The organism is Pumilibacter muris, assembly GCF_943193045.1.
Taxonomy (GTDB): Bacteria; Bacillota; Clostridia; order Christensenellales; family Pumilibacteraceae; genus Pumilibacter; species Pumilibacter muris.
In genome coordinates this window covers 344,774-402,444 of record NZ_CALPCN010000002.1, presented here as the reverse complement: position 1 = coordinate 402,444, position 57,671 = coordinate 344,774, and the positions used below count along the sequence as shown (strand labels likewise).

Annotated in this window: 38 protein-coding genes (2 of these 38 running past the window's edge); 32 read left to right on the top strand and 6 right to left on the bottom strand. The window is 49.3% G+C overall.

What is annotated here, in order from left to right; all coding sequences use genetic code 11:
* Both NFR62_RS04415 and NFR62_RS04410 read right to left on the bottom strand, forming a co-directional pair.
* A protein-coding gene (locus tag NFR62_RS04415) for a methyltransferase RsmF C-terminal domain-like protein (protein ID WP_251614841.1) crosses the window boundary here: on the bottom strand, positions 1 to 427 show its start. Its footprint begins 950 nt before the window's first position; 427 of the gene's 1,377 nt are visible here — the first part of the coding sequence; its start codon is at positions 425 to 427; the stop codon falls past the left edge of the window.
* Positions 428 to 482: 55 nt separating this feature from the next.
* Complete coding sequence (locus NFR62_RS04410; RefSeq protein ID WP_251614838.1) at positions 483 to 1,001, bottom strand: hypothetical protein; 519 nt, start codon at positions 999 to 1,001, stop codon at positions 483 to 485.
* 126 nt (positions 1,002 to 1,127) lie between these two features.
* Here NFR62_RS04410 and NFR62_RS04405 point away from each other — a divergent pair, with 126 nt between their 5' ends.
* On the top strand, positions 1,128 to 1,451 hold the full coding sequence (locus NFR62_RS04405; RefSeq protein ID WP_251614834.1) for a helix-turn-helix domain-containing protein: 324 nt from the start codon (positions 1,128 to 1,130) through the stop codon (positions 1,449 to 1,451).
* A gap of 136 nt (positions 1,452 to 1,587) precedes the next feature.
* On the top strand, positions 1,588 to 2,967 hold the full coding sequence (locus tag NFR62_RS04400) for a cation:proton antiporter (protein ID WP_251614831.1): 1,380 nt from the start codon (positions 1,588 to 1,590) through the stop codon (positions 2,965 to 2,967).
* Positions 2,968 to 3,053: 86 nt separating this feature from the next.
* Here NFR62_RS04400 and NFR62_RS04395 read toward each other — a convergent pair whose 3' ends face one another.
* Positions 3,054 to 3,965: a hypothetical protein gene (locus NFR62_RS04395; RefSeq protein WP_251614828.1), complete on the bottom strand. Its 912-nt coding sequence runs from the start codon at positions 3,963 to 3,965 to the stop codon at positions 3,054 to 3,056.
* A gap of 298 nt (positions 3,966 to 4,263) precedes the next feature.
* Between NFR62_RS04395 and NFR62_RS04390 the strand changes: the two genes are divergently transcribed.
* The 15 genes from NFR62_RS04390 (at position 4,264) to NFR62_RS04320 (ending at position 27,389) form a co-directional block, all read left to right on the top strand.
* Positions 4,264 to 4,923 (top strand): response regulator transcription factor, encoded by a 660-nt coding sequence (locus tag NFR62_RS04390; protein WP_251614825.1) that lies wholly within the window; start codon positions 4,264 to 4,266, stop codon positions 4,921 to 4,923.
* 38 nt (positions 4,924 to 4,961) lie between these two features.
* Positions 4,962 to 6,581: a sensor histidine kinase gene (locus NFR62_RS04385; protein ID WP_251614822.1), complete on the top strand. Its 1,620-nt coding sequence runs from the start codon at positions 4,962 to 4,964 to the stop codon at positions 6,579 to 6,581.
* Between the two features lie 316 nt (positions 6,582 to 6,897).
* Entirely contained in the window at positions 6,898 to 7,365 is a 468-nt protein-coding gene (locus NFR62_RS04380; RefSeq protein ID WP_251614819.1) for a hypothetical protein, read from the top strand.
* Positions 7,366 to 7,383: 18 nt separating this feature from the next.
* Complete coding sequence (locus NFR62_RS04375; protein WP_251614814.1) at positions 7,384 to 7,857, top strand: type III secretion system chaperone family protein; 474 nt, start codon at positions 7,384 to 7,386, stop codon at positions 7,855 to 7,857.
* Between the two features lie 169 nt (positions 7,858 to 8,026).
* Positions 8,027 to 9,940 (top strand): DNA translocase FtsK, encoded by a 1,914-nt coding sequence (locus NFR62_RS04370; protein WP_251614809.1) that lies wholly within the window; start codon positions 8,027 to 8,029, stop codon positions 9,938 to 9,940.
* Between the two features lie 22 nt (positions 9,941 to 9,962).
* Positions 9,963 to 10,541, top strand: a complete 579-nt coding sequence (locus NFR62_RS04365) for a hypothetical protein (protein WP_251614807.1) — start codon at positions 9,963 to 9,965, stop codon at positions 10,539 to 10,541.
* Between the two features lie 88 nt (positions 10,542 to 10,629).
* Entirely contained in the window at positions 10,630 to 11,808 is a 1,179-nt protein-coding gene (locus NFR62_RS04360; RefSeq protein ID WP_251614805.1) for a tetratricopeptide repeat-containing serine protease family protein, read from the top strand.
* Between the two features lie 17 nt (positions 11,809 to 11,825).
* Positions 11,826 to 12,578: an SPFH domain-containing protein gene (locus NFR62_RS04355; protein WP_251614803.1), complete on the top strand. Its 753-nt coding sequence runs from the start codon at positions 11,826 to 11,828 to the stop codon at positions 12,576 to 12,578.
* A 2-nt stretch (positions 12,579 to 12,580) separates the two neighbouring features.
* Positions 12,581 to 13,618 (top strand): hypothetical protein, encoded by a 1,038-nt coding sequence (locus NFR62_RS04350; RefSeq protein WP_251614801.1) that lies wholly within the window; start codon positions 12,581 to 12,583, stop codon positions 13,616 to 13,618.
* A 17-nt stretch (positions 13,619 to 13,635) separates the two neighbouring features.
* Entirely contained in the window at positions 13,636 to 14,220 is a 585-nt protein-coding gene (locus NFR62_RS04345; RefSeq protein WP_251614799.1) for a hypothetical protein, read from the top strand.
* A gap of 151 nt (positions 14,221 to 14,371) precedes the next feature.
* Positions 14,372 to 15,472 carry an AAA family ATPase gene (locus NFR62_RS04340; protein WP_251614798.1) on the top strand — a complete coding sequence of 367 codons (1,101 nt, stop codon included), beginning with the start codon at positions 14,372 to 14,374 and terminating at the stop codon, positions 15,470 to 15,472.
* Between the two features lie 13 nt (positions 15,473 to 15,485).
* Positions 15,486 to 19,211 (top strand): leucine-rich repeat domain-containing protein, encoded by a 3,726-nt coding sequence (locus NFR62_RS04335; RefSeq protein WP_251614796.1) that lies wholly within the window; start codon positions 15,486 to 15,488, stop codon positions 19,209 to 19,211.
* A complete protein-coding gene (locus NFR62_RS04330; protein ID WP_251614794.1) occupies positions 19,195 to 21,636 on the top strand; it encodes an SNF2-related protein in 2,442 nt (813 codons plus the stop codon). The genes NFR62_RS04335 and NFR62_RS04330 overlap by 17 nt, the downstream gene beginning before the upstream one ends.
* A gap of 9 nt (positions 21,637 to 21,645) precedes the next feature.
* Complete coding sequence (locus NFR62_RS04325) at positions 21,646 to 23,766, top strand: hypothetical protein (RefSeq protein WP_251614791.1); 2,121 nt, start codon at positions 21,646 to 21,648, stop codon at positions 23,764 to 23,766.
* Positions 23,763 to 27,389: an InlB B-repeat-containing protein gene (locus NFR62_RS04320; RefSeq protein ID WP_251614788.1), complete on the top strand. Its 3,627-nt coding sequence runs from the start codon at positions 23,763 to 23,765 to the stop codon at positions 27,387 to 27,389. The genes NFR62_RS04325 and NFR62_RS04320 overlap by 4 nt, the downstream gene beginning before the upstream one ends.
* Before the next feature lie 316 nt (positions 27,390 to 27,705).
* On the opposite strand, the gene htpG is transcribed toward NFR62_RS04320, so the two are convergent.
* From htpG to NFR62_RS04305, 3 genes are all read right to left on the bottom strand, one after another.
* Positions 27,706 to 29,505: a molecular chaperone HtpG gene (htpG, locus tag NFR62_RS04315; RefSeq protein WP_251614786.1), complete on the bottom strand. Its 1,800-nt coding sequence runs from the start codon at positions 29,503 to 29,505 to the stop codon at positions 27,706 to 27,708.
* A gap of 130 nt (positions 29,506 to 29,635) precedes the next feature.
* Positions 29,636 to 30,511 carry a radical SAM protein gene (locus tag NFR62_RS04310; protein WP_251614784.1) on the bottom strand — a complete coding sequence of 292 codons (876 nt, stop codon included), beginning with the start codon at positions 30,509 to 30,511 and terminating at the stop codon, positions 29,636 to 29,638.
* Between the two features lie 3 nt (positions 30,512 to 30,514).
* On the bottom strand, positions 30,515 to 31,270 hold the full coding sequence (locus tag NFR62_RS04305) for a hypothetical protein (protein ID WP_251614782.1): 756 nt from the start codon (positions 31,268 to 31,270) through the stop codon (positions 30,515 to 30,517).
* A gap of 370 nt (positions 31,271 to 31,640) precedes the next feature.
* Here NFR62_RS04305 and NFR62_RS04300 point away from each other — a divergent pair, with 370 nt between their 5' ends.
* The 15 genes from NFR62_RS04300 to NFR62_RS04230 form a co-directional block, all read left to right on the top strand.
* On the top strand, positions 31,641 to 33,671 hold the full coding sequence (locus tag NFR62_RS04300) for an alpha-L-rhamnosidase-related protein (RefSeq protein WP_251614780.1): 2,031 nt from the start codon (positions 31,641 to 31,643) through the stop codon (positions 33,669 to 33,671).
* Entirely contained in the window at positions 33,658 to 34,458 is an 801-nt protein-coding gene (locus NFR62_RS04295) for an AraC family transcriptional regulator (RefSeq protein ID WP_251614778.1), read from the top strand. The genes NFR62_RS04300 and NFR62_RS04295 overlap by 14 nt, the downstream gene beginning before the upstream one ends.
* Before the next feature lie 39 nt (positions 34,459 to 34,497).
* On the top strand, positions 34,498 to 35,979 hold the full coding sequence (locus NFR62_RS04290) for an ABC transporter permease (protein ID WP_251614776.1): 1,482 nt from the start codon (positions 34,498 to 34,500) through the stop codon (positions 35,977 to 35,979).
* A 145-nt stretch (positions 35,980 to 36,124) separates the two neighbouring features.
* Positions 36,125 to 37,012: a carbohydrate ABC transporter permease gene (locus NFR62_RS04285; RefSeq protein ID WP_251614774.1), complete on the top strand. Its 888-nt coding sequence runs from the start codon at positions 36,125 to 36,127 to the stop codon at positions 37,010 to 37,012.
* 30 nt (positions 37,013 to 37,042) lie between these two features.
* Positions 37,043 to 38,704 carry a type 2 periplasmic-binding domain-containing protein gene (locus NFR62_RS04280; protein WP_251614771.1) on the top strand — a complete coding sequence of 554 codons (1,662 nt, stop codon included), beginning with the start codon at positions 37,043 to 37,045 and terminating at the stop codon, positions 38,702 to 38,704.
* Between the two features lie 78 nt (positions 38,705 to 38,782).
* Positions 38,783 to 40,858 carry an Ig-like domain-containing protein gene (locus tag NFR62_RS04275; protein WP_251614768.1) on the top strand — a complete coding sequence of 692 codons (2,076 nt, stop codon included), beginning with the start codon at positions 38,783 to 38,785 and terminating at the stop codon, positions 40,856 to 40,858.
* Positions 40,859 to 41,079: 221 nt separating this feature from the next.
* Positions 41,080 to 43,623, top strand: coding sequence for a GH116 family glycosyl hydrolase (locus NFR62_RS04270; RefSeq protein ID WP_251614765.1), 2,544 nt, complete (start codon positions 41,080 to 41,082; stop codon positions 43,621 to 43,623).
* A 67-nt stretch (positions 43,624 to 43,690) separates the two neighbouring features.
* On the top strand, positions 43,691 to 46,000 hold the full coding sequence (locus NFR62_RS04265; RefSeq protein WP_251614762.1) for a glycoside hydrolase family 65 protein: 2,310 nt from the start codon (positions 43,691 to 43,693) through the stop codon (positions 45,998 to 46,000).
* Between the two features lie 241 nt (positions 46,001 to 46,241).
* The gene (locus NFR62_RS04260; protein ID WP_251614759.1) at positions 46,242 to 47,288 is read left to right on the top strand and encodes a 3-keto-alpha-glucoside-1,2-lyase-like domain-containing protein; all 1,047 of its coding nucleotides are present in this window, start codon (positions 46,242 to 46,244) and stop codon (positions 47,286 to 47,288) included.
* Between the two features lie 375 nt (positions 47,289 to 47,663).
* The gene (locus tag NFR62_RS04255; RefSeq protein ID WP_251614755.1) at positions 47,664 to 50,480 is read left to right on the top strand and encodes a chitobiase/beta-hexosaminidase C-terminal domain-containing protein; all 2,817 of its coding nucleotides are present in this window, start codon (positions 47,664 to 47,666) and stop codon (positions 50,478 to 50,480) included.
* On the top strand, positions 50,480 to 54,034 hold the full coding sequence (locus NFR62_RS04250) for a chitobiase/beta-hexosaminidase C-terminal domain-containing protein (RefSeq protein WP_251614752.1): 3,555 nt from the start codon (positions 50,480 to 50,482) through the stop codon (positions 54,032 to 54,034). The genes NFR62_RS04255 and NFR62_RS04250 overlap by 1 nt, the downstream gene beginning before the upstream one ends.
* A gap of 106 nt (positions 54,035 to 54,140) precedes the next feature.
* Positions 54,141 to 54,767: a beta-phosphoglucomutase gene (gene pgmB, locus NFR62_RS04245; RefSeq protein ID WP_251614750.1), complete on the top strand. Its 627-nt coding sequence runs from the start codon at positions 54,141 to 54,143 to the stop codon at positions 54,765 to 54,767.
* 311 nt (positions 54,768 to 55,078) lie between these two features.
* Positions 55,079 to 55,633 carry a hypothetical protein gene (locus NFR62_RS04240; protein WP_251614748.1) on the top strand — a complete coding sequence of 185 codons (555 nt, stop codon included), beginning with the start codon at positions 55,079 to 55,081 and terminating at the stop codon, positions 55,631 to 55,633.
* Positions 55,634 to 55,858: 225 nt separating this feature from the next.
* Complete coding sequence (locus NFR62_RS04235) at positions 55,859 to 56,101, top strand: (2Fe-2S) ferredoxin domain-containing protein (RefSeq protein ID WP_251614745.1); 243 nt, start codon at positions 55,859 to 55,861, stop codon at positions 56,099 to 56,101.
* Positions 56,098 to 57,671 carry the 5' portion of a [Fe-Fe] hydrogenase large subunit C-terminal domain-containing protein gene (locus tag NFR62_RS04230; RefSeq protein ID WP_251614743.1) on the top strand. It continues 133 nt past the right edge of the window, so only the first 1,574 of its 1,707 coding nucleotides appear in the window; it begins with the start codon at positions 56,098 to 56,100; its stop codon lies beyond the right edge, outside the window. The genes NFR62_RS04235 and NFR62_RS04230 overlap by 4 nt, the downstream gene beginning before the upstream one ends.

Sequence of the window (57,671 nt, the reverse complement as noted above, 5' to 3'; positions counted from 1 at the left end):
CGCGTGAAAACACGACTTCGTTTGCAAAAAAGTTGCAGTCGGGGCGCGCCGACGCGGAAGCCGTAACTTTTCCGCCGGGCGCGGCGCACATATCGAGCACGTTGGCGTTGGGCGGCAAAAGCGGAGCCAAAAGCCCCGCAACCGCCGCTGCCGCAGGCTCCTGAACGTAGTACGCTCCCGCCGCATGCAACGGGCATAAGCCGGGTTTTGCGTTTTCGGGCATAAGCGGATAGCCGCCGAGTTCGTCGGCGATTAGTTCGTCGGGCACAGATTTAAGCGGATTTTTGCGAGCTAAACGCATGTGAGGCTGTTTTAAAGAAAGCAAATACGCCTCATAGTCGGTTTCGCCGAGCAGATTTTTCATGCGTCGCAAAAACGGCTCCGCAACAGCCGCTTCGTTGCGGCTAAATATTAAATCTTCGTTCATACGCACAAAGTATAGCACAAAAAGAAAGGGCGGTCAAATGCGACCGCCTCAAACGCTATATTTTGTTATTTCGATAAAATGTTTTTCCCTCGTCCTTAGAAAGCCAAAGGTTTCCTAAGTCGTCTTTGTAGTGTCTTGCCCCTCCGTAGCGGTCGTATTCAATAAGTTCGCGTTGAGCGCCTCTCTCATCGTTAATTGTATAAACGGTTACGCTCTTTTCGTTTGAAGAACTTCCAACTGAACCTAAATTAGAATCGCCGCGAATAAGTTTTATGATAAAGCCTATTATGTATAAGAAAATCATCACAATGGCGTTTATCACCCAGTAGGGCATAAAGCTGAATATAAAAAACGTCATACTGAGTTTGCCTTTTCCACCGTTTTTCCGGTAGCTTTTTATCAGAAGGTGCCCTATAAAACCAAAAACCACAAAAGCACCAAGCCCTATAAAGTAGCAAATCATTATAATAGACGCGTGAGTGCCTACTACGGTCAATAAAATCATGGACGCTATCAATGCCGCCCATGCCAATGCGGTTAGCACAATACCCGCCACAAGTTTTCCTTTACCCATAACTTTTTCTCCTTAATGTTAATAATTACATACAATATAGCATAATTTAACTATATTGTCAACTCAATTATGGTGTAATGTTAGTTAAATTTTGTAGTATTCTAAGTAAAGAAATGGGAGGTTGATATGGACGTAATAAAAAAATTAAATGCGCTGCGGTTGGAACGCAATATGAGTGTATATCGACTTTCCGAACTATCGGGGATAAATCAATCCACTCTTGCGAATACGTTTTCACGCGGGACTGTGCCGAGCGTTGAAAATCTTGAAAAAATGTGTGATGCGTTGGGAATAACATTAGCGCAATTCTTTATGACCGACGAAAAAATCGTGTGTCTTACAGACGACGAGGAGGAGCTAATTACCCATTACCGTAAACTTTCGGAGCAAATGCGCAAGTCTATCTTTGATTTGTTGCTCAATATGGCGGGCGAACATATTTTGCGTTAAACTTTTGCTTTTTCGGCATGTGCGAACGCTTGACAAACCGCGTCAACAAGACTATAATTGCAACGGCGGCGAGGTGTTTAACCCGTCGTAAAAACAAAACGGAATAACTTCGGGATTTTTTTCGAGAGATAAAGAAATGGATTACAGGTTTTTGTTGGATTTGGCAATCATACTTTTGGCGACCAAACTGTTGGGGTTGCTGATGAAAAAGTTGGGGTTGCCTCAGGTTGTGGGGGCGCTAATCGCGGGCATTTTAATAGGACCCGCAATATGGTCGCCGCTCACGGGCGGGCGGTTCGTTCCCGTAGGAGAATCGCAGTTTTTAACGTTTTTAGCCGAACTCGGCGTTATTATGCTAATGTTCGGAGCGGGGCTTGAAACCGACTTAAAAGAATTAAAGCGTTCGGGACTTAAGGCGAGCTTTGTGGCGCTTTTGGGCGTTGTGGTTCCGCTTGTGCTCGGGTTTGGAATAGCGGTGCCGTTTTTCGGGCTCGGCGACACGCACAACGTGCTTAAATGCGTGTTTATAGGCGTAATCATAACAGCCACGAGCGTGTCTATAACCGTCGAGACTTTGCGCGAGCTCGGCAAGCTTAAAGGCAGAGTGGGCACGGTGGTGCTGTCTGCCGCGATTATAGACGACGTTATCGGCATAATAGTGCTTACGTTTGTTATCGGCATGAAAAATCCGGGTCAAACAAAACCGTATATGGTGCTTGTTAAAACCGCGCTTTTCTTTATTATAGGCATAGGCGTGGGAGTTGGGTTGAATTACTTGTTCCGTTGGCTCGAAAAAAAATATCCGCACCGCCGCAGAGTTCCCATATTCGGTTTGGTAGTATGCTTTATTTATGCTTTTTGCGCCGAGCACTTTTTCGGAATAGCCGATATAACGGGCGCGTACCTTGCGGGAATATTGCTTTCCAACACTAAGGAAACCGACTACATAGAGCGCAAGGTAGACGTGAACACCTACATGATTTTCGCTCCCGTGTTTTTTGCCAACATAGGCATTAAAACGAGTTTTTCCGATTTTGAGCCGCAAATACTGCTGTTTTGCGCGCTGTTCGTGCTTGCGGGAATGGCGGGAAAGATTTTGGGCTGCGGGTTCGCCGCGAAAGCGTGCCGCTACACTTGGCGCGAATCGTTTCAAGTGGGCGTTGGAATGATGGCGCGCGGCGAGGTTGCGCTCATTGTTGCGCAAAAGGGAATAGCGGCGGGTTTGCTCGACGAAATTTACGTTGCCCCCGTTATTATGCTTGTTATTGTTTCGTCGCTCGTAACGCCCATTGTGCTTAAATTCATGTTTAAAAAAGAAAGCGGCTTGCCGCTTGTTCCGCCCGACGGAAATATTACGGCGATTGAAAACGCCGACTATTCGGTTGCGTTGCAAAGTTCGGCAGACGGCGCCGCAAATAACGAAAACGCGGCGACCGAAGCCGCCGCGACGGAATTGCTCGATTCCGCGTTTGATTCCGCGAGTATTGCCGATTTGCCGATTGAAAAAACGGAATAATGTCGCGAGCTGATTAGCAAATTTTAAAACGGGTTGAGAAGATTTTATTAGTTTAATATTTTGAAATAAAGTGGTCGCTTCGGCGGCTACTTTTCGTATTTATCCATGCCTTTAAGCATTAGCGCGGCAAGCTCGAAATGCGGGTCGTTTTGCAAACATTCTTCGAATTCGCGCCTTGCGCCCACAGTGTCCATAAGTCCCAAAAGCGTAAGCCCGCGATAGTAGCGGAAATATTGAGTGTCGGCGTAAGGAAGATATTCGTCTATAAGCGAAAGCGTTTCTTTTAATAGCGATATGCGAGAATCGGCGCTTGCCGCTCCCGAAAGGGAAACCCTTGCCGCAATGTTTGAAATAGCAACGTTTAAATCGTCGGGGAAAGCGGATATGAGCCGCTCGGAACGAAATAGCGCTTCGGTAAAGTTGCCGAGCATAAGAAGCCGTTTGCACTCGCGGGTTTCTCGCGTTACTCCTTTTTCGTCTTTTTCGGCGCAATATTCCAAATACGGACGTTCCCAGTCGAGCAAAACGGAGGGCGCGCCCTGTGCCGCAAGTTCTTCCAAAGTGGGCGGAACGTATATGCTGTAACGCGATGCGAGCACGGCTGCGAACACTTCTTCGGTGTGCAAAACGGAACGCAATTCGTCGAAGATTTCGGGGTTGTGCGGCGCTTCGCTGAGCAAAACGTAAGCAAAAGTCATAAACCAACATTTTTTAAGTTCGAGGTTTGCGTTCGGCAAATTTACCAAAATATGCGCAAGCTCGTATAGGTCTGATTTTTTCGGTTCCGGTTCGGTAAGGCAATCGTATTTTTTTACGATGGGGTCGGGCGACGTAACAAAGCTTTTGTCGAACATGTAACCGAAGCACAAAAGGCTGTAAATTAGGTCGCGCTTGTCTTTGCGCTCGCTTTTGTCTACTGCGCCGTAAGATAATTTAATCGCGTAGTCTATTCCCGCGCGCTCCGCGTGCGATTGTTCTTTCTTTTCTTTTTCGTCCATTGTTATGCCTGTCACCTCTGAAAATATTAGTTTATAACGAGTATAACATTTCTTGCGCAAGAAATAAAGCGAAATGCGTAATGTCATTGCGAGAGGGCGAAGCCTTACGCGGCAATCTTTTATACTTCGGGACTGCTTCGCTGCGCTCGCAATGACGTTATAGTTCGAGAAAAGCGTTGCTTTTGCCGTAATAGGCACGCTCTATTTTCACCCTTTTATCACAAAAGCAAAATACTTATTCAACAATAGTATGATAAAATGATATAAACAAAAGACTATTAAAAGGGAGAAAAGGAACATGGCGGTAATACTTATAGCAGACGACGAGGAAAACATTCGCACCGTTTTGCGCGAATACGCCGAATTCGAGGGATATTCCGTTCTTGAAGCGTGCGACGGCATGGACGCCGTTCGCATGGCTAAGGGGAACAGAGTTGACCTTGTTATTATGGACGTAATGATGCCCAAACTCGACGGGTTTTCCGCAGTGAAAGAAATACGCAAAGAAAAAGACGTGCCCGTTATTATGCTTTCGGCGCGCGTCGAAGAATACGACAAGCTTTTCGGTTTCGAGATAGGCGCCGACGATTACGTTACAAAGCCTTTCTCGCCCAAAGAGGTTATGGCGCGTGTGGGCGCCGTATTAAAGCGCGGCAAACGCGAAAACCGCAAAATAGTGTCGGACGGGCTTTCTATCGATATCGCGGGCAGAAACGTGCTTGTTGACGGCGTGAAAGTTGACATGACGCCCAAAGAATACGAACTGTTGTTTTTTATGGCTGAAAACGCGGGACTCGCTATTCCGCGCGAAAAGCTTTTAACCGAAGTGTGGGGCTACGATTTTTACGGCGACGACCGCACTGTGGACACGCATATAAAAATGCTGAGAGCTTCGCTCGGACCGTACCGCGAAAAAATAGTGACGTTGCGCGGGCTCGGCTACAAGCTCGAACTGTAACGGCTTTCTGCTGTAAAAAAGATAGCGGGGAGTCGCGCATGCGGAACAAAAAAACAAACGCAAAGCTGCAAAACAACGCCGCAGGTTGGGCGTCGTGCGAAGCTTCTTCGGGGGGGGGAGTGGATATTAAAAATAAAAAAAAGCGAGTGTCTCGCTCCGTTCGTTTTCAGACGTGGACGTACTTTTTTCTTTTGGCGGCGCTTGCTCTTTTCGTGTTGTGGCTTTTTCAGTTTCTGTTTTTCAAATCGTCGTATAGGGCGATGAAAAAACAAGAGGTTGAAAAACTCGGCGAAAAAATAGTGGATAGGTATCCCGGCGAAAAAGGCGACAACAGGTTCGACGATTATTTAAGGCAAACCGCTTTTAACAACGGGCTGAATATAATAGTGTTTAACGTGGGCGCCGACGGATGCGCGCTCGACGACGTGTGCTTTTCGGCGGAATATATTTCGAGTCAGTTCAACGCGGGCGAGCTTGCGGGCGACGATTTGCTTTCCAAAGACAATCCGCACATAATTTTCGACTGGTCGAACTTTTACTCGGGGATTAAAGGAAAAGACAAGGTAAGCTACGTTAAGAACTATAAAAACAATAACTATTTTGTGTACGGGGCTCGGCTTAACGACAGCGGCAGTTACCTTTATATGATGACGCCGTACATTCCTATGGAAAGCACAATTTCCGTTATGGCCGACCAACTGCTTATAGCTACAGTTGTGTGTTTGGTGCTTAGCATAATTGTGTCGTACTTTATTTCCGAACGCATAACTAAACCCATAACCGACTTTTCCAAAGTTGCGCGAAAGCTCGGAGCGGGCGATTACACTGTGCGCTTTAAAGGCAACGGCTACACCGAAATAGACAATCTTGCCGAAACTTTGAATTATGCCACAACCGAAATAGGCAAAACGGAACAAATGCGCCGCGACTTTTTGGCTAACGTGAGCCACGATTTGCGCACCCCTTTAACAATGGTAAAGGCATACGCCGAAATGTTGCGCGACATATCGGGCGGCGACGAAGTGAAACGCGTGAAGCACAGCCAGGTTATAATAGACGAAGCGGACAGGCTCACCGGACTTGTAAACGACATTTTGAATTTAAGCAAGTTGCAATCGGGAACGGAAACGTTGCAGATGAGCGCTGTCGATTTGCGCATGCTCGCCAAAACCGTTATAGAACGTTTCGACGTGTTTTCCTCGCGTGACGGCTACGTTTTCGACTTCGAATCGGAAGGCGATTGCGTTGCGATTTGCGACATTCGCCGCCTTGAACAGGTGGTATACAATCTTGTGGGCAACGCTCTTAACTACACGGGCGAGAGTAAAACCGTTAAAATCACCGCGAAAGGCAACGGCGAAAAAGTGCGCGTAACGGTGCGCGATTACGGTTCGGGAATAGCGCCCGAAGAGCTCGATAAAGTTTGGGAGCGCTACTACCGCGCCAACCAGAACAGGCGAAACGTTGTGGGCAGCGGGCTGGGGCTTAGCATAGTTAAAAGCGTGCTTACGGCGCACAACGCCGAATTCGGAGTGTCGAGCAATTTGGGCGAAGGCACAGAGTTTTGGTTCGAACTGAAAGCCGTTTGTGCCGATTTGCCGGAGAGCAAAAACGAACAAGAAAAATCGGGCGGACGAAAAAACCGCGAGCATAAATAAACCGCGACAACCGTAAGAATAAAACGGAGAAGAGTTGCGGTTTTTCTCCGTTTTAGCTATATAAGGCGATTTTAGAGCGGGTGTTTGCAACTCCCCGTAACGGTTGAAAATAAAGCCGCCGCAGCCAAAAACATACAAAGGTATTTATGTGAAAATTCAATGAAAATTCGTTGACGAACAGTGGCGTTTCGTGTATAATTATATACATGTGAAATTATAGGTAAATATAAAATTTCGGCAATATAAAACGCAATGTAAATTCTTGCCCCACGCGATTTTTGCGCGGTGGGAGCGCGAAATAAAAGGAGAAAAGGAAATGACAAAGAGAGAAAGGGCTGACGCCGTATTCAAATGCTACTGCGATTTTCTCGACGGCAAAAATTTTAAGTACCAACGCGACGAAAGCGAACGCAGCATAATTTTGCAAATCACCGGCGAAGATTTCCCCATGACCACGCTTTTTAAGGTTGAGGAAGAGCACGAGCGCACTTTTGTGTTCAGCAAAATTCCGTTCGAGGCTCAAAAAGAAAAGCTTACCGACCTTATAATGGCAACCACCTTTATAAATCAAGTGCTTGCCATAGGCGCTTTTTGCGTAGACACCGAAAACCTTTATTGCAGTTTCGAATCGAACGAAATTTACACGGGGCTCGAAGGTTTTAACGCCGAATACGCCGAGCGCGTTATAATATCCGCTTTCTCGGCAATCGAGAAATACAACGACAAGCTTTTTGCCATAAACAAAGGGCTTATGACTGTGAGAGATTTCTCGAAACAGCTTTAATAATAGGAGGGAGACACAATGAACAATCAGGAAAGAGCCAAAGCCGCATACGGGGCTATTACGGGCTTTATGGACGAAGCGAAGCTTAAATACGATTGCGAACCCGACAAGCTTGTTGCGTTTGTAACAATAACGGGCGACGATTTTCCCGTAACGCTCATGTTTTCGGTGAGCGCCGAAAAACAAAGAGTAGAAACTTACAGCCAAATGCCGTTCGAAATCAAGCAGGATAGGAGCGTGGACGTTGCAACCGCGCTTGCGGCTATAAACAGCCGAATAGCTTACGGCAAATTCTGCCTGTATTTCGACAAAGGCTTGTGCACTTATGAAAACAGCGAATATATAACGGGGCTCGAAGGTTTTACCACCGACTACGGCAAGAGCCTTGTGGGACCCGCGTATTCGATTATCGAAGAATATAACGACAAGCTGTATGCAATCAACAAGGGCTTGCTTACTGTTAAAGATTTTACGGCGTCGCTCAAAAAATAACAGCCGCACATTGTTTTCCGCCGACTTTCGCACAAAAAAGAGTCGGCGGAATTTTTTAGGCGGCGAGCTCAATCGGAAAAATTTTAATCTGATTTTTATGTGAATTTTATGCTGCGGTAAACTGCGCGCAGTATAATGGCGTCACAGAAGGAAAAATAAGGTACGGCTAATGGGAAAAAACGAATTCGAAAAGAAAATGCAAATAAAGCGCACTCGCACAAAGCTTTCGAACAACCTCGAAAAACTTGAAAGCGACAAGCAAAAGTTCGTTGAGCGCGCAAAAACCGCATATCAAAAGGGCGATAAACATTCGTATAGTTTGGCGCGCAGCGGGCTTGCTTCAACGCTTACTCAGCTCAACCGCACGCGCGAAATGCTTTTGAACATAGACATTACTACGCAGATGCGCGACACGGGCACCGTTACCGAAGAATTTTTGACGGGAATGGAAACCATTTTCCGTCAGCTGAGCAAGGTAAACAAGAGCACCAACATAAAATCCGCCCGCGACGTTTTGAGAAAAGCGATTGCGGGAATGGAAGGCGTTCAAGAGCAGCTCGACGATATGCTTATGGAGTCGGAGGATAATTTTGCCGGTCTTTCGGGGGCGAATGTGTCCGACGCCGAAATAGACGGGCTTTTGGGACTTAGCGCGGCGGTAGACGAAGAGGAAGAAATCGGCGCTCAACTCGAAGAGCTCAAAAAGCAAAAAGAGTTGGAAGAAAAAGAAGAGGAAGCTAAGGCGGCTCCCGCCGCAGTTGCGAGCGTATCCGCCCAAGCCCCCAAAGTATATAAACTTACTCCCGAGCCGGTAGCTCCGCCCAAATCTGCGGCTGCCGTTCCGCCGGTGCGTCAGGCGGCGCCCGCGCAACAAAAACCGTTGCCGCCCGAAAAAAAGCCTCTCGATTTAAAGCTAAACGAGAGATTCGAATTCGAATTTCCGCCGCTCGAACTTTTAGACGATTATCTTGTTGACGCGGCTGTGCGCGAAGCGAACGAGCGCGAACTCGAAGAGGACGCCGCCGAAGCGGAAAAGGTTCTCGCCGAGCTCGGCGTGCCCGCGAAAGTTGTTAACCGCGTTGTGGGTCCCGCTTTCTCTCGGCTCGAAATGGCTATGCCGGTCGGGATGTCGGTGCAAAAAATCGACCCGCTTGTTTCCGACATTGCCATGAGGCTCGGCAAGCAAGCGCGTTTCGAGGTGCCCATACCCGGCAAAAACGCGTTCGGCATAGAGGTGCCCAACGTGCGCCGCGACGTAATCGGCTTAAAAGAAATGGTGGGTTCCGATTCGTTCGTTGAATCGCACGGCGACGTTAATTACTGTTTGGCTGTGAATATAGACCGTTCGCCCGTTATTAAAGACCTTGCGAAAGCTCCGCACATGATGATAGCGGGAAGCACGGGCAGCGGAAAAAGCTGTTTTCTGCATTCGGTTATAACTTCTTTAATGTATAAATACACTCCGTCGCGTTTAAAACTTGCGATAATCGATTTTAAGCGCGTTGAAATGGCGGTTTATAACGGAACGCCGTATTTGCTCACCGATAAGGTTGTGGATAACGACGAGGACGCGCTCGAACTGTTTAATATTGTTTGCGACGAAATGGAGCGGCGGTACGACCTTTTGGTGCAAATGGGTTGCCGCAACATAGGCGAATACAACGACAAGTGCGGGCCGAGCGAAAAGCTCCCGTTTATTGCGGTGTTCGTAGACGAATACGCCGATATATCCACAAGTCCGCTCTCTAAGGAGTTCGACGCGGTTATACGCAAGCTCAGCCAAAAGGCGCGCGCGAGCGGCATTCATTTAGTGCTTGCCACTCAGCGCCCGAGCACCGACGTAATTTCGGGAACGATTAAAAACAATTTTCCCGTGCAAATCGCGTTTAAGGTTGCGCGCAAAGAGGATAGCCGCACAACGCTCGCGGGTCAAGCGGGCGCCGAATCGCTTCTCGGCAACGGCGACATGCTGTATAACGAGCCGAGCGGCGGCGGGCTTAAAAGAATGCAGGCACCGTTCGTTTCAACCGAAGAGCTTAGGCGCGTCGCGGATTGGGTTATAACTCATTCCACGAAAATATAATCATAACGGGAGAAGTAAAAAAATGGGACTTTTTAAGAGCGCCGAAGAAAAGCGTTGGGAAGAAAAATCGCTTGTCCGCAAGGCGTTAAACCATATAAGAACGTACATAAACAAGCTCGAAGAAGCGAAAAAGCGGTATATAGAAGAGGCGAAACGCGCCAAACAACAGGGAATAGACTCGCAATACAAACTTGCTCGGAGCGGGCTTGCTATGGCGGTGCGCCAGCAACAGGTTGCCGAACAGCTCTTGTTGAACATAGAACTTAACCAACAAACGAAAGACGCGAGCGAGGTTACGCGCGATTTCGTGCAGGGCATGGATACGCTCGGCAAGCAGATTACCACCCTTAACGGAAAAATAAACATAACGCGCGCCAAAAAGAACATGCGTTCGGCTATGGCTCAAAGCGAGCAGATGCAAGACAACCTCGAAGGCTTTATGGACGAATCCGAAATGATGTTCGGTTCGGTTGCGAGCGGAACGGGGCTCGAAAGCGAGCTCGACGCGCTTATTGACCGCGAGGTGGGCGCCGACAACGCCGACGTTTCGGCTATGGACGCCGAAATCGACAAACTTTTGAGAAAGGCGAACAACACCTGAAAATAAAGAAAAACTTAGCGCTCGATTTTTTTAGACGTAAGCCATTGAGCCGCAGTTATTAAAAAAATCGAAAGAGGAGGATTTTTTAATGTTGACGAAATTGTGTCCGTATTGCATGACTCCCGCAAAACCCGGTGTTTGCGCGGGTTGCAACGCGGAGCTGACGGAGCGCGACCTTATTGTTGGCGAGGCGGACGAAAACGCGTTCGGCGATTCGAAAAAGAAAACGGAACCCGTTATAAGCATATCGCTTGCAAGCGGCGAAATAACGGTTAAATCCGAAAAAGCCAAGCCGAAAAAAACCGACCCGCTTACCGATATGGTGCGTTCGGGCATAGACAATTTTCCGCCCAAAGACGCTTATAAATTAGGAATTGCGTACTATTCTGGCGTGGGAGTGGAACAGGACTATAAGCTTGCGCACGACCTCTTTTATTCGGCGGCGTCGCGCGGCGAAAACAAAGCGCTTTTCAATCTTGGGGAGTGCGCGCGCGAGGGGCGAGGCACCGAGCAAGACGACGAACAGGCAAAATTCTATTATCTTCTCGGAGCCGACAAAAGCGACGAAAAGTGTATAAACACGTTAAAAGTTCGTTACGGGATTGTGGTAGACGGCGGTTGCCTTAAATCCGAAAAACTCGGCGGCACGGGGCTTAGCGGCGATTTCGTTCAACTTGTGGATAAACTGTACACAAACGTTGTGGAGGTTCACGCGTCGAGCAGGTCGAATTGCACGGGCAGCGCGGGAAGCGGCGCCATTGTGGTGGGCGACTACGTTGTAACCAACTCGCACGTTATACTTAGCGGAAACGGCTATCCGTATGAAAACATAAGCATTCAGGTGGGCGACGCGCCGCACAGATACCCCGTTCGGACGGTGGCGTATGTGCCGCATGAGGACGTTGCCGTGCTTGCTTTCACGGGCGAAAAACCTCCGCTTGTGTACGGCGAACGGCTTTTGATGCGTTCGGCTCTCACCGTTAAAGCGGGCGAAGACGTGTTCACGATAGGCAACCCCAACAATATGGGGCTCAACGTTTCGAAAGGCATTGTGTCTCGCGCGGCGGAGCGCGACAACATGGGGCGCATGGTGCTTAGAACTGATATGACAATCAATCACGGAAACAGCGGCGGACCGCTGTTCGACTCTGCGGGCAACGTTGTGGGACTAATGACTTACACGGTGAGCGCGGGCGGCGAAAAGCTCGGCGATATGAGCTTTGCCGTGATTAGCGACACCGTGACGGATATAATAAGAAAAATTTAAGGAAGGAGAAATATAAAATGGTGGATTTAAGAATCGAAAAGCGCAACGGCGCAATGGTTTGGAAACAGGAAATCAAAAAGCTCGAAAAAGACACGGTTGTGCGCGTTGACGACGGTTGCGTGGCGCTGTGCTTTGCGGGCGGCGTTAATGTGGGCGAATTCCGCGACGGGCAAAACGAACTTCTCAATCAAGGCGGCAGACTTTCAAAACAGTATAAAAAAGCGAATTTCAGCTTTATAGTGTTTAACCGAGAAAAACCCGCTTCGGTTAAGTGGGGAGTGGGAAAAACTCCCGTAACTTACGAAGACCGCAAACTCGGCGGCATAGCGCTTTCGATAAGCGCCTACGGGCATTGCGACGTCGTTATTCACGACGCGAGCAAGCTTTGGTCGAAAATGCCGAGCGAATACACCGAAGACAACATGGTGGAAGCGGAAGAAATCGAATCGTTCATTCAAAAAGAAATTATAGCGAAAGTTGCGCCCATACTCTCCAAAGAGTTAAATAAAATAGGCGACTACACAAAAGTTACTGCGGCAATCAACGACCTCAGCCGCGCTATCACTTTCCAGATGCCCGACTTGCAGCACATGGGCTTGCATCTTGAAAAGGTGGTTATAGAAGGTCTCAAATTTACAGACGAATCGGAAGAAATTATCGAGAAACACAAAGAATCCAAAGTGGCTAAACTCGATACGGATATTGCTCACGAACGCGCGGAACAGCTTAAGAGCGTGCTCGACGCGGTGAGCGGCAGGGAGGACAGATAATTATGGCAAAAGCATTTTCACCCGAATTTGTGCGCGAACAGTCGCGTCAAAATTTAAGCGAGATGTCCAGAATTGTGGATAAGCTCTACGACCGCGCCGATAATGCGGAAGCGCGCGAAGCAATCGCGTCTATGTCGAGCGCTCTTCAAGGAATACGCCCTACGGGCACCGTTGTTCAAACCGTTCTCGACGTTGAAAGGCTTCTTAAAAAAGTGCTTTTGGAATATAACGGAAACCTCGACGAGAACAAAGCCGAAGGCGTGGACGCCGCAACGGTTAAAATTATAAATCAAATAGTTTCCACTCGCAAAAAAATGTGCGGTTGCACTATGGACGCCGACAAAAAGCGCGGACTTAAAACGTATCTTAAAGCGAATAAAGGCGCGGGCTCCAAAAAAGAGCTTAAACTCGCGTATGAAGACCGCTATGCGTCGGCAATGGAAGAAGCGTCGCGCTATGTGGAAAATTCCAAGCTTTTAGAACAGCTTGTTAAGAGCTATCAACTGCAAACTCTTGAAATGAGCAAGCAAAGCGAGCTTGACACTCTTAACGCGGAAATCAAAAAGCTTGCGGCTAAATATAAGCAGGCTACCGACCAAGTTGCCCGCGACCGCATGAATAAAGAATATCAAACGCTTCTCAACAAAAAGAAGTCGCTCGATGTGTCGCTTATAAACGTTAAGAATGCGCAAAGCAACGTTAATAAAGTAGACACTCTTTTAAAACAGCTTAAAGACCAAGCGGAAATCGGAGCTATCGACAACGTTGACATAGAGCAACTTGCCGACCTCAGCGCAAACGTTGCGAAAGGGCTCAAAAAGATGCAACAACGCACCGAAAGAGCGGAAGACGCTTACGGCGCGGCAACGAGCGCTATGGATAGCGTGCTTAACCGCAACAGCGAAACGGCGGGGCGCGGCGCGACATTAGACGACGTTATAATGAGCGAACAGGCGGCGAGTCTCGACGATATTGCCGGCGGAGCCGCGTTAGGCGCGGAGTCGGACATTCCTTCGTTAGACGATATTGCGCTTGACTGAGGGGAGAAAAGATAAAAATGTTCGGAAAAAAGAAGAAGCAGCCCGACGTGGACCCCCGCGAGCAGGTTGAAAAAACGGTTGAAAATCTTGAAGCGTTCGTGCGCAGAGCGGAAGGCAAGCGCAGGGATTTGCTCTCAAAGGCGAAAACGGCTAAGGCTCGCGGCGACAAAATGAGCTACAATATGGCTGTGAACGCGCTCCGCATGATTATGCAGCAGCAAAAGCAAGCCGAGCAAATGTCGCTTACTATGGGCATAGTTATGGACACGCGCGACGTGCAAGGCATGCTCGGCGAGTTCTTTTCGAGTATGAAATCGCTTTGCGCGGTTATGGGCGAAGTGCCCAACTTTAAAGAAATGCAGAAAGCCGCCAAAGAGTTCAATAACAATATGAACAAAATGAACGAGCAAACCATGATGATGGACGACTTCATGACGGCTATGAGCGAAAGCATGGGTAATATGGATTTCGAGGGAATATCTACCAACGACGAAATCGGTCAGATGATAGAGCGCGAGCTTGCAAACGAGCTCGACGCCGAAGAAATCGAAATCGAGAAGCAACTTGAAGCCGCAAAAAACAAGAGCGGAATAAACGGGTAGTCGCTCGGCGCGGTTAAGGACTTGAAAAAAAGGAGTAATATCCGAAAACAACCGTTAAACACAAAAAAATATGAAAAGTCATAACCGCAGCGGAGGCAAAACCCCCGTTGCGGTTGTGTCGGAAAAAAGAGACGACGGGAGACGAACAGTAATGGCGAATAATCAAGGGTTACTTTACGATACCTACATGGACTACTACAAGAGAGCTATGGCGGCGAAAGACGCGGGCGAAAACGACAAAGCGCGCAAATTTTTCCTTCTTGCCGCCGAAACTCTCAGAGACCTTGCGCAGGTAAGCGAGGGCGAAATGAAAAAAGCCCGCTACCGTACTGTGAAAAAGTTAATCGAAGCCGCCGAAAGTCTTTCTCAAAACACCAAAGCGGTGCGCAACGGCGAATCCGATTCGAACAAAACTCAAATTAGGTCGATAGACGATACGAGCGAGGAATACGACCTGATTTTTTCGCAACCTAACAATAAAATTACGCTAAACGACATTATAGGGCTTGACGAAGCCAAAATTGCCATTCACAGTTTGCTAATCGAGCCGCTAAAAAATCCCGAAGCTTACGCCGCTTACGGATTGCAAGCGGGCGGCAACATTTTGCTCGAAGGTCCTCCGGGCAACGGCAAAACAACTTTCGCGCAGGCTGTGGCTTGCGAGGTGGGGCTTCCGTTTGTGGAGGTGAACAGCACGTCGCTTGTTGACCCGCTTATAGGCAACACCGCTAAAAACATTAAAAGAACGTTCAGTGAAATTCGCCGATACGTTCACCAAAAAAACACGGCGGTTATAGCTTTTTTCGACGAGTTCGAAGAAATAGCGCGCGCGCGCGGCGGCGACAGCAAAACTTCGGAAGAATCTGTGCCCGAGCTTCTCAGGCAACTGCAAGGCTTTAACACCGACAATAAGAACATAGTTATTATCGCGGCAACCAACCTTAAAAATTTAATCGACCCGGGCATATTAGACCGCTTCGGCGATTGCATAAACATACCCATGCCCACCAAGAACGACCGCAAGCAGCTTTTCGCACTCAAATTGCGCGGGCTTCAAGAACTGAACGAACTCGATTTAGACGTTTTGGCGGAAGTGAGCGACGGACTCAGCGGCAGAGGCATAACAAACTCTTGCCTTGATTTTAAACGCAAAATACTTGCGCCGAGAAAGGCGGGACAACTTGTGCTCGAAGACCCCTTAACCGACATATTCGTAGACAGAATCAAAAAGATGAAAGCGGGCAAATTGTGAGACTGAGGTAACAATGGAATATATTTCGAAAGCCTGTCCGTTTTGCGGAGGCACACAACTGAATAACACCGACGACGGCGGGTGCGTATGCGCCTACTGCTTGCAACCGTTCGATATATCGAGCGGAAAACTCAGCGAAGGCTACACAAAGCTCGAATCGTATAATTTCGTGGGCGCGCTGTCGTTTTTCCAAAGCATGACGGGTGTTGCCGACGTTGCCGCCGAAGCGCGTTACGGGGAATTTCTCGCAAAAAATAAAATAGAAGAGAACAAGCAAAAAAATTCGATATCGCCCGTAGTGTATTCATTCCGTCCCGAATCTTTCGAATCGGACGACGGCTTTAAATATTTGCGGCAAAAATGCGCGTCCGACAGAGCGCTTTTGCAAAAGCTCGACAAAATCGAGGCGGCGCGCGCCGCTACGTTGCAACCGAAAAACGAATACGACGTTATTGTTATATCCGACGGCGCCTCTTCCGAAAAATGCGGCGAGTTTGTGAGCGTTCTTGCCGAGCGCGGGGTGCGTGTTTTGCGTCTTACCGACGTTTCCGACGTGGAAATTGCCGTTTTGCGTTGCGCTGAAGCGGCTTACGCTTTCGCGTCGTCGCTCGACTTTGTTGATAAACTCTCGTCGAGCGGAATAGCCCGCCGCTACGCGCTGCTTGAAAACGCGCGCATGCACAAGACGGGCGTAGGCAAAAAGCCTATGAAAATCGTTTGCCCCTTAGAGGTGCCCGACCTTCTTGTGGGCGGCATACGCGACGTGGTGGAAATTGTGCAAGAGCTCAATATAGCCGCCGAAGTGCGCAGATTGAACAGCGTGCTTAAAAAACAGGGCGGCACGGGAGCGCAGCTTAGTAGAGAATCGCGAGAGCGGGTTGCGGTTGCCCCCGCCAAAGAGAGAATACGCACGCAAGTTGCCGAAATAAAGAACGAAGCTGCCGACCTCGACAGAATAAAACGCAGCCTCGATAACGGCGCGTTCGACGACGCTTTGCGTCAAGCCGAAAAAATGCAAAAGAACGGATGCCAAAGCGGCAAGCTGTTTTGGTACTCGTATTTGGCGCAAGCCAAAACTCGCAATCTTTCGGAATATATAAACAACGCCGACGAATCGGCTTTCACCGATTCCGCTCTCGGCTTGTGCGATAAAGCTTTGTATTTGTGCGCCACTCCCGAAGAGGCGAGCCCTTATGTTAAAGCACTTACCGGCGCGGCTATGCGGCTTATAGACCGCAAAAAACCTACTCTTGCAACTCGCGCGCTCGACGCCGCTTTTACCTACGATTCCGCCGACGGCTACGCCGACGAAATTTTGGTTCGGCTTAACGCGGCGAAAGGAAGTATCGCGCCCGCCGAATGGTTTTCGCTTCAAAGAAAAGTGTTGGAGCGTATGAACGGGACTTCGCCCGAATTTATTCTCAAAAACACTTGCAACGCAATAGACTACGCTCTTTCGCTCGGCGAATACGGCAGAGCGGACGACATGCTTGAAGGTATCTTAGACTATTTCCCGAGCGAAAGTTCGCTTTACGCTCGTAAGATATGTTGCAACAACAAGATTAAGAGCGTTGACGAGATTTTTAAAATAGACTACCCCCGTCTCGGCGACAGTTTTGCTTGCTATGTTGCGGCTCAAAAAGGAAACGCGGGCAGCGTGCTTAAAAACGCGTTTTCGCAATTTATGAAAAAAGCTTCGGCGGAAGGGTTCGATAAATACGCTTCGGCAATCGACGAGGTTTTGACGCTCGGACAAATGCCCGAACTATGCGGCGGCACGGTTTTTGCGCTCGACGATATGTGCAAGGTGGGCGAGCTCGCTCTTAAAAGCGGGAACTTCGATTTTGCTTCCGCCTATTTTATGGACGCCATATCGCGCGACAAAACTTGCTATAAAGCATATTGGGGCGCGCTTAAAGCGGAGCTCAAATGCCGCTCCGATAAACAGCTTGAAGAGTGCGAAACTCCTATCGACGGCGAGGGTGCAAGCAACTATTATTCGAACGCTTACCGCACCGCATACGACAGGGGCGACACTGCGTTCGTAGACACAATCGAACGCGTTCGCCGTCGACAAAGCGACACTAAGAAAAAGGACGGGCATGTTTTCCGCAAAGACGATTTCATTATGGAAAACGGCAACATTGTGCGTTATGTCGGCTCCGGCACCGAAAGAGTGTTCGTAAGCGGCGGCGCATACAGAATAGGTGCCAACGCATTTCGCGGCAGCGATTGCAAATCCATAATTGTGGACGGCGGTATAACGAGCATAGGAGACTGCGCGTTCGCGTTTTCCGATATAGAGCGAATTTCGCTTCCTCAGAGCGTAACCGACGTTGGCGTGAATCCGTTTTGCGGTTGCGACAAACTTAAAAACGTTTATTCTTCGGGCAAGCTAGAAACGAGCGGCGGCGGGGTGTATTTCGGCGGGAGACTTGTTGCGTTCGTTCCGTCTATGCAACCGGGCAACACGGTTGCCGAAATTAAATCGGGAGTTTCGGTTATAGGCGAAAAGGCGTTTTATAAACCGAAAGGAATAACCGAAATAAAACTCGGCGGCGCCGACGAATTTTGTAATTGCGCGTTTTACGGTTGCGAGGGTATAACGCTTTCGGGCTACGTCCCCCAAAACAGAACAGCGCTTACGGGCGAGGGCTTTTTCGGCGACGGCGAAGTGTCGCGCGGAAAAATAGAAAACAACAATAAAGAGCGTTGGGAATCGCTTTACGGCGGCTGCGACAATAACATGGCGGCTGACGGCGAAATTCTCGGCGACAAAAAAGTAAGGTATCAAAAACTTTTCGACACTGCGGGCAAAGTTACGAGCGGCATACTCGTGAAAAACGGCAGAGCGCTTTACACTGCGGGCAACGCGCTATTCGTAGCCTCGCTTGCCGACGCTTTCGAGGGGCGGCAGATTACTCCCGTTCGCGTTCAACTCGCTTTCCCCGCAAGCGGCACGGGAGCGCTTTGGAACGAATATCTTATTCAGCCCACCGAGCGCGACAGGTGCTCGCTCGAATATGTGAGTCCGCAAGGCAAAAGCGATTTTGCGGTTCGCATAGGCGACCCGCTTACTCGCCCCATGTGCCTTATGGGCGACTATCTGCTTTGCATAAGCGGTTCAACCGTTATATCGGTGGATTTGCGGCGAGGTAAAATAATAGGCAAACGCGCGCTCGACGAGAAAATTACTTCGGTGCCGTGCGGACTCGACGGAAAGTTCATTGTTGCGGGCGAGCGCTATCTTTATTCGCTTACTCCCGAACTCGTAGGCGGCGCGGTGCACACCCTTAAAGGAGTTACCTATTCGCAGGGCACGGGTAAAATACTTCGCAACCGCATAGTGAGCTACAACGGTGTCGCGTATTGGATAGAGCGCAACGACTCGAACATTTTACTTTGCGCATACGACGGAAAAACCGCGTTTGTAAAGCCCATGTCGCGCAGTGTGGTTGATTTCATGCAAACTCAACCTATTTTCTACGACGGCAATTTTTACGGCGGCGAAACAAAATCGGTGGTAACGGCAAAGGCGGAGTCGCTCGAAAAAGATTGGAGCTTTAAATTTTTAGCGCCGCTCGGCGACAAATATTTGGAACTTGCAGTTATAGGCGGAATGCCTTACATTAACCCCATGACGGGCGAAACCGCGAATTTGCGCCTGCGCTCTATTTACAAAGGGAGGGCGCTTTTGGTAGACATAGCAAACGGAGGAATTTATGCCGGAAGAATTTGACATTAAATGCGTTGTCAGCGAAAAGAGCGTGCCCGGCGGCTTAAAAGTTGACGCCACGCCCAAGAGCTACAACCGCTATCACAGGCTTTTCGAGGCGGCGAGAAGAGTTCGCCAAATAGACGATTTCAGCGATTTGAGAATACCGCACTATCCCGCGTTCAGACCGTTTGAATACCAACAAAAGGCTGTGCGCACAATGCTTGCGCGTTTTCGCGGCAAAGGTATTTTCGGCGACCAAGTTGGTCTCGGAAAAACGGTTGAAGTTTGCATGACGGTTGCCGAATATGCCGAGCGCGGCGCTATTAACAACGCTCTTTTGCTTTGCCCCAAAAAACTCGACTTTCAGTGGGCGCAGGAAATAAAAGACAAATTCTCTTCGCATTTCAACGGGCATATAGTCCGCTCGTTCGACGAAATGAAAAAGTTCGAAGAGGAGAAAGACGGCGGCGTTACGATGTATATCATGACGTTCGACGTAATTTTGGCGCAAATAAAGAGTTTAAAAGAGCGCATACGCGAAAACATTGCCAAAGAAAAAGACTGGCTTGCCGACCAAATGTTCGAGGTTGACAAGAGTGAAGATTTTTACGACCGCCAACTTGCTTTAAAACGAAACGAAGAGCTTCTCGGAAAACTCGGCGACGAAATAGACGAAAACTATCTTGCGGCGTTCGACGCGTTCAGTCGAGAAATGCCCGTTATAAACATGCTTGTGGTAGACGAAGCGGACGCATTACTTTCAACCGACCCGAATAAGACGCTTCAAATTTATACCGTTGTGGAGCATTTGGGGCAAAACTCGTCTATTCCTTATAAAATTCTTATGTCTGCCACTCCAATTCGCCGTCAGCTCGCCGACGTATACAGGCTTATGAGAATAGTGCGTCCCGAGCAGTTCCGCGACATGGACGACTTCATTAAAAACTACTGTTTCGGAAAACCGCGCTTAAACGATTTCCGCGACGAGGAATTGAAACAGCTCTCGGGTTTAATAGACCAACTTTTCACCCGTAACCGTCTTACGAGCAAGGTTGTGCACGAGTCGCTTTTGCCGCTCAGCATTAAAGAAGTGCTAAGCGTAAACTTCGATAACTTCGCCGCGCGCGACTTTGACGAGCGCGTGCGTGTGGCGGTAATCGACGGGCTTTGCGAGGGCGAGCAAGACCCGAGAACGCGCGAGCGCATAGAGAACAGTATGGCGAACTTCCTAAGTAGGCGCGAGGGCGCTCACTGGAAGCAGTATATTAAAAACATTATAATTGACCAGCCCGATATGGCGCCCGTTAAACTCACGGTTACCGCCACCGACGCCGCCGAGCGCGAAAAAGAGGAAGAACTTATTCGCAGAAAAGACGCGAAATTCGCCGAGCGGCTTCTTGAAAGCATTTCTTCCGATAAGGGCGTAGAAGCGGACGCGCTCAGATTTAACTGCATCAACTACGTTATTCCGCCTAAGCGCGGGCATCTTATACGCTACAAAGGCGAACGCGCAACCGAAGAAGAAGCTTACGAGGACGCTCTTTACGAGCGCAGGCAAAGAAAAGCGCGTCTTGAAATGGGACTTACGGCGGGCGTCGAGAACTCGCTCGAATATTACGACCAAGAGGAACTGCGCGACGCGAGCAAATACGTTGAGTTCGACCGCTTAGTCAACGAACTGTTGCCCGATAAAAAAGTTCTTGTGTTCTCCGACGCGGGCGTTGAAAGAAACACGTTTATCCGTTTGGTGGAGAGTGTTCATAAAGGGCGGGTTTTAAACGGCGAAGGCGACGTAAACAACCAAAACTATTTAAAGTTTCGCGGCAAAAAAATAAAAGACAAGAGCGGACGAGAAATAGACGACCCCAAAGACCCGCACAAAAACGCGGTTTATTTCGCGGTAAACGGCGAGGAAAAGGGCTTTAACATGCAGTTTTGCTCAAACCTTATAATCACAAACCTTTCGCACGACCCTAACCTTGTGGAGCAAATAGTTGGGCGTATTTCGCGTATCAGCCAAAAGAACAAAATGCACATATACGTTTTCACAGGCGCCGACACGCTCGAATACAGCCTATACAAGTTCTATAACGACGACATGCACCTTTTCTCCGATTGGGACGGCGACAATACGTTTATTATAGGCGGCGCGGTTGCGAGCTTTTTGGAAGAAAACCCCTCGATTCACAACGAGCTTACGCGCAGAATAGGCAACAAGCACACAGCCGACGGCGAAAAGCTTGAAATCGGGTTTCCGCAAATAGTGGAATATCTTTGGGAGCAGTACGACACGGGATATGTTACGGGCGTGTTCGACGACTACGAGCCGTGGGCGAACTTCCGCAAGCACGTTAAAGACAGCTACGAGAACTTTAAAAACCTCGTTAAAGATTTCGGCGAACAAGAACTCTTTGTTTCGTCGGCGGTAGAAGACGATATTATTTAGGAGAAGAATATGGCGGATAATTACAAGGCGGACAGACTAAGTTCGCAATTCCAAAACAAAAAGAAGTCCGGTCAGTCTTCCGAACTTGAAAGAAACAATTTACGTTACATAGAAGAATTCGTGAGCGAGGCGGCGGAAGCCGACGGCATTATTTCGGTATACCGCAAAATAGACGAACGGGAAAAGAGCGAGCTCGAAAAAACCGAAGTGGACGAAATAGCCAACGCCTATCACGTTGAAATGACGGGCGAAAACAAGGTTCATTACATAACGTATAAGCCTCAGGTAGAGCGCGGCAAAGGGAGCAAATTAGAGCACGTTAACCGCTCCACTCCTTTTGTGCAAATGCTTCTCGACAAAGTGGGCGCCGACTATTCGTTCCTTTACTGCCACAGTAAAGTGCGTTCCGACGACACCCCCATGCCGCCCGTTGCGAGCGGGTTTTCGGTTGAGCGCGGCGAGCGCGAACATCTTGAAGGCAAAAACAAATACGAGCTGTTCTTTTTAATAGAGTGCCAAGATAATATCGACGCGAGCGAAAGCATGAAAAATATTATCGACAGCGTGCTTTTGGACGTTGACGGCAGCAGCGGCGATTTTTTTGCGAATATGTCTTACGCCACGCTCGAGCGCAGCGCGCCCGAAGACGGCGATATGTCTATTCCTCAGGTTGATTACGCCGTTCAAAGCCAGCTTAACAACATTATAACTCAAATAAGAGAATCGAGCGAGGTGCGCCAACGCATACTCGACTTTATGGTGGCGAGCGAAGGCAGCAAAATGCGCGAGCATATCGCCGAACGAAACGAAGTTTTTCGCAACGGACAAAATGCTTCCCACCGCGAGGTGAACGCGCTCGGTTCGTCGGTTATATGCCGCATGATGCCAATCGGCGTGTTTTTGAACGCAATCGATAACGACCGTGTGCCGTATACCGTTACGGGGCGTCACGGCGAACGCGCGACTTTTTATGTTGAAATAAACCCCACCACGCGGTTCAACGGGCACGTTTGCCCGCATTGCGGCGAATACCTTTCGGCAAGCAACGGCGCCGTTGCTGTGAGCGCGCACGGCACGTTCGAAATAGGGTGCGAAAAATGCGCGACCGAGTGCGAGGAGCGTTGCGGCAGATACTGTTTCCGCGACGACGGCTGCCGTGTTTGCGGCAAAGCGCTTTGCGCCGAACACTCTATAAAGAGCATGGATTCCGACGATAAGCTTTGCTCGGAATGCGCTAAGGTGTTCCGCGACGGCAAAACGGGTTCGCCGCTTTCTCCGCGCGACGCGGCTATGCGCGGTTGCGACGAAAGCTACGTTGAAGAAGAGGTTAAGCGTCTCGGAAAAGTGGGCGCGTTAAACCGTTTCCGCTCGGTTAAATTTTTGAGAAAATCGGAATGTATGCGATGCCGCACAAAGAACGGCTACAAATATTACCTTAGAGAAGAAACGGCGCAATGCTTTAAATGCGGTGAATTTTTCTACCGCGACGATATTAAGGAAACCACCGACACGGGCGAAGCTCTTTGCATATTCGACCGCATAGACTGTTCGTGCGGCAACATTGTGGCGAAAGAAAAAGCGCACTCATGCTCGGAAGAGGGGTGCATAAACGGCTTTTGCTCCGATTGCGCGAAAGAAAAAATTTCGCCCAACGGCTACTACGAAGCCGTTAAGTTGATTAGCGGCAAGCCGCGTCCGCTCAACATAGACGGAAAAATTTACTGCCCCGAACACTCGGCGGTTTGCAAGGTGTGCGGCAAAGTTGTGCCGCTCAGCAAGGCGCATGTGTGCACGTCTTGCGGCGGAACATTCTGCAACTCGTGCGGAGTATCCCGTGAGACGAGAGACGGCATGTGCACGATTTGCAACAAGGCATTTGATGTGAACGGTTCGAACTTTAAAAGCATTAGTTCCAAAACGAGACTCGTTCGCCTAAACGCGTTGCCGTTCTTTGCAAAGTTCAAGAAAACCGCCGTGCTCGAAGACAACGAAAATATAGTTTTCGTTACGGTGCAACCTCGCGGCAACAGAGTGAGAGTATACAGTAAGCTAAAAGGTTCGATGATTACCCGACCTGCTACCCGCAAAGAAGCTGAGGCAATGTTAAACGGGGGTAAAAAGAAGAAATGAGTAAAACAAAGTCAACTTCCGCAAAAAAAATAAACAAAGAAAAAGCGTTTATAAAAGAAAAAGCGAAAACGATTATATCGAACGTGGGTTTTTACCTTATGCTCGTGCTCGACGTGGTTTTTTTAATCACGCTCTTAACTTCGGGTTTCGATTTCGCTTTGCTCGAACTCACTATTGCGGTTTTGGTGCTCGAAGTTCTTGCGGTGCTCTTTATGCTTCCCATTCCGTTGTTGCAGGTGGGAATAGTTAAAAAGCACGTTGTGCAGTTAATAGTTTTCCTTTTGATGCCGTTGCTTGAAATTGTTGCCGCTTTGGTGTTTAACAGTTATACCGGCTCTACTTCGGCGGTAACGGTTTACATAATTTTAGCTGTGGCGCGCGTTATTATGTGGCTTACGTCGTTCTTCCTTTCGCGCACAGGGCTCGGCGTGGGCGGCGCTTCGGCGCTTGCGGCAATTATTGCGGCGGTGTTCGTGCTCGGAGGCGCGGGCGCGGTGTTCGAGTTCCCGCTCGGCGACCGTCCGCTTTTGTTCGAATATAACGCCGACACCGTAACCGACGAAGACGGCAACGTTTTGTATGGCAAAGGCTATGTTGTGAGGAATGTTTTGAACGGCATACGCGACAACGTGCGTATTCCGTCTACCTACAAGGGCGAACCCGTAGTTGCGGTTGAAGCGAGTTATCATTACAATTCGAATAGCGATAAAACCAAAACTCTCGAACTTCCCGCGTCGGTGGAATATTGCAATTTCGGTTCTTCGGCTATTAAAAATATGACGGTGCACGGCAAGAACGTGCGTTTCGGCTCATATATGATGGAAGGATTAAAGAGTTTAACGTTTACGTCGAGCGAAGCCCTGCCGCAAAATCTTCCCAATTTCGGCGTTGACATAATCGGAACTACATTTTATCGCGACGAAAAGATTATCGAGTTTAAGGAAGGGGAAGAATACAAACTTCCGCAAACTATAAGTTTTGACCGCAAGCTTATAGACGAAGCTATGAGCTCGCCCGACCAATACTTTCAATATGCCCGCGAACGCTTTGTGCCGATTTTGGAGCAAGACGAGCATTACGTTATGTATTACACCGATTGCAAAATAGAGGACCGAGAGCTTAAAGACCAATATTGCAAAAACGGCGATTACTATGTCGATTCGGAAATTTACCCGGCACACAACGGTTATATTATAGACGGCTTTTACGAAGATACGCAAATCGTGAAGGGCGGCACCGTGAGTTTGCCCAAGCCTACGCTTAAAGATACCTACGGCGCTAACTTTGAATTTTTGGGTTGGTATACCTCGCGCGACTATACCGAACGCGTAACGAGCGTTCAGGGCAACGCGAACACTAAGCTGTTTGCGAAATACCGTTGGCTTTACACCGTTGAGCTGTATAAGAACACGACCGACGCAGAGCCGAGCGAGACTTTTCAATACCACAAGGAAAGCGTAGAAAAAGTTTTGCCCACCGACGAAACGGACGCCGACAAATGGGCGAAAAACAATTTTGCGTTTTGCGGTTGGTTCGATAAGTCGGACGTGAACCCGCAAAAGAATAAAGACGTGAAGAGCATACCCACGCTTTCGGTCGGCGACAGAAAATATGCGCCCGTGTACAAGCAGCTTTATACTCTAACCGTTCATTCGCAAAGCGGCACTTATGAGCCCGTTACGAATTTGCCGAGCGGAACGGATAAATTCAAATTCCACGAGTGGAGCGATTTAATAACTCTCGACGCGAACGCTACAAAGACTGGCGCCGAAGCCCCCGTAGGCTACACCTTTATGGGTTGGTATACCGAATATAACGGGCTTACTTACACCGGAAAAGTTACCGAGTTCCCGCTCAAAAGGCAACAATATGCCGACGGAACATGGGGCGAAGATTATTTGCTTGAAGACGTTGATTTATATTTAAAATTTAACCTAAACTACGCGATTACAACCGACACGAACGGAGGAACTTTAACGTCGGCGGTACCGTCTTATTATCACGTTGAGAGCAATACGATTTCCATTCCCGACGCTTCGCGCACAGGCTACAATTTCGTGGGTTGGCATTTGGGTTCGGGAAGCGGCGCTCTTTCGAGCAATATTCCCACAGGCAGCACGGGCGCAAAAGAATTCTTTGCCGAATGGACGCCCATAACCTACACGGTGCAATACGACGCTAACGGCGGCACGGGAAGCGCGCCTGCAAACAGCACGTTCACCTACGACGCGGCAAACAACGAACTGCGCGCCAACGGAACTTCGAACTTTACCCGCACGGGCTACGATTTTGCGGGTTGGAAAATTCTCGGCGCCGATTACGAGGCGGGCTCGATTGTAGAGCAAGGGAATAACTTTACCGCGATTGACGGCTCCACCGTTACGGCGCGCGCAATTTGGACGCCTATTACTTACACCGTGCAGTACAGCGCGGGCGAAGGGGCAACCGGTACGGTTGAGTCGGCTACTTTCACTTACGACGCGGAGAACAGTCTTTCTTACGGACACGGACTTTCAAAAACGGGCTACACGTTCGACGGTTGGTATGTGAGCGGACAGTCGGGAGCAACGTACCGTCCCGGAGCTATTCGGCACAACTTCACTTCGGTGAAAGGAGCCACAGTTACGCTCGTTGCGAGTTGGAAAGCGAATATATACTATGTTCGTTACGACGCTAACGGCGGCACGGGCACAATGAGCAACAGCACGCTGACCTATGACGCGTCGAACAATACTCTTAAAGCGAACACCTTTACGCGCGAGGGTTATACGTTCTTCGGTTGGAGCATAGGCGGCACCGTTTATCCTGCGGGCAACGTTGCGCAAGGAACCGACTTCTCATCGGTTCAAGGTTCGACGGTTGTCGCTCTCGCGCAGTGGAAAGCGAACACATATTATATAAATTATGTGAGCGGCGGCGGTTCGGGGACTATGGCGATGAGCGAATTCACTTACGACGCTTCCGACAACGTTCTTAAAGCGAATACCTTTACTCGCACGGGCTACACGTTTGCGGGTTGGGAAATAAATGGCAAGGTTGAGCAAGCGGGTGCGGTTGAGCAAGGCGTGAATTTTGCGTCTACGCAAGGCGCGACCGTTAGAGCAACCGCGCAATGGTCGCCGATAACTTACATAGTTTCGTATGAGGGCGGAGCTGACGGCGTTACGGGTTCTACGCAAAACAGTATTTTCACCTACGACAGCGCGAGCAACGCGCTTAAACCTAACGGCTTTGCGCGCACCGGCTATACGTTCGTTTGTTGGGTTATAAACGGCGCCGAGTACAATTCGGGCGCGGTTAATCAAGGCATGAACTTTGCTTCCACGCAAGGCGCAACCGTTACGGCTACTGCTAAATGGCAAGCGAACAGCTACACCGTTCGCTACGACGCGGGCGGCGGAGAGGGTAGCATGAGCAACAGCACGTTTACCTACGACGGAGCGAACAACTCTCTTAAAGCCAACGGATTTACTCGCGAAGGATACCGTTTCGTTGGGTGGAGAATAAACGGAACCGTTTATTCGGCGGGCGCGGTGGCGCAAGGAACGAACTTCGCTTCGGCGAACGGAGCCGCCGTTACGGCTACCGCAGTGTGGGAAATTATTCCCGACGAAGCCGATTGAACGCTTGAATAAAAAAGAGCTGACGAATACTTTGATAAAACAAAAAACACCGTGAAAAAATCGGTGTTTTTTGTTTACAAAGGAAGAATTTTTAAGCTTATGAAAAGAATTTGCTCTTATAATCGTTACCTCCTTATTTTAAAGGATAGTAAGGTATAAAACTCGCGGCGGCGTTTTTTGAAAAAAAGGAAGATGATGAAAAACTTATTTTACAAAGGAGGAACGCCGCCGCGAAATTTTATCGGATTATGTATGCACTAAGTATATAGCGCGTATGTGATAAGAGCATGACGGCAAAATAAAAGTTGAGTTTTATTTACAACAGTTTCACCAACAAAGCGGCAAGCGCGGCGGAATCGTCTACGGGAAGATTTTCTTGCAGTAGCGCGGCGTTATACAGCGCAAGAGTGTAGTCGGCGAATTTTTCGTCGCTTTCCGACAGTTTCGAAAGTTTTAAGATAGCGGGGTGGTCGGGGTTGAGTTCGAGCACTCGCGCCGCCGAAATTCCTTCGCTACCCGGCATCGCTTTGAGCACGCGTTCCATTTCGAGCGATATTTCGCTGTCGCTCGTAAGGCATGCGGCTGCGGATTTGAGGCGAGCGGTAAGGCGCACGTCTTTAACTTTTTTGCCGAGAAGTTCTTTCATTTTGGCAATTTGCTTGGAATAGTCGTCCGCTTTCTTTTCGAGTTCAGCTTTTTGCTCGTCCGAAACTTCGGCGGCGTTTTTGTCGGCTACCGAAACGAATTTTTTCCCGTCGTAGCTTTCAATCATTTTAACCACGAATTCGTCTATACTGTCTTTAAGGCAAAGTATTTCGTATCCCTTTTCAAGGAACACTTCCACTTGCGGAAGAGCTTTTATAGCGTCGGCGCTCGTGCCCGACGCATAGTATATATTTTCTTGCCCTTCTTTCATGCGGGAGACGTATTCCGAAAAACTTGCGAGTTTGTTTTCGCTCGATTCGAATAGCAAAAGGTCTTTGAACTCGTCTTTTTTTGCGCCGAAATTATTATAGGCGCCCATTTTAAGCGAGTTGCCGAATTCGCGGAACATTTTTTCGTAGCCCTCGCGGTCGGCTTGAAGCCATTTTTTCAGTTCGGAACGAATCTTTTTTTCGAGTGAAACCGCAATCGCTTTAAGCTGACGGTCTTTTTGCAACAGCTCGCGCGATATGTTAAGACTAATGTCGGGAGAATCTATAAGTCCTTTAATAAACCCGAGTTCGTCGGGCAATAAGTCGGAGCATTGCTCCATAATAAGCACTCCGCCGCTGTAAAGCGACAACCCTTTTTTGTAGTCGCGGGTGTAGTAGTCGAACGGCGCTTTTTGCGGCACGAACAACAACATGGAATAGTTTATGTTGCCCTCCACCTGAGCGGTCATGACGTGCGCGGGTTCGAGGTAGTCGAAAAATTTATCGCGGTAAAAACCGTCGTATTCTTCTTTTTTTACTTCCGATTTTTTCTTGCGCCACAAAGGGGTCATGCTGTTAAGCGTTTTGTCGGCGAGCACTATGGGGTAACGAATGTAGTCGGAATACTTTTTAACGAGGCGGGTGAGGGTGAATTCGTCGGTAAAATCGCCGTAAGCGCAATCTTCGTCGTCCGGCTTTAAATGCAGAATTATTTCGGTGCCCGCGTTTTCGCGCTCGCACTGCGTAACGGTGTAGCCGTCGGCTCCGCCGCTTTCCCATTTGTTGGCAACCGTTTCGCCCACCTTTCGGCTAATCACCGTAACTTTGTCGGCAACCATAAACGACGAATAGAACCCGACGCCGAATTGCCCTATTAAGCTTTCGGCAGTGTTTTGCTTTTCTTTGAATTCGAGCGTGCCGCTCTTTGCGATTGTGCCCAAGTTTTCTTCCATTTCGGCGCGGGTCATGCCGCAACCGTTGTCGGTAATCGTGAGCGTGCGCGCAGCGGAGTCGGGTTTTAACTCTATTTTGAACTCAGCCGAAAGCGAAGAGTCGGTTAGACTCATGTAATGACGCTTGTCGATTGCGTCGCTGCAATTACTGATTAGCTCGCGCAAAAAGATTTCGCGGTTGGTGTAAATGGAATTTATCATCAAATCGAGCAATTTTTTCGATTCGGCTTTGAACTGTTTTTTAGCCATTATTCTGCCTCCCTATAAAACAACATTTTCGTAAACTATGTAATTATACCCCTTTCGAAGTAAAAAATCAAATGTTTTGGCGCGGTAAACCGAGCATTTTGCGCTCCGCTTTGCGGCGCGGCTTAAAAAATCAAAAATCGGGAGTGTAGTCGCCCGACGCCGAAGAGCGAAATTGCATAAAGCCTTCGAGCCCGAGCCGCTTTGCCGCGTTTACCACTCGGTTGTATTCGAACGACGTAACCTTGCGGTCGAGCGCGGGCTCGCCCGTTTTATTGAACGAAGGCGTGTATTGGCTCATAACGCTTACGCGCGCGGCGGGAAAAAGTTCGGCTATTTTCTCCATAATTTTAACGCCGTCGTTCGATAAGCCGGGCAACACGAGGTGACGGATTATCGTTCCGCGCACCGCGATTTCGTTTTCTTCTCGGTATTCTCCCGTTTGCCGTACCATTTCCGCTATTGCGGCTCTCGCAACTTCGGGGTAGTTTTCCGCTTTCGAATATTTTTTGGCGGCGTCGCCGCTTATATATTTAAAGTCGGGCAAATATACGTCAACAAGTCCGTTCAATAGGCTCAAAGCTTCCGCCTTTTCATAGCCCGAACTGTTGTAAACGACGGGAACGGAAAGCAATGGTTTAACGAGTCGCAAAAGTTTAACGACGTGCGGCAAAAAATGCGCGGCGGTAACAATATTTATATTGTGCGCGCCCGCATTTTGCAATTCGAGAATTTTTTCGGCAAGCTCGTGCAAAGAGACCTTTTCGCCGCGATTTTCCCCGTGCGATATGGGCGCGTTTTGGCAGTATCCGCACATAAGAGAACAGCCGCAAAAGAAAACGGCTCCGCTCCCTCGCGTGCCGCTTATCGGCGGCTCCTCGAAAAAGTGAAGCATGGTTTTGCTTATTCTAACGTCGTTGCCCGCGCCGCAAGCGCCTATTCCTTTCGTTCGGTCGGCGCCGCATTCGCGCGGGCAAAGCGTGCAGTGTTCGGGGGAATAAAGGAGCATAAACTACTCTTGCTCCAAATACACTTTCAAAGCTTTTTCTACCGCGCTTTTGCTAACGGTGAGAATGCGGGAAAGCTGACGTATGCTCGCGCCCTCGCAACACAGCTTGTGCGCTATTTCTCCGAGCATCGGTAGGGTTATGCGTTCTGCCTCTTCGGGCGTCATAAAATTCGTAATTCTGCGAACGAGCGCAATCGCTTGCTCGTCGGAAAGAGTTTTCTTTTTTTTGCCTGTGGCAAATTGTCTTTCGGGCTCGCTCTCCATTTCTTCTTTAAAACGCATAACACTGTCGTCGAACAGCAACATTAAAGCGTCGCTTCGTATGCCCTTTTTGGTTATGTAATTTCCGTAGGTGGAATAAGGGTATAAAACGGTTTCGTTTTCCGAGAGGGGAAAGCGGTGGATAAATCGCACGGCGTCTATAAGGTCGGCGTCCGACTCTATGGGTTCGGATATATAGCGGTCGTAAAACAGCTTTCCGCTGCGCGCGTATTTTTCGTTGCATCGAACCGCGTAAGCCGACACGAGGGTTTTAAGCGAATCGCCGAGCGGACGCAATCCCTCTTTTAACACAAGGTGGGCGATTTCCGAAAACAGACAGTATGCGTAAGTTTCAAGATAGTCGCGTTCCGCCGTTTTCGATAACAGCGATAAAAAATAACGGTAGTCGTCGTCTTCGGCAAACAAAAGCTTGTCGTTGCCTTTAAGCACAACGTGATACATTCCGCTTTCGCTTTTTTCTCTCGCTTTTCTTGCCATACAGCGGTATTATAGCGTATAAAATTTTAAAAGTCAAGCGTTCTGCGTCCCTGCGTCCGCACAACTTAAATTAGGCGGATTTTGCCCGATTGCGGCTTGTTTTTGTATTTGTATTCGGTAGTATTTTTTGGGCGCATACTCGCAAAAGTATACATATTTACTATTTTTATAAGATTAAACGCGCTCAAAAATAGCGAATAAGTGCATAAATAGGGCGAAATAGTGGCAAAAATACGGTAAAATCACCGCTTTATACTAATATAACGCACTGTGTGTATGGTGTAATTATAGTGTGCCGATTTTTACTATTGAAAAATTTGAAGTTTTATGATACGATTATCATGTAAGTTAACAGGGAGCGTTTAATTGCATGGCAAAAGACATAGCGGAAGGAAAATGGATATGGTACCCCGACGATTTCGAAATAGAACTGTCGGCGCGTTTTATGTTGCGCCGATATGAGCGCGACGTGCCTATTCCGCCGTTTTGGAAGCAATATTCTTGTTGGCGCAACGTCAAGTTCTTAAAACGGGCAAAACTTACCGAGCCCGAAACTCTTCGCGTTTGCGCCGAAGGCGTTTTTAACGTTACCGTAGACGGCGCGTATGTGTACGGCGCTCACGGCGAATACGAACTTACGGCGGGCGAGCACGAAGTTGTTATAAGCGTCGCCGCCGAAAAAGGACTTCCCGCCGTTAAAGCCGACGGCAACGTTTTTTCAACCGACGGAAGTTGGCTTGTAACCTGCAACGACCACAACTATGTTTCCGCCGCTTTCAACGACGCGCTTGTGCACGGCGATTCGACGCCTAACAACGTGAAACTCGCAGAAACGGTTTGCGAACCCGTTCGCCTCATTAAAAAGGGAAATACGGTAGTATACGATTTCGGGCGCGAGCTTTTTGCGCGGGTAAGGTTATGCGGCGCAAAAAAGGGAAAAACGGCGCGAATATATTACGGCGAATCCGAAGAGGAGGCTTGCGACTTTGACTGTTGCGAGCTTACCGCCGAACTTACCGCAACGGGCGACGTAGACGAAACGGACAACTGTCAAGCGTTTAGGTTTCTTGCGGTTAAAGGCGCGGATTTTAGCTCTTTGCAAGCCGTGCACGAATATTTGCCGCAGCCGCGCTCGGCAAAATTCGATTCGAGCGATTCGCTTTTAAACGAAATTTTCGACGTTTCGCAATACACGCTTTCGCTCACTAATAGGGAGTTTATAATAGACGGTATAAAGCGCGACCGTTGGGTTTGGTCGGGCGACGCTTATCAAGGCTATCTTATGAACTACTATTGCTTTTTCGATAAAGACGCCGTGCGGCGCACTATGCTCGGGTTGTTCGGACGCGAGCCGTTCGATTTGCACCTAAACCACATAATGGACTATACCTTTTATTGGATTATGGGTTTTTGCGACTATTACCGTTATACGGGCGACCGCGAATTTACAAGCCGTAATATTTCGAAAGCGGTAAGCGCTCTCGAATACTGCATAGCGCGCACCGACGAAAACGGGCTAATGAAAGGGCTCGAGGGCGATTGGGTGTTTATAGACTGGGCGGATAACCTCGATAACACGGGCGAAGTAAGTTTCGAAAACATGCTGTATTGCATATCGCTCGGAATGCTTGCCGAACTTTTGCGCTCGTTCGACAGAACCGAAGAGGCGGAAAGATATGAAAAGCTTCGTGCGGACGTTGCGGCAAAACTCGAAAAATTTTGGGACGAGGAAAAAGGCGCGTATATTCATTCGTTTAAGAACGGAGTGCCCGACGGAAAAGTTTTCCGCTACGCGAACATTTTCGCAATTATATACGATTTGTGCCCGCCCGAGCGCCAAAAACGAATTGCCGAAATGGTGCTTAAATCCGATTCCGTGCAGGCGATTACAACTCCTTATATGCGCTTTTACGAACTTGCGGCTTTAATGAAAACGGGCGAAACGGAATATGTGCTCGACGAAATACGCGATTACTGGGGCGGAATGCTCGGCGAGGGCGCAACAACGTTTTGGGAAACTTACGACAAACGTCAAAAGGGCGCCGAAAAATACGCAATGTACGGGCGGCGTTACGGCAAAAGCTTGTGCCACACTTGGGGCGCGAGTCCGTTGTATTTGCTCGGAAAATACGTTGCGGGATTGGAGCCCGCCGACTGCGGCAACTCGTTTGTTATGGAACCGAAGCTTGCGGGGCTTGAACGGCTTAACTATACGGTGCCGTTCGGCGACGGCGAAATTACGCTTGAGGTAGAAAACGGAAGAATAAAGGTTTTTAGCACTGCGATAAGCGGAACGCTTGTGTGGAACGGAAAGCGTTACCGCGTGGAAGCGGGGCGGGAACTTACGGTGGCGACTGTGCCTGCGGGGAAAGAATATGCAGTTCAATATGAAAATGTTTGAACCCGACCGAATGTTTGCGGTTAATCGCAGCGTCGGTTACGAATCGGTTCTCGAACACAACCACAGCTTTGTTGAGCTCGTTTATGTTGAAAGCGGCAAAGGCATGCAAAAAATAGGTTTCGAAAGCATGCAGCTTCGCAAAGGCGACGTTTTCGTTATTGCGGACGACAGCAAACATTTTATACGCCCGAGTTGCGAGGAAAACGATTTCAAAATTATAAACGTGATTTTCGAAAAGGAGTTTATAGACGTAGATTATTCGGCGTTTTTGCCGTGTTTCCCCGCGAACTTTCACGACGACAGCGAAACGGTGAAATATATTCGCAAGTGCTACGACGAATACGAGACGCGGACGGAAAATTTCGAGTGGAGAATAAGAGGATACATTTATCTTATACTCGCGTCGGTGGCTGAGGCGATTTCGCGCACCAAGCAAAGAAGCCACCGAAATCACAGAGGCGACTACGTTCAGGCGGCTACGGCGTTTATGCACGAAAATTTTTCCAAAAAGCTGACGCTCGAAGACGTTGCGGCAAGCGTGGGGCTTACGAGCGGATATTTGCAAAGGCTTTTCAGACAGGAGCGAAACACGTCGGTTGTGGAATATCTTTTGCGATACCGAGTTGAGCAAGCTTGCAAAATGCTTATGGAAACCGAAGAAACGGTTTATGAAATCAGCCGCGAAATAGGTTTTTCGGACGTTAAAAACTTTCATTACTATTTTAAAAAAATGTTCGGAGTAACGCCTAACGAGTTTCGCAAAAATCACAGAGAAGAAAAACTCTGAAAGCTAAAAAGTTTTGAAAAAAGGAGGTTGCCTTAAAATATGACGGATTCGAAAGTTTTGGCTTTATCGGCAAACGCTGCGCCGAGAAAACGCGCTTTCCGCGAAAAATTCGATTCTTCGCCGAATATCTTGCGCGGAGGAATTGCGGCGGTGTGCGCTTTCGCGGCATTGTTGCTTCTTGTTGCGGCGCCCATATTCACGTTCGGAGACGAATCTGTGTCGCTCAGCGTAAGTATGGGATTTTTCGGGCTGCTGAAAGCTCTTGCGGGCGGCGGTGTTTACGAAGTGCAACACTCGGAATTCGGCACGCTCGGCGTTACGGTTTCGGTAGCCGCAATAGTTCTCGTGCTTATAACGGCGACTGTTTGGCTCGCATGTTTTGTTTTGAGTGTGTTATGCGCTTTCGGAAAACTCGGCGAAAAAGACAGAATTGCGCTTTCGGCGGCGAACTTTACTGCGTTTGCGTGGCAAGCCGTTGTGTTCGTTGTTCTGATTGCGTCAAAAAGCGTTAAGGCTCAAAACATTTACGGCGAAGAGACTGCTTTTTACCGCACTTTCTCGCTTACGGCAACCTATTTGGTTTGCGTTCTGCTATCGCTCGTTGCGGGAGGTTGCTCGCTCGGAGTGAACGGGCGCAACGTTAAAAACGTGCGGCGCTACAAGCTGATGTATTTGTTCTTGCTTCCTGCGGCGGCGCTTGTTGTTGTGTATAATCTTTACCCTATGCTTTTATCGTTCTGTTTGTCGCTTAAAGATTACGTTATTGCCGACGGAATATGGGGAAGCGTATGGGTGGGCTTTAAAAATTTTAAAACCATTTTCGTAGACCCCGACATGTTGCGGATTATAGGCAACACAATTTTGATAAGCGTTTTAAGAATGGTAATATCAATTATTCCGCCTATAATTTTGGCTGTTATGCTGTTCGACATGGGCGCGAGAAAGGTGCGTAAGGGAATACAGACTATTATTTATATACCGCACTTTTTCAGTTGGGTGGTGGTATACGCAATAGCTTACGCGTTCGTGAACCCCGACGGACTTATTAACAACGTTGTGAACGGAAACGTTCAGATACTCGCAAACGAGGGCACTTTTATTCCTTTGCTACTTATAACCGATTTGTGGAAGGAATGCGGCTGGGGTACCATACTTTATATGGCGGCTCTTACGAACGTTGACCCGAGCTTGCACGAGGCGGCGGCAATCGACGGAGCGGGACCTGTGAAACGTCTGTTTAAAATAACGTTGCCGTCTATAACCCCCACAATAGTGTTCACCACAGTTATGGCGGTCGGCAATCTTTTGAAAGGGGCGGGCTACGAGCAAATTATGTTGTTCGGCTCCGATATTATGAAGAGCGCGCAGGTTATAGACACTTGGGTTGTGTGGAGAGGATTGCAGCGGTTGCAATACGGCTTGGGCGCGGCGGTGTCGTTCTTTCAATCGTTTATAGGCATGCTCATGGTTATAGGTTGCAACGCGCTTTCAAAGCGTTGGGTGGGCGTTTCGTTATACTGAGCGGCGGAGATTGCCGCGTCACTAACCGTGTTCGTTCCTCTCAATTACATAATAGCAAATGCCATTGCGAGCGAAGCGCGGCAGTCCCGAGCACGGAACGAATAACGCGAGTACAACTTAGAGAAAGCGAAATTACGGAGGCAATATGATAAAAGGAAAAAGCGACAAAGCATATCAAGGCGTATGCGCGGCGGTTGCAATTATATTCGCGCTTATTTGCCTGTATCCGCTTTTATACACGGTGTTTCTTTCGTTTTGCACCGAAAAAGAGTGGCTAAGTAGCAGCGGCGCAATATGGTATTTCCCCAAGCGTCCCACAGGCGCGGCGTATGTTAAAATTCTCGGCTCTACGGGAGTGGTGCTTCGCGCGCTTTGGGTGTCGGTCGAGCGCACCGTTCTCGGCACGGTGTTGGGGCTTATTGTAAACGTTTTGGCGGCTTACGCGCTTTCGCGCAAAGATTTGCCGGGCAAAGGCGTGTTCGTTAAAATTATGCTTCTAACCATTTTGTTCAGCGGCGGACTTATTCCCACATATCTCACCATTCAATCTACGGGACTTATAGACACCGTGTGGGCGCTCGTGATTCCCGGTTTGTTCTCGGCGTGGAACGTTCTTATATTAAAACAGTTCATGGAGGGGATTCCGCGCGAACTCGAAGAGGCGGCGGAGGTTGACGGCGTTTCAACGGTGGGAAAATTGTTCTACATAATTCTTCCTATGTCTAAGGCAGTGCTTTCGGCAATTTGCATGTTCACCATAGTGGGGCACTGGAACAACTGGTTCGACGTGAGTATTTATATTAAAGACCCCAAACTGTGGACTTTGCAATATTACGTTAAAATAAATTTCGACAACACTGCGGGGCTCGACCAAGGCAAGCTCGACTTTTTAATAGGGCAGGGTTCGGCGGTTAGCTCAATAACCATGAAAATGGCGCTCACCGTAATATCGGTTGTGCCCATGCTCGTTATATATCCGTTTTTTCAAAAGTACTTTACGCAGGGCGTTTATATAGGCGCTGTGAAAGGATAAAAAACAAAATCAAGTAAAGGAGAAAATATTATGAGAAAGAAAATCACGAAAATCGCGGCAGTTTTGCTCGGCATAGTTTGTTGCTTTGCCGCAACGGGTTGCGACAAGGGCTTGAATTCGGATGACGGGGTAAGCTCGGTTAAAATGCTTATTTCCGGCTACGTTAATTTGCCTACCGACAGCAACGACCCCTACCGCAAATGGGTGCGCGACAACTACAATCTCGACGTTAAGCTTACGGCTGTTGGAAACCTTTCGGGCACGGCTGTTGCCGAATTCGCGTCTAACGACAAACCCGACATAGTGGTGTTCGACAACATGAACGAATACGCGACAATAGCGGAACAAAAGGTGCTTTTGGAAGATTGGACGCCGTATCTTTCGCAAATGCCTAACGCGTCTAAAATAGTGAATATGAAAGACGCGGATAACCCCGACGGCGATTCGGTGGCAAAGCAGATGATGAGCGACGGCGAAAAATTAAAGGGCGTGTGGACTCTTCCCGACACTCCCACATGGTCGCTAAAAATCCGCGAGGATTGGGCGGAAGAATACCGCGCTACCACTGAGGGCGGCGCCAACTATCCCGCAGGAAACAAAGCGACCGACGGCGGCGTATGGCAGCCCCGCACGCCCGAAGACCTTTTAAACTTTGCGCGTTGGATAAAGGCGACTAAACCTAATTGCTACGCGTTCACTTCGGCGGGCAATCAATCGTCGCTCGGCACGCTCGGAAACTGGTTGCCTTTAATGTGGGGTACAGTTGCGGAGCTTCCTTACGGCGCTTACATTACCGAAGCGGACGCGGTGTCTTTCCCCGTAGTGGACGGCTCGCACGAGCAATATATAAACTATTTAAAACAGATTTGCGACGAAGGGCTTATAGACCCGTCGTGGTACGTTCAAAGTTGGGAAAATAAAACCAAAACCAAGCAAGGGCTTATAGGAATCGAGTGGTATCCCGGGTCAATCACAATGGAAACTCAAATGCACAACGAGGGAAAAGACACCGTTAATTGGTGGAAAACCTACGCGCTTCCTTGCGCCGACGGCTTCGACGGCGGCTACATGCCTATGGAAGGTTACGTCGGAAAGATTATTTGCGTATCGAAGCGCGCGGCGCTCAACAAAGACAAAATGAACGCTATCGTAAAATTTATAGACGACTGTCTTGTGTACTTCGACGAGAGCACCGGCGAATACGTTCGTCCCGTAGGCTACGACGCGTTAAGATGGGGCGTTGGCGTTGAAAAAGGTTGCGAGTATAAAGACATTGACGGAAGCGACTACAAATACGTTAACACGTCCGACACCGACGAACACAAGTTCTACCGCAACACCACGCAAGGCGCCGGCGCCTACGACTGGGGCGCTTGGATTGCAACAACCAAAGACGGCGTTATTCAGGGCAGCACCGAGCGGGTTGACGCCATAACGAAAAAAGTTGTCGAACACAACTCCATAACGTCGAAAATGAAATCCAAAGTTCAAATAGGCAGTTCGCTTAACCTCGACGCAACCAAAGTTAAAGACCTTAACACCAACCAAATCCGTTGGGAATACGGCTACGTTACGGGCGCCAAAGTGGATTCTTACGCAACGTTCCGCAACAAGTGGAAAACTCAATGGGGCGGCGACGAATTGCTTGAAGAAGCCGAAAGACAGTTCAAAGAATTCGGGATTTTAAAATAATTGTAAATACCGCGCAAAAGTGCGCTTACATGCGGGTTTGCGCGTATTAAAAAAATAAAAAAGAGAGGGTTAAAAACAATGAAAGAGATGAGAAAAAGAACTACGCTATTGTGTTCCGCGTGCGCGGCGTTGCTACTTGCGGCTGTGCTTGCGCTCGGCGGAGCGGGTTTTGCGGGAGCTTTACGCGCGAGCGCCGCACAAGACGAGGGCGCGCCTACTACGGTAACTTACGATTTTACTTCCGCCGAACAGCTTAACGATTTTACTGCAATATACGGTGACGATGAAACGGTAAACGTTGTTATTGAGGATTCGTTGGAAAATCATTGGGTTCACAATACTGAAAGCGGTAAGGTGAGCACTAAGCGCATTGATACCGACAATGGAAACAAAATCGTCGAGCTTATGCTAAATAAGTATAAGTTTACCAACTTTGAAGCGGAAGTTGTTATGAATTGGCAGCAAGGCGCAGGTTGGGGCTGGAGCGGTTTGGCGTTTAGAATAAATTCGTTCACCAAAATGCTCAGAAAAGGCGGTTGTTTCGCTTTTGCGCAAGACAGCGGAAAAGCTACGCTGTGGGGCGACGACGAGTTCGGAGGCGCCTTGCACGAGCAAGAAGCGACAAACGAGGGGTTCAATAAGAACACGGCGTTTTTGCTTGCGGTGAAAGTTGTGGGTAAGTCTTGCGACGTTACTCTTTCTTCCGACGACAAAGCTACACAATATGCCGCTTTGCACGTTGACTTTACAAAAGACGAGGCTGTGCGAAATGGCTACATAGCGTTTGGCAGCTATTCGGATAATCACGAATTCCATTCGCTTAAAGTAACTAATCTTGACGAAAACGGCAACCCCATTCCGCTCGTCGAAGAAATAAACCTTAAAAGCCTTACGCTCGATAAAACCGTAAGTTCGGTTAAAGAGGGCGAAACGGTTGAGCTCGGCTACACGTTAGACCCCGCTTCGGCACAGGATAAAGTGGACGTGAACTGGGCTTCGAGCGACACTTCGGTTGCCGTAGTGAAAGACGGCAAAGTAACGGGACTTAAAGCGGGCACGGCGAAAATTACCGCGACCGCCGCAATAGACGCGAGCAAAACCGACAGCCTCGATATAACGGTGAACTCCGCCGATAAAACTTCTCACTATTTCACATTCGAGGACGAGACCGTTATGAGTGAATTCACGGCGGCGTATATTGCTAATAGCGAGGGCGGCTCGGAAGAATGGAGCGAGCATTGGGCTGTTGGCGACGGGCTATTAAAGCGCGTAAATCTTCCCGAAACTTCGAGCGCAACTCACGATATTGCAAATCTATACTTGAACGACCGTTTAACCGAATATTTCGAAACGACTTTGGTTTACCGCAACAGTCAAGATAAATCGGGCTGGGTAGGAATCACTTCGGGCACAAAGTCTTATAGCAAACGCTTTTTGGACGAAGGGCTTGGAATGTTTATGCAAATAGGCGGCGAAGCCACCGTATGGGGGCTTGGAACTGGCGACCCGAGCGCCGATAACGGAACGCAAATAGCAACGCCCAACTACGGCAAAACCGATTGGCACATATTAAAAGTGCGCGCCTATGGCAACACTGTGGAACTTTATCTCGACAACATGATTGAACCCGTGCTCGTAAAGAGCGGGATTTCGCTTAAAGAGGGCAACGTGGGAATCATGACAAGCGAGGTTGCGCCTTTTGAATTCCGCAGCTTTGAATTCAAATATCTTGACGAGAACGGAAACGTTATAGACTTTTCGGATATTGAAAGCATAGCTATTAAAAACAAAATTCAAACCGCGACGGTGGGCGAAACGTTCACGCTCGAAATCGAGACTTCGCCCGAAACGAGCAAAGAACTCGAATATACGTTCACAACGTCGAACAGTAACGTGGCGTTCGTAAGCGGAAACGTGTTGCGCTTTATCACCGACGGCGAAGTAACCGTAACGGTTGTGTGCACCAAAGACAAACGCCTTACCGACTCTATGACGGTAACTGTTGAGAAGAAGACCGAACCGCCCGAGCCCGACAAGCCGACCAATCCGGGCGACAATAATCCGGACGACAATAACCCCGACGACGGCGAAAAGCCCTCCGAACCAGACAACAACGGGGGGGGAACTCTAAAAAAGGTTGCAAGTCGGCGGTAGCGTCGGGCGCGTCTTTCGCACTTGCGGCGTTTGCGCTTGCGGGCGCGGCGGTTCTTTTAGGCAGAAAAAAGAAAACCGACGCAAACAAATAGTTGAATAAAGCTCGGCGAAAAAGCGCGTTAAACAGAGCCGTAAATAAAACGGGCGGCTTACCCTATGCTAACCTAAGAGTTGGCATAGGGAACGCCAAACTTAAAAAATAGGAGGTAACGAACACAATCATGCGAGGAAAATTTTTAAAGGCGGCTTGCCTACTGCTTGCGGTAACTCTGGCTTGCGGAGCTACTGCTTGCGATAAAAAACAATCCGAGCCCGATTCGGGCGTTAAAACGGAGGTAAGCGGAAACATGAAAACCTACGACCTCAAAAATATAGAATATAAACCTTCTGAGGCTGTGCAAAAGAGCAATCCCCGCCAAGTGAGCGTGTCGTTGCCGCCGCTTCCCTCTTTTTCTACGGGAGAAGAAGTTACGGCGGGCGTGCATTTGCACACAACTCTTGCAACCGTCCAAAATCCCAACGTGTATTATTACGCTATAATCGATTGGGGCGACGGAAGTTGGACGTATAACGGACCGTACGAGTCGAAAGAGGGAGTGCCGTCTCTTAGCCACGCTTATAAAACTGCGGGCGAATACAGTGTGAAAGCGGCGGCGGTAAATATTGCCGACGGCAAGCTTTACGGTTGGAGCGCCGAAGAAACGCTTTCGGTTAGCGGCTCTTATTCCGCGCCCGCGCCCATAAACAGACTTAAACCGTTTTCGTCGTCGATTAACGCGAAGTCGGATTCGCTCGACAGCCTGTTAGACGGGAAAATAGCCACCAAAGTAAAAACGGGCGAGGCGGCGGATTCGAGCGTTGAAGAATATATAGGGTTTATGTTCGACGACTGGTACAGTCTCGACCGCCTTGAAATTCAGTTCCCTGCCGGCGAGGAATATTTCCCGAGCAATATAGCTGTGGAATACACAACCGACGGCGGCGAAACATGGTATTCGCTTCCTAAATATTACTACCTTTACGACTACGAAGTAGGCAGGCATTTGCCGCTTATGCGGTTTCCTAATCCGCTCGGCGCAACTCTTTCGCTACCCATGAACGGCATTGCGGCGAACGGCGTTCGGCTGTCGGCTAAGCTGTTCTTAATGGAAGAGCGCACTCTTGCAATAAGCGAAATGCGCGCCTACGGCGATAAAGAATTGTTGCTCTACACAGGCAAAGGCGGCACGTTCGACGCCGACCTTAACAACATGTGGACTATTTTCGGAAGCGCCGCAACCGAGCCCATTGTGTCGGGCTCCATAGCGAACTCGCGCACGAATCCGTCGCCGTTCCGCACGGGTTACGCCGAAATTCTTTCCACCGAGTGGGCGGAGTGGAACGGTCTTAAATTTAACTGGACGGGCGAGACTGCGGCGAAAGAAGCTTACCTTAACCAACTTGTGAACATTCGCTACGGTTCCGACGGTTGGTCTGCCGACGACGGCTACATTTGGGCAACCGCAGACAGCCCCAAGCATTTGGGCGAACAAAACCACTACACTTTAAATCCTATATTCATTATAGCGGCTCGCAACTATCTGCTTTCGGGCAATCAAACGCAAGTTACGCAAAACGGCGAAGTTGTGGATTTTATGGACGCAAAAAACCGCAGCGGGCAAACAATGGGCAAAAAGCTGGAAAAAGCTATGAGCTACATGCTTAACACGCTCGACGGCAAGAACGGCATACTAACCATATTCGACCCCGAAAACGACGGAACCACTAAGGGCAACGCGTCTAACTATTGGGATACCCACCGAGCGTTCGGCTTTAAGTCGGCATACGAAAACGCCCTCTTTTATGCGTCGCTTGTGGCTATGGCGGATATAAAGGAATATTACGGCGAAGCCGCCGAAGTTCAAAAATACAACGAGCTTGCGGCAAAGAGCAAAGACGCGTATAACAAACTGTTTTGGGACGACGCGAAAGGCAGATACATTACTTCGGTGAACGTGAACGGCGATAGAATAGACTTCGGCATGACTATGGTTAATTACTACGCCGTTGCCTACGGACTTGCCGACAAAGAGAAAGCCGAGCGCATATACGAATGGCTCGACGGCAAACGCATTATAGAGGGCGACACCTCTACGGGCGCGGACATATACGGCGAATTCGTGTACGCCTCGCGCAGCAACACGGTAGACGTTTCTTCTACCGGCGCGCCGTACTATTGGTGGGACCACGGCGGACAGCTTCCTTGCACGCCGGGAACTTTCGGCGGCTACGGGCACCAAATGCAGAACGGCGGAACAATATTCTATATATCGTACTACGACATGCTCGGCAGACTGTCGCAAATAGGAGCGGACAGCGCGGCGGGCAGATTCAACGTGATTATGGACGAATTCCACAAAGATTCTTTGAGGCGCAACCGCTATATGTCGTTCGTGCAAAACGGCTCGCAGGGCGTTGGCGAATACAGCGAGGGCGTTATAGGCGAATTCCCCGAATCGGGACTTGTGCCGCTCACGTTCGTAACGGGATTTTTGGGGCTTAATCCTTGCGCGCAAGGGCTTAAAATATCGCCCAAACTTCCCGCCGACTACGATTTTGCGGGAGTGCGCGAATACCGTTTCGGAAACCGCGTGTATTCCATTCAGGCGGATAAGAGCGCGAGCGCGCCCGAAGTTAAAACCGACGGCAACAAATATTTTGTGCGCGTGCCCGCCGATAAAGAATACGTTATTACGCTCGACAATCGGCTTATAGAAGTTAAGTAACGGCGAAAACGCTTTCATAGGCGAAACGCTTTCAAGAATATTTTATGCAGGAGATTATGCCACAAAAATGAGAAGCATACACAAAAACGTTCCCGAGCTGTTCGAGCCGCACGGCTGGACGGTTACGGAAACGGAATGGAAGAAAGAGAACAACAAAAACAACGAAACTATTTTTACGGTTGCGAACGGCTATTTGGGCATACGCGGATTTATAGAAGAGGGATTTTGCGGCGACGCCGAATATTCCGACCGCACTTCTATGCTCAACGGCGTGTACGAATATTTTCCGTACCGACACATTTGGTGCCGTCCGGGTTTTCCCGAAAGATACCACGCAATAGTGAACCAAGCCGACCCGTTCGACATCAAAGTTTTTGCCGACGGCGAGCCCGTTAGAATTTGCGAGCCGAGCAAAATAAAAGATTATTCTCGCACCCTCGATATGAAAACGGGGACGGTGGAAAGAAAATTTGTTTTTATAACGCAGAGCGGCAAAAACGTTTCGCTTAGCCTTACTCGGTTTGCGTTGCAACACAACAAACACGTTGCGCTTAACAAAATAACCGTTGCTTGCGATAAAGAAGCCGAAATAAAAATAGAGAGCGCGCTTTCCGCTCCTCGCGGTTGCGGCGCGGCAAAAGAGGAAATCGGAGGCGCGAGCGGCGAAATTTTCGACTTTCTCGAAAAAGGGCGCCGTAGCGCGGTTAAGCTTGTGCGCTACAAAACGAAAGTTGCTAAATTCGAAATCGCGGCGGCGGCTCTCGACGTTTTAAACGTGTCGGCTAAAACCGAAGCCGAAGACAGCGACTGCGGCTTAAAGGATATTTATTCGTTTTCTTTGAAAGCGGGCGAAAGCGCCGAACTTGTGCGCTGCGTTGCGTATGTTACAAACCGCGACTGCAAAAAATATGCGGAAGAAGCGGAAAAACACGCGTCGGGTGCGGCAAAGCGCGGATTTGCCGCCGAACTTGCGGCGAGCGCCGAAAAGCTCGGGGAGTTTTGGGAAAACGCGGATATTCAAATCGATTCCGACGAAGCCGTGCAGCAGGGGTTGCGTTTTTCGGCGTTGCAGATTTTTCAGTCTACGGGCAAAGACGGCATAACCAACATTTCGGCAAACGGGCTTTCGGGCACGGGATACAGCGGGCACACGTTTTGGGACACCGAAGTGTTTATGATGCCTATGTATATATACGCCAACCCCGAAATTGCGAAACAGCTCATAACGTATCGCCGCAATATTTTGGATAAGGCGCGCGAACGGGCTAAGCAGATGGACGACGTGGGCGCGCTTTTCAGTTGGAACTCTATTAACGGCGAGGAATGCGGGCACGTTTTCGAAGCCGTTACAGCGCAATACCACATAAACAACGACGTTTTTTACGCGATATACCGCTACTACGAAGCTACGGGCGATAAAGAATTTTTGTTCGACAAGTGCGCCGAAATTCTGTTCGAAATATCGCGGTGCATGGCGCACAGGGGCGCGTTTATTCCCACTAAGGGAAACAAATTCTGCATAAACGTGATTTGCGGACCCGACGAATACAACCCCGTTGTGGATAACAACCTTTATACCAACGTGCTCACTCAAAAACAGCTTAGGTTTACTTTAAAGGTTGCCGAAATGCTCAAAAAAGAACGCCCGAAGCAATACGCCGAGCTTGCGGAAAAGTGCGGCGTAACGAACGAAGAAATGGCGCTTTGGAAACGCGCGGCAGACAACATGTATATTCCTTTCAGCAAGGAACTCGGAATTTACATGCAAGACGACAACTTTATTTATAAAGACCCCATAGACGTGGATTCCATTCCGCGCGAAAAACTTCCGCTACTCACTCATTTGCACCCTTTGAACTTGTGGCGCTATCAAGTTTGCAAACAAGCCGACATAGTGCTTTTGGCGTTTATTTGCAGCGACTACTTCACAAAAGAGGAGCGCAAAAAGATTTTCGAATACTACGAGCCGAAAACAATTCACGACAGTTCTCTTTCGGCGAGCATACACTCCATTGTTGCGTGCGACGTGGGCGACAAAGCGGACGCTTACGGCTATTTGCGTCAGGCTTCGCGCATGGACCTTGACAACGTGAACGGCAACACCTTTTTCGGACTGCATGCAGCGTGCATGGGCGCTTCGTGGATGATGATGGTGAACGGCTATGCGGGGCTTAGGATTTACGACGAAAAGTTGCACTTCGAACCGTTTATTCACGACGGTTGGAAAAGTTACAGTTTTAAACTGTTGTTTCGCGGCGTGCGGTTGCGCGTTACGGTTACTAAGCAAAACACCGTCTACGAAGTTCTTTCGGGCGGAGCAATCACGATTTCGCATAACGGCAAAGACATAACGATTAAAGACAAAACGGTTGTTTAAGCGCTTAACTGTGTCCTTAGCCGAGCGAAAGTAATCCCGTGCATCAAACGATAAAAGTTGCACGTTGTCCTTAGCCGAGCACACGCAGTGTGAGAACGCCCTTAGCCAAGCCCGTAAGGGCGCACGCCACGAGCGAAGCGAGTACAAGAGCCGTAGGCGAGTATTGCGAGCGCAGCGAAGCAATCCCCAACATGGAACGAATAACAAAACCAAACAATCACTCGATAGGAGAGCGAAAAAAATGAAAAAAACTGCTATAAGAAACGTTTTTATAACGTGCGCGGCAATGTTTGTTGCGGCAATGCTCGCGGCGGCGTTGCTGTTTGCGCAAGGCGGCGTTGCCGCTTATGCCGACGAGGGCGACACCTACACTCAAAACTTTACTTCGGCGGATGCGGTGAACGAAGATTTCGAAGCTTATTATCAGTCTACAATGGGCGCGAGTTCGAACCGCGTTTCGGTGGGCGCGAGCAGTTCCGACACAACTAATTATTACGTTGAGCGCGGCGAACTTATCCGCCACTCAGTAGAGGGCGACATATCGCGCGACTTAGGCACCGACAGCTTTGCGATTCTCACTTTCACAAAGCAACAATACGTTAATTTCGACCTCACGGTTGAATATAAAATGGGCGCGGCAACCTATTATTGGCCTGTTGTGGCTTTTAGGCAAAGCGAGGCGGGCAAATACTTTTTGGAAACGGGCGGCGGAATATTCGCCCAACAGGAAGGAATGGTAACTCTTTGGGGCGCCGACGTAGACGGAATAGGCGGACCTTACGAATCGACTTCGCCCGGCGGCTACGACCGTAACGCATGGCACAAATTCCGTATCCGTCTCGACGGGCTCGATTTAACGGTTTGGCTCGACGGCTCGGGAACTCCCGCTCTTACCCGCAAGTTGCCTTATTCGGCGTTTAAACGCGGTTATATTTCGCTTATTTCGGTGAACAACGACAGCCGCTTTCGCAACTTTTCGGTTACCGAACTTGCAACGAAAGCGTTAGACGCCGAAGTGCCGCAGCCGCCTAAGCCGAGCGCCGACACAAACGATTCGCTCGATAAGCTTGCCGAAAAAGTGGATAAAATAGACGAGCTCGGCGGCAAAACGCAATCTTCGGCAACCGTTCCCGAAAAGCCCGAACAGCCCAAGCAAGTAAAAGGTTGCGGCGGCGCGGCTACGACGAGCGCAACCGTTGCGGCATTAGGCGCGCTCGCGGTTTCGGCTTTGCTCGTTTATTGCAAAAAGAAAAGGGATTGCCGCGCTCGTTTCACTTGCTCGCAATAACAAAATGAAAAACTTTTTGCAAAGTGGAACACAATTTACCACTCAAAAAGCTGTGTTGTGACGGAATTTACTATTGTAATACTCAAAAAAATACTTTATACTTATAAAGTAAAGGAAGCGAACTTCCTATAACAAGTTAAATAATCCTAAAAAGGGGTAACAAAAAGATGAAAAAAAGAAGACTGACGACGGCAATACTGCCCGCTCTTGCGTTAGCTTTGTGTCTGTGCGTCGCGGGGGGGGGGAGCGTTTAGATTATCCGCCCGCGCCGACGCGGAGTATAAGCCTACCAACGGGTACACAACTACCAACGTAGCCGCAGGGAAAACCGCAAAGTTTACCTACATAGACGGCACCGAAATCCCGCACGAAAACGTGAGGCATTTGCACGGGCAAGAGGGCTTTAATCCCTACGAGGCGCTCACCGACGGCGACCTCGAAGCGGGCGAAGGGCATAACTTGGTTACGCTTTTCAACGATGCGGGCGAAAAGACACAAGGCTACGCCGTAATCGATTTGGGCAAAGCTTACACGATTACGAGCGTGGGCGTGCTGTTTTGGGTTAACCACCGCCAGCTTAACGTTTTGGTTCAAGTGGCAAATTCCGAAGATTTTTCGGACGCCGTGACGCTTTACAACAGCGACGAAGGCAACGCTTTGGGGCAAGGCATAGGCTACGACGAGGCATTAAAAGACGTCGAGAAAAAACTCAACATTATAGAGCGTGCGCCCGTTTTCGGCAGATACGTTCGCGTTACGGGAAAATCCGAGCAAAGAAAATGTTCCGATTTTAACGAAGTAGCCGTTTATGCCGTAACCGACGGGCTTGCTCCCGTTGCGGGCAATTTGATTACCGAAAAGCAGTCGCAAAAAGGCGAGCTTACGCTCACTACGGAGCACGACGGCGCAACTATTCGCTACACTACCGACGGCAGTATCCCCACCGAAGAAAGCGCGGAATACACTGCCCCCATAAAACTTTCGCAGTTGGGCGCAAATAAGTTGCTTGTTCGCGCGTCGGCATTTTTGACGGACGGAACCGCCACTATTCCGAGCGATTTCAAGTTCGACATAAACGAGGCGGCTCGCAACGTTGCGCTCGGAGTTATGCCCACGTTCGACGACGACGTGCAACTTGCGACCTTTAACGGAAGCGCCGCAATGAGCGACGACATATTAAAGCAAGTAACCGACGGGCAACGCGGTCTCGAAAACGTCGCGGGCACCGCCTACGGTTTTCCCGCGTGGTTGTATCTCGATTTCGGGGCGGAATACGAAATCGATACGGTTATAGCCGAATTTTGGAACGATTGGGAGTTTGCCGTACTAATCCAACTTTCAACCGTTGCGGATTTTTCATCGGACGTTTATACCGTGTATTGCAATCACACTAATGTTTTGCAAAGTTATATCAGCGTTGACGGCATTACCGAGACGCCGGGCGAAGACTGGTATACGCAAATGCGCGAGCATAATTTCGAAGCCGTGCAAGCGCGCTATTTGCGCACGTTTAGCGTGAGTTGCCGTAATGCAAACAGATTTTCCGCTTGGGTGGAAATTCAAGCGTATAATAAAGCCAACGTGGTAGAGGGCGAGGAATACCCTACGCCCGAGCGCGCAATAACCAAAGCGAAAGGAATTGCCGACGTTACCGTGCCCAACGGAAGCGAAAAGGCGGACTTTGCGGAAAAACTTCCCGCGCAAGTAGAAGTTGAAGACTATTTGGGTAACGCCGCCACCCTTACGGGCGAATGGAATTGCACGACTTTTTCGGGCACTACGGCGGGAAAATACGAATTTACGTTCGACGCGGGCGAAACCGCTTGGGCGGATATATACGGCATTATGAAAATAAACGTTACCGTTGCCGAAGCGGCGGATAAAACGGCTCTCGGCGCTTTAATAGAAAAAGCGGAAGCACTGACCGAGAGCGACTATTTGCCCGACACATGGGCGCCGCTTCCCGACGCGCTAAGCGAGGCGAAAACGGTATTCGGAGGCACAAAGCAGTTTCAAGCCGAAATCGACAAGGCGCAAAAAGCTCTCGACGAAGCCGTTAAAGGCTTATTGCGCAAGGGCGATAAAACCGATTTAAACGCGGCTATCGATGAGGCGAACAAGCTTGCGGAGTCGGAATATTCGGCGGCTTCGTGGAGCGCGTTAGCCGAAAAGCTTGCGGGCGCAACCGAAGTAAAAGAAAACGAGAATGCAACGCAAAGCGCGGTTGATAACGCTCTTGCCGAACTTAACGCCGCTATAAGCGCGTTGAAGAAAATAGGGAACACAACCGAGCTTGCGGCTCGCTACAACGAACTTAAAAACACCGAAAACAAATACACGATAGCCACTTGGACTCCTTTTGCCGACGCCCTCGCCGACGCGAAAGCGATTGTGGACAGTGCGGAAGCTTACGAAGACGAAATTGCCAAAGCGCTCGCGGCTTTAAACCAAACTTTTGCGGCGCTCGAAGAAAAGTCGGATATGTCGGCGCTCGAAGCGGCGATTGCGAAAGCCGAGCAAGTGGATTTAAGCCTTTACACTCAGGCAACCGCCGAAGCGTTGAGCGCGTCGCTCGAAGCGGCGAAAGCGGTATCCGACGACAGCGAAGCCGAAGTTATTGCGTCTGCCGCCGCCGACCTCGAAGAGAAGCTTGCCGCGCTTGTGGCAATAGGAAACAAAACGGAATTAAACGAATACGTTTCTTCGTGCAATTACGCCGCCGACCGTTACACCGTTACAACCTACAACGTTTACGAAGCGGCGCTCGAAAAAGCGGAAGCCGTTCGCTTGAACGCCGACGCGGTTCAATCCGAAATAGACAAAGCTCTTTCCGAGCTGAAAGCGGCGGTAGAGGCGCTCAAAGAACTCGCTAATAAAACCGCGCTCTATGCGGCTATAGAAGAAGCCGAAAAAATAGAAAAAGGCGGTTACAGCTCCGAAAGTTACGACGCTTTCGTTAAAGCGCTCGAATACGCTCGCTCGGTAGCAAACAGCAACGACGTGAGCCAAGCGGACGCCGACGGAGCGATAGAAACGCTCAACTCCGCAAAAAACGCTCTTTCGGCTAAGAAAAGCGGTTGCGGCTGCGGCTCGAACGCGGTGGGAGTTTCAAGCGTTGTTGCGGCGGTTGTCGTGCTTGCGGTTGCGGTTATTATGGCTAAACGAAAAGGCAAAAAGGAGAACGTGAAATAATGAAAAAGAAGAAAACTTTTTCCCGTCTTTCCGTATGTTTGGTGTGCGCCGCAATGGCGGTTGCGACGGCTGTCGGAGGGGTTTCAGTGTTTAGTAAAAAAGAAAAAGCCGACGCCGCAATAGGCGAGCTTAACACAATGGACGAATTTACAATCGCGGGGTTTGTGAATTACTACGACAAATCCATTGCGAGTTTAGAGGAGCAAACGCGCGACCTTGCGCGCAGCGGCATGAATTGGGTCGATACGCCCACTTGGTGGTCGCCGCTCGACGGCAGCGTTTCGGGCGCGACCTCTCGCGACTTTTTGGACCCGTCGGAGTGGGGCGCGTATAACGAACTTTGCCGCGAACTCAACATATATTTTTCAATGTGCCCGCAAAGCTCTGTACTTGACGAAGCGGAACTAAACGATATGGTTAATTACGCGAAAGACCTCGACCGTTGTGTGGGTTACTATGTTAAAGACGAGCCGAGCGCTGCGCAATTTCAGTCGGTGGCAAATATTTGCCGCAAATTGCAAGAGCTCGACCCCTCGCGTTTTCCGTATGTGAACCTCTTTCCAAACTATGCGGGAGCCTCGAACTTGGGCGGAAGTTACGAAGATTACGTCCGCAACTGGGTTGCTACGGGCGCCGAATCCATAGAATATTTATATTTCGACCATTATCCGTTCACGCAGTTCGAAGACGTTCGCGCGTCCTACTTTTCGGACGTGGAAACTATCAGAAAAGTGGCGTTCGAGAACAACCGTTTAAAAACGGGCGGCTATACGCAAATGGGTTGGTGGAACGGCATGCGTCGCCCCACAGTTGCCGAAGCGCGTTGGAGCATGAACTCGCTTCTCTCTTACGGCATGAAGAGCATAAGCCATTTTTGTTGGGTGTCGCCGGCATATCAGGAGCCGCCTGCGGGCGAGGGAATGCAAGACTTTGTGCTTACCAACAAAGGCGAACCCACCGACCGCTACGAGCCTATGCAAAAACTGAATTGGCAAACCCGCCAACTCGGACCAGTGCTCATGAGCTTCGACGTTGCGCATGCCTATCATTCGGGCGACGTTCCCACAGGAACGGAAGCTCTTCCCAAAGCTTTCTTATTGCAACCGTCGTCGCAAAACGACAATCTTATTTTCTCGCTCGGATACAGCAAAGACGACAGCGAAAAATATCTTATGCTTTTCAACAAAGAGCTTACGGGAAGCAAAAAATACACGATTAACGCCGACGCGTCGTCTGGGCTTACTTCGCTTACTTGGTATAAACCCGATTCGTTCGAAACTTTGCCCGACTACACGAAACCGCTCGCCGCGCCCGAAGAAATCGAAATAAGCGTGGCAAGCGGAAGTTTCGAGGTTGAGTTGCAAGCGGGCGAGATGCGCGTTTATAAACTTAACGGCGAACTCAGCATACGCGAGCCGCTCAAAGCTCCGTCGCTCAGCCACAAGAGCGGCACTTACTTGGGGCAGCAAACCGTTACGCTCACGAGCTACGACGAAGGCGCCGAAATTTACTACACCACCGACGGCAGCTATCCCACATATCGTTCGGAGCGCTACACGTCGCCCCTGACTATCGGCAAAGACGGCGAACTCGGCTTTTTCGATATTAAGGCAATCGCGGTGCGCGGAACCGAAATATCCGACGCGGTAATAGGGCGGTATATAATATCCGACGGTTCGCAAAACGTCGCGCTCTCCCGCGAGCCTACTTTTACGGGCGAGACGGAAGCGTTTCAAGGAAGCGTTGAACCGAGCACCGTAACCGACGGAAGTTTCGACCCTCACAACACTTGGGGTTCGGCTCCGAACTCACCTTGTTTCGCTGTGGTTGACTTCGGAAAGGAATACACTATAAACAGAGTGCTTGTTAAAGCTTGGCACGATTGGAATTTCAACGACGTTGTAATTCAGCTTGCGCTCGACGAAAACTTTACGCAAGGCGTTTACACCGTGTTCAATAACGATACGGATAACTCGGTCGGCGTAGGCGCGGGCACCGACGGCGCGTATAAAGAAAATCCGAACGGCGGGCACGGTTTTAGTTTTGCCCCCGTTAGGGCGAGATACATGCGTTTCCATAACGCTTCGGCGAACACTCGCAATCAAAGCGTTTGGGAAGAAATGCAGGCATACACCGCGTATGATGCGGGCGAAGACATTCTTTCCAACACTTCCGCTTGGCGCGTTACGGGCGGCGGCACTTGGAGCATGAACGGCGGCGTGCTTTCGCAAACGGGCGCGCAAGACAGAGACAGTTGGGACCGCTCGTATACCTACACCGCCAAAAAGTTTAAAAACTTTATTTTGGAAGGCGCCTTCACAATGAAAACTTCCGACCCCGCCGCGTGGGGTTACGTTGGGTTCGGGCTGTATAAGCCGGAAATAAACAACGTTCAAAGCGACTACGACAAAGGCTATTACGCCGTAATCGAGCCGCGCGGCAGAGTTCTGTTGTGGAACGGAGCAAAGCCCGAGCTCGGGCCGGAAGACGCCAACGTTGCGGGATTTGCGCTCGGTTCCGAATTTACTTTGCGGGTAATTTCGGTGAACAATACCGTGTCTATTTCGGTAAACGGCAAGCCTGTTATGTACGTTGAGGGCGATATATTCAATCGCGAGGCGGGATATATTTCCATTCACGGCGGACTTATTCCCATAGACGTGAGCAAGGTTCGCATAACCGAACTTACCGACGAGCAAAAGCCGAACGAGAGCGAAAACTGCATGAAGAGCGCGGGCGAAGAGCGCGTGGCTGTGGAACGGTTTGTGTCGAAAGCGGAAGTGCTCGCGTCTCTTCCCGAAAAAATGACGGCGACCGACACTGCGGGAAATAAATACGAACTTCCCGTAAAATGGAGCTGCGAATCGTTTAATTCCACCGCAACGGGTTGGACTACGTTCGTAGGCGAATTTACGAGTTTGCCGAAAAATCTTGTGAATTTGTTCGGAGTTACGGCAACAGCCAACGTGTTCGTGCGCCCGTATACCGACACTTCCGACCTTGAAGAGCTTGTTAAAATAGCGCGCAGAGTAAACCCCCTATACGTTACGCCCGAAAGCTACGAAAATCTGCGGGTTAAGTTAGAGGCGGCGGAAGCGTTGCTCGCCGACCCGTTTATGGTTCAAAACGACATAGGCGTGGGCGTGTGGCAGCTTTTCGACCAAATAGAAGCGCTTGTTAGCACGGTTGACAAATCGCCGCTGAACGCGGCAATAGCGTCCGCCGAGCAAGCGGCGGAAAGCGGCGGCTACACCGAGCTTAGTGCGGCTAAAATAAGAGCCGCGATTGAAAAAGCGCAAGCGGTGCTCGCCGACGCAATCGCGTCTCCGTCCGACGTGTCGAACGCGATTAGCGAGCTCGACAGTGCGGTGAAAAACGGTTTAAAGCCCAAAGCGGCTGTGAGCCCGCAAGAAAAGCCCGAAATTTACTCGGCTAAAAAGAGCGGTTGCAAAGGCACGTTGAGCGCGTCGGTTCCGTTCGGTGCGGGCGCGGTTATGGTTGTGCTTTTGCCTGCGGCGGCGTTGGCTTTAAAGAAGCGCAAAAAACAAAATTAAAAGCGCGTTTAGTCGGCGCATACGGAACTGCGTTCGCAAAGCTTGACGTCTTCTGTATGCGCCGCGATTACGTTTTTAAATATACTAAAAAGGAAAAAATTATAGAATGAAAGCGTTTATATTCGATTTAGACGGCGTTATTGTGAGCACCGACGAATTGCACTACGAGGCATGGAAGCAAACGGCGGACGGCGAGGGTATTTTCTTTAACAGAGAAATCAACGAGCGGCTTCGCGGGGTTAGCAGAGGGGAGAGCCTCGAAATAATTTTGGAGCGCGCCGAAAAAAAATACTCGCAAGAGGAAAAGGCGCAACTTGCCGAAAGCAAAAATCGGATATACCGCGAATTATTGAAAAAACTCACTCCCGCCGACAGGTTGGAAGGCGTAACCGAAACGCTCGAACAACTGCGTAAGCGCGGTTATTTGCTTGCAATAGGCAGTTCGAGCAAGAACGCCCCTATTATTCTCGAAAAAATAGGTTATAAAGATTATTTCGACGCAATAAGCGACGGAAACAATATAAAGAAAAGCAAGCCCGACCCCGAAGTGTTTTTGTGCGCCGCAAAAATGCTCGGCTTAAAGCCCGAAGAGTGTTATGTGGTGGAAGACGCCGAAGCGGGAATCTGCGCGGCTCTTGCGGGCGGGTTCGCGCCTGTGGGAATAGGCGGCGCGGCAAAATGCGACGGAATAACAAAAGGGCTCGGAAAATTCTCCGACCTGTTGGAATTGTAATGCCCCTCTCTTTGGGTAACTCTGTTGCCCGAAAGTTTCCTTAAAAGACTGTTGCGACAACGCGGCAGTCTTTTTTTGTTGAGGCTTTTACGGTTGAGAGCGTTTCATTATTGTCATTGTGAGGGCATGCTGTCTTTGCAAGCGCGGCGAGGCAATCCTCTGCATGAGCGAATAATTCCCCGTTTGCGGCATATTCCTCATGTTTTCGGTGTTCTGTGAAAACCCGCCGAAATCGGTGCGTTAGACGGTTGACAGAAAACGTCGGATGGGGTATAATAAAACCACATTAAAAACAGTGTTAGGAGGAAAACATGGCAAAGGCAAAAAGCAAAAACAAGACGGGGCAAATCGTTATGCTCGGAGCGGCTCTACTTGGGCTTGTGGCAATCTTTTTAATGTTTGCGCCGGGAATAACGTCGAAAGCGATTGTGGCAAATAAAGAGGCGGGCACGAGCAGTATTTCGGGCTTTAAACTCATTTTCGGAACGGAAGACGGTTACAAATTCAATTTCATGATGTTCCTTTCGTTGATTTTCACGGCGGTTGGAATTGTGGGTGCGATACTCGGCGGACTTTTGAATATGAAGCTCGGCAACTTCCTCGCTCTCGGCGGCTTTTTGCTTGCTGGAATATTCTTCTTTTTGTTCCGCGCGGTGTTCCCTATGGGCGTGGGCGATATGACTATTAACGGCACCACCGTTTTATCGGGCAAAGACGCGATTAAAGCGCTCGAAGAAGGCGTTTCGATTTTCGGCGTTACCACCAAAACTACTTTCTCGCTCGGCGTTGGCGCAATAGTTGCGGGCATACTCAGCATAGTTGCGGCTTTGGCTTCGGCAGCGGCTACGTTCGCGCTCAAAAAGTAAATTTTTTAACGGCGCAGAACTAAGTAAACAGAAAAACCGTTGCTAAAAGCGTTAAGCGGCTTATGGCGCAAAAAGTCTTTAACAAAAATATACATTGAACACAAAAGGGCGTTTTATGCTAAACGCTCTTTTTAATTTCCGTCAGCCACTTGCAATATCATAAAGTGTATGTTATACTTTATGTGTACGCTTAAATATATTTTTACGGTAGGAGGGCGCAACATAATGGAAATCAAAGTGTGCATAGGCTCGTCGTGCCACTTGCGCGGCAGCTACGAGGTTATAGAAAAGTTGAAACAGCTTATAGCCGATAACAAACTTGAAGGAAAGGTGAACCTTGCGGCAAGCTTTTGCTTGGGTAAGTGCGGCACGGGCGTAACGGTTACTTGCAACGGCGAGTTCTTAGACGGCGTTACCCCCGAAACGGTGGAAGGAATTTTTAACGAGCGTGTACTGAAAGCGTTATGAGAGAGTATTTGAATTTTAAGCAGGCTAACTGCAAAAATTGCTACAAGTGCTTGCGCGAATGCCCCGTTAAGGCTATTACGGTGCTCGGCGACCGCGCGCGCATACGCGAAGATTTGTGCGTTTTGTGCGGGCATTGCACGGGCGCGTGCAGTTTTAACGCGAAAGAAGTGGTGAACGACGTAGCGTCGGTGAAAAAACTTCTCGGCGGCAAAAAGAAAGTTATTGCGTCGGTTGCGCCCGCGTTTGCGGCAAGCTTTTTGCCCGATTTCGCTATTTTTAAAAGCGCGCTCAAAAAACTCGGGTTTGCTGACGCGTTCGAAACTGCGGACGGCGCGCGCGAGGTTACCGACCGCTATAATAAGTTGCTTAGCGGCGGCAAATATAAAAACCTCATTGCGTCGGCGTGCCCGAGCATAGTGCGACTTATAAGGCTTTACTATCCCGACGCGCTCGCGTATCTTGCTCCCGTAGTGAGCCCTATGGTTGCGCACGGCAAAATGCTCAAAGAGAAATTTCCCGATTGCAAAATAGTGTTTATAGGTCCTTGCATAGCCAAAAAACAGGAGGCGGACGAGAGCGGCGCGCTTGACGCGGTTCTCACTTTCGAAGAACTTAACGCAATGTTTAAGGAAGCGGGAATAGAGCTTGCTACGCAACATGCCGAAGTCGCGGCTACGGCTACAGAGACGGGCGCCAAGAACGCGGCGCGTTACTATCCCATAAATCGCGGGATAATAAAGTCGTTCGACTCGTTCCAAACCGATTACGAATACATAAGCGTAGACGGGCTTGCGAGGGCGAAAGAGGTGCTTGCGAATATAGACACTCTTTCGGGTATGTTTATAGAGATGCACGCTTGCGAATTTTCTTGCATCAACGGACCTTGCGCGCTCAGCCGCGAAAAAGGCGGGTTTATAAAGGCGACCGAAACGGTGCGCGCCTACGCCAAGACGGGCGCGGAGTCGAAAAAACCGTATTCCGAATTGTCGCTCGAATACAAGTATAAAAAACTCGAAGACGGCAGAAAAACTCCGCCCGAAGACGAAATTAAAAAAATTCTTGCGGCTACGGGCAAACATTGCCCCGAAGACGAACTCAACTGCGGCGCTTGCGGCTACAACACCTGCCGCGAAAAAGCGATTGCGGTTTATAACGGCATGGCTGAAATAAGCATGTGCGTGCCTTATATGCGCGAGCGCGCCGAAGGACTTTCTTACGATATAATTCAAAACAGCCCCAACGGCATATTCGCGGTTGATTCCGACTTGCAAATTCTTGAAATCAACGAGAAAGCCGCCCAGCTTATGGGGGTTAGCAAATCTTCGGCTAAAGGCGATTCGCTTGAAAAATACCACAATCCCGCAGATTTTTACCGCGCTCTGTACGAAAACGAGTTTTTCACCGCCCGCAAAGTCAAGCTTGAAAAAACGGGCAAATGGGTGGAAATGACGCTCAGAAAAGTAAAAAATCAAAATCTTTTGTTCTGCATAATGAAAGACATAACCGAAGACGTAGACTACAACAGCAAGCTCGACAAAATCAAAAAGGAGACTGCCGAAGTAGCCGAAAA

Excerpts from the sequence above, each read along its gene's own strand:
- NFR62_RS04410 (WP_251614838.1), bottom strand. The coding sequence starts at position 1,001 with ATGGGTAAAGGAAAACTTGTGGCGGGTATTGTGCTAACCGCATTGGCA.
- NFR62_RS04405 (WP_251614834.1), top strand. The coding sequence starts at position 1,128 with ATGGACGTAATAAAAAAATTAAATGCGCTGCGGTTGGAACGCAATATG.
- NFR62_RS04400 (WP_251614831.1), top strand. The coding sequence starts at position 1,588 with ATGGATTACAGGTTTTTGTTGGATTTGGCAATCATACTTTTGGCGACC.
- NFR62_RS04395 (WP_251614828.1), bottom strand. The coding sequence starts at position 3,965 with ATGGACGAAAAAGAAAAGAAAGAACAATCGCACGCGGAGCGCGCGGGA.
- NFR62_RS04390 (WP_251614825.1), top strand. The coding sequence starts at position 4,264 with ATGGCGGTAATACTTATAGCAGACGACGAGGAAAACATTCGCACCGTT.
- NFR62_RS04385 (WP_251614822.1), top strand. The coding sequence starts at position 4,962 with ATGCGGAACAAAAAAACAAACGCAAAGCTGCAAAACAACGCCGCAGGT.
- NFR62_RS04380 (WP_251614819.1), top strand. The coding sequence starts at position 6,898 with ATGACAAAGAGAGAAAGGGCTGACGCCGTATTCAAATGCTACTGCGAT.
- NFR62_RS04375 (WP_251614814.1), top strand. The coding sequence starts at position 7,384 with ATGAACAATCAGGAAAGAGCCAAAGCCGCATACGGGGCTATTACGGGC.
- NFR62_RS04370 (WP_251614809.1), top strand. The coding sequence starts at position 8,027 with ATGGGAAAAAACGAATTCGAAAAGAAAATGCAAATAAAGCGCACTCGC.
- NFR62_RS04365 (WP_251614807.1), top strand. The coding sequence starts at position 9,963 with ATGGGACTTTTTAAGAGCGCCGAAGAAAAGCGTTGGGAAGAAAAATCG.
- NFR62_RS04360 (WP_251614805.1), top strand. The coding sequence starts at position 10,630 with ATGTTGACGAAATTGTGTCCGTATTGCATGACTCCCGCAAAACCCGGT.
- NFR62_RS04355 (WP_251614803.1), top strand. The coding sequence starts at position 11,826 with ATGGTGGATTTAAGAATCGAAAAGCGCAACGGCGCAATGGTTTGGAAA.
- NFR62_RS04350 (WP_251614801.1), top strand. The coding sequence starts at position 12,581 with ATGGCAAAAGCATTTTCACCCGAATTTGTGCGCGAACAGTCGCGTCAA.
- NFR62_RS04345 (WP_251614799.1), top strand. The coding sequence starts at position 13,636 with ATGTTCGGAAAAAAGAAGAAGCAGCCCGACGTGGACCCCCGCGAGCAG.
- NFR62_RS04340 (WP_251614798.1), top strand. The coding sequence starts at position 14,372 with ATGGCGAATAATCAAGGGTTACTTTACGATACCTACATGGACTACTAC.
- NFR62_RS04335 (WP_251614796.1), top strand. The coding sequence starts at position 15,486 with ATGGAATATATTTCGAAAGCCTGTCCGTTTTGCGGAGGCACACAACTG.
- NFR62_RS04330 (WP_251614794.1), top strand. The coding sequence starts at position 19,195 with ATGCCGGAAGAATTTGACATTAAATGCGTTGTCAGCGAAAAGAGCGTG.
- NFR62_RS04325 (WP_251614791.1), top strand. The coding sequence starts at position 21,646 with ATGGCGGATAATTACAAGGCGGACAGACTAAGTTCGCAATTCCAAAAC.
- NFR62_RS04320 (WP_251614788.1), top strand. The coding sequence starts at position 23,763 with ATGAGTAAAACAAAGTCAACTTCCGCAAAAAAAATAAACAAAGAAAAA.
- htpG (WP_251614786.1), bottom strand. The coding sequence starts at position 29,505 with ATGGCTAAAAAACAGTTCAAAGCCGAATCGAAAAAATTGCTCGATTTG.
- NFR62_RS04310 (WP_251614784.1), bottom strand. The coding sequence starts at position 30,511 with ATGCTCCTTTATTCCCCCGAACACTGCACGCTTTGCCCGCGCGAATGC.
- NFR62_RS04305 (WP_251614782.1), bottom strand. The coding sequence starts at position 31,270 with ATGGCAAGAAAAGCGAGAGAAAAAAGCGAAAGCGGAATGTATCACGTT.
- NFR62_RS04300 (WP_251614780.1), top strand. The coding sequence starts at position 31,641 with ATGGCAAAAGACATAGCGGAAGGAAAATGGATATGGTACCCCGACGAT.
- NFR62_RS04295 (WP_251614778.1), top strand. The coding sequence starts at position 33,658 with ATGAAAATGTTTGAACCCGACCGAATGTTTGCGGTTAATCGCAGCGTC.
- NFR62_RS04290 (WP_251614776.1), top strand. The coding sequence starts at position 34,498 with ATGACGGATTCGAAAGTTTTGGCTTTATCGGCAAACGCTGCGCCGAGA.
- NFR62_RS04285 (WP_251614774.1), top strand. The coding sequence starts at position 36,125 with ATGATAAAAGGAAAAAGCGACAAAGCATATCAAGGCGTATGCGCGGCG.
- NFR62_RS04280 (WP_251614771.1), top strand. The coding sequence starts at position 37,043 with ATGAGAAAGAAAATCACGAAAATCGCGGCAGTTTTGCTCGGCATAGTT.
- NFR62_RS04275 (WP_251614768.1), top strand. The coding sequence starts at position 38,783 with ATGAAAGAGATGAGAAAAAGAACTACGCTATTGTGTTCCGCGTGCGCG.
- NFR62_RS04270 (WP_251614765.1), top strand. The coding sequence starts at position 41,080 with ATGCGAGGAAAATTTTTAAAGGCGGCTTGCCTACTGCTTGCGGTAACT.
- NFR62_RS04265 (WP_251614762.1), top strand. The coding sequence starts at position 43,691 with ATGAGAAGCATACACAAAAACGTTCCCGAGCTGTTCGAGCCGCACGGC.
- NFR62_RS04260 (WP_251614759.1), top strand. The coding sequence starts at position 46,242 with ATGAAAAAAACTGCTATAAGAAACGTTTTTATAACGTGCGCGGCAATG.
- NFR62_RS04250 (WP_251614752.1), top strand. The coding sequence starts at position 50,480 with ATGAAAAAGAAGAAAACTTTTTCCCGTCTTTCCGTATGTTTGGTGTGC.
- pgmB (WP_251614750.1), top strand. The coding sequence starts at position 54,141 with ATGAAAGCGTTTATATTCGATTTAGACGGCGTTATTGTGAGCACCGAC.
- NFR62_RS04240 (WP_251614748.1), top strand. The coding sequence starts at position 55,079 with ATGGCAAAGGCAAAAAGCAAAAACAAGACGGGGCAAATCGTTATGCTC.
- NFR62_RS04235 (WP_251614745.1), top strand. The coding sequence starts at position 55,859 with ATGGAAATCAAAGTGTGCATAGGCTCGTCGTGCCACTTGCGCGGCAGC.